Source organism: Prochlorococcus sp. MIT 1011, from assembly GCF_047305235.1.
GTDB lineage: Bacteria > Cyanobacteriota > Cyanobacteriia > PCC-6307 > Cyanobiaceae > Prochlorococcus_B.
In genome coordinates this window covers 1,857,105-1,914,775 of record NZ_CP138983.1, presented here as the reverse complement: position 1 = coordinate 1,914,775, position 57,671 = coordinate 1,857,105, and the positions used below count along the sequence as shown (strand labels likewise).

Sequence of the window (57,671 nt, the reverse complement as noted above, 5' to 3'; positions counted from 1 at the left end):
CTTACAAGTCCTGGCTTATCAGGACAAATGAACTGTAAGATAACTGTTTTGATGCTCACTACAGCAATATCCTTTAACTATGCTCTTTTTTAGACCACTCATTAAAAATTAACAAGCAAATTTCATAACATTTGTGCAAATGAATAGCCAAAAAGCAGAAAAAAAACGAACTGAAATCTCAATTATTGGTAGTGGGATAGCAGGAATTACAACTGCATTTCATCTAGGGAAAAAAGGTTATAAAGTAAATTTAATCGACCCAACAGTCAATTCAGAAATAAATAATTTAAATCCAAAAAATGGAACACAAGCTAGTTTGGGTGTTCTGATGGGGAATATCTACAAAAGATCAAAAGGAAGAGCTTTTGTACTACGCAATAAAAGTATGAAATTATGGAAAGAATGGCTTACTCAAATACAATATTCCGAGTCAAACTTGATATTTACAAAACCTTTAATTAAATTAGCAAGTTCTGAAAAAGAATATCAATCTATGATTGAGTTAATTAAGAATAAAAAACAATATGGAATTGAACTATTAGATAAAAATTCTTTAGATTTCTGGAATTCAATCTTTGAGACAGAATTAATAGGGGGATTAATATCTCATGAAGATGGTCGATTAAATCCCATTGAATTAACAAAGGCATTAATGCATAGTCTTGACCAAATAGAAATAAATAAAATCGAAAATAATGTTATTCAAATAAGCAAAAATAAGAGCCAACATGAAAAAAGATGGAATATAATTTTACAAGATAATCAATCTATCGATCAGGATTATATAGTAATCTGCACAGCATTAAATACTCAGAACCTATTAGAATCATTAGGTCATAAGATATTTTTAGAGCCAATACTAGGACAAGTTGTGGAGTTAGAGTTAGAAAATAAAACTATGAATTGGGAAAAGTGGCCTGGAATATTAAATTATCAGTCTATAAACTTCATCCACCATAGTCCCAATCATTTACTCATAGGAGCGACTGTCGAGAATGGCACGAAACCAAGCCTACTTAAAAAACAAGAAATGTTAAATATGAACAATACTGCTCCAAAATGGATGACAGAAGGAAAAGTAAAGCATGAATGGAATGGAGTCAGAGCCAGACCAATCAACGAACCTGCTCCGTTATTAAAAGAATTAGATGCTGGGTTATTAATTAATACAGGACACTACAGAAATGGAATCTTGTTAGCACCTGCATGCTCTGAGTGGATTGGATTTAAAATAGAAAACCAGTAAATATTAATTTATTTTGTCTCGGTAAAGTCAGCATCAATAACATCATCTCCATCAGTTTTACTATCAACGTTGGAATCATCAGCAGCTTGTGAAGCAGCATTTGCTTGTTGATATACAGAAGCTCCTAATGAATACAATTCTTGTTGAAGCTCTTCTACTACGGTTTTCATGGTTTCATAATCATCTTTTTCAATCGCTTCTTTTAGCTTGACTCGTTTCTCTTCGACTTTTGCTTTTGCTGCCTCATCAACTTTATCGCCAAGCTCACCTATTTGTTTTTCAGATTGATAAACAAGTGTTTCAGCTTGATTTTTAATATCAATTTTTTCACGCTTTTCTTTATCAGCAGAAGCATTCATTTCTGCATCTTTAACCATTTTATCAACTTCGTTATCCGACAAAGTTGATGCACCAGTAATAGAGATACTTTGCTCTTTACCGCTACCTTTATCTTTTGCATTGACGCTGAGGATTCCATTAGCGTCAATATCAAAAGTCACTTCAATTTGAGGCACGCCTCTAGGGGCGGGAGGGATTCCATCTAAACGAAAGGTTCCAAGACTTTTGTTGTCAGAAGCCATCTCACGTTCCCCTTGTAATACATGTATTTCTACATTTGTTTGGCCATCAACTGCAGTTGAGTAAGTTTCTGCCTTTTTAGTAGGAACAGTAGTGTTTCTCGCAATCATTTTTGTCATCACCCCACCCAAGGTCTCAACTCCAAGAGACAAAGGAGTTACATCAAGAAGCAAAATGTCTTTAACTTCACCAGCAAGAACTCCACCTTGAATAGCTGCTCCAACAGCTACAACTTCATCTGGATTAACTGTTTGATTTGGGTCTTTAGTAGTGACTCTTTTTACTAACTCTTTAACAGCTGGCATTCGGGTAGAGCCTCCAACCATAACAATCTCATCTATTTCTCCTGTAGATAATTTGGCATCTTTCAAGGCCTGCTCTACAGGAACCCTACAACGATCAATAAGGTTTGCTGCTAACTCTTCGAATTTTCCTCTTGTGAGAGTCAGATCTAGATGTTTAGGTCCTTCAGGCGTAGCTGTGATAAAAGGAAGGTTTATTTCACTTTGAGTCGCATTAGATAATTCTATTTTTGCTTTTTCAGCTGCTTCAGTTAAACGTTGAAGTGCCTGCTTATCCTGGCGTAAATCAATGCCTTCATTACTTTTGAAAGTTGAAGCTAAATGATCAACAATTGCACGATCAAAATCGTCTCCACCCAAATGAGTATCTCCAGAGGTAGAGAGAACTTCAAAAACTCCATCACCTACTTCTAAAACAGAAACATCAAAGGTTCCTCCACCTAAATCAAAAACTAATATTCTTTCATTGCTTTTTTTATCCAATCCATATGCTAATGCTGCAGCAGTTGGCTCATTAATAATTCTTAGAACTTCTAAACCTGCAATCTTTCCTGCATCTTTAGTTGCTTGTCGCTGTGAATCATTGAAATAAGCTGGAACAGTAATTACAGCTTGTGTAACTGTTTCTCCTAAATATTTCCCGGCATCATCAGAAAGTTTTCTCAAAACTTGAGCACTCACTTCTTCAGGGGAGAACTGTTTATCAAGTATTGGGCACTTTAATTTGACATTAGAACCAGCTTTTTCAACTCCGTAACTAACTTCTTTTGATTCGTCATTTACTTCATCTACTCTCCTTCCGACAAATCTCTTTGAAGAATAAAAAGTGTTTTCTGGATTCATTACTGCTTGACGCTTAGCAATTTGTCCAACCAATTGGTCTTGATTTTTTGTATAGGCAACCACTGATGGAGTTGTTCTAAATCCCTCAGCATTTGCTATTACAGTGGGCTTACCCCCCTCCATGACAGCAACACAACTATTTGTAGTTCCAAGATCGATTCCAACAACCTTCCCCATGGGTGATTAACTCCTTTAATTTCTTTCTTTGTGTAACATCCTCGTCAGTGAAACCTATTTGAGGCGAGGCGTGGTTCCCGAACAGTCTCTTAAAAATTTCAAATCAACTTCCTCACTAAATGATTGCTATCACTGGAAAAACTAAACTGGTAGGACTGCTTGGACAACCAGTAAATCATTCTCTTTCCCCAGTTATGCACAATGCCGCATATGAAGAAATGGGACTTGACTGGTGTTACGTGGCAATTCCTTGCGATAGAGAAAATATAGAGAAAGTAACAACAGCATTAAGGATTGTAGATTGCAAGGGATTAAATGTAACTATTCCTCACAAGCAAGAAGTTCTTAAAGCTTGCAATAAATTAACTGAAACTGCAAATAGGATACAAGCAGTTAATACATTAGTACCTGAAAAAAATAACCAATGGATAGGAGCAAATACTGATGTAGAAGGATTCTTAATGCCATTAAAAAATCATAATTTAATTAATAAAAGTGTAATTGTAATAGGGTGCGGAGGCAGCGCAAGAGCAGTAGTAATGGGATTAAATAGTTTAAATATAAGAAAAATAACAATAATTGGTCGAAATAAGAGTTCATTAAATATTTTTATAAGCAGCATGAAAAATTTATTATCCAAGAATCAAATATCAATTGAAGGTATTGATAATAAAGAAATAGATATTACTTCATATATTGAAGAAGCCGATTTGATAATTAATACAACTCCAATCGGGATGAATAACCAAGATAATGTAAAAAATAATATTCCTCTCGGTAATAACATATGGAACTGCCTCTCTAATAAAACTATCCTGTATGATTTGATTTACATACCAAGACCAACAAACTGGTTAAAACTTGGGCAGAAAAAGAATTGTTTCGTAATTGATGGTCTCGATATGCTTGTAGGACAAGGTGCCTTATCAATAAAACTCTGGAGTGGTTTTAATGACGTGCCTATTCAAATAATGAAATCATCTGCAAAAAAACATTTAATGGTTTAATCTTAAAAAAATAAAATTGCTTATGCCTTCAATAGGAGCAAAAATATTGGGAGTTCTTCTCTATATGATTCCATGGGCAGATTGTCTTACTTTTGGTAATCATTTATATGTAAAATATCCTTTTACTCAAATTATTCAAATACCTGCCATTCCAATTATTTTAATTGAAAGATCAATACCTTTTGGAAATTTATTATTATTTTTAGCTATATTTATTGGATTAGTAAGAAATACTAAAATATCTTATTTTTTACGTTTTAACGGACTTCAAGCCTTGCTAATAAATATTGGGATAATAATAGTTAATTTTATATTCGAAATTATTTTTAGTCCTTTTTTAAACTCATTAATTATAAGAACCTTCTCAAGTACTTTATTATTTAGTCTTTTTGCAGTGATTCTTTATTGTGTTTGGTCTTGCACACAAGGAAATGAACCTGATCTACCAATCATAAGCGAAGCAACAAAAATGCAATTGTAAAAAGTTACCACCTCGTTATAAGATAAAAAGTCCGTCGCTCTTTATGAGCCTTTAAGTCCTAGTCGGAAATTCTATCCATGTCTGAAAAACCTTATTACGAAACTATGTACATTCTTCGTCCGGACATACCGGAAGAAGAAGTTGATAACCATCTAAAAAAATATAGTGAAATCCTTGAGAAATCAGGAACTGAAGTCTTAGATAGTCAAATGAGAGGAAAAAGAAGACTTGCTTATCCCATTGCGAAACATAAAGAGGGTATTTATGTGCAACTAAGTCACAAAGGCGATGGACAGCAAATCGCAATTCTAGAAAAAGCCATGAGGTTAAGTGAAGACGTGATTCGTTACCTCACAGTTAAACAAGATGGTCCTTTACCGACTCCAAAATCAACCTCTAAGGATGATGAGCCCAAGAAATCTGAAACAGAAGAAGCAATAAAACCCACTGAAGACAAAACTGAATCACCTTCAAAAGACGAAAAGAAAGAAGACAGTAAAGAATAAAAAACTAACTGAAATTCAAAAAATTCTTTATTTTACTTGTTAATCCAAGACCAGATTCGACTTGGTAATCCCCATACATAAATAAATCCCTCAGCTGAATTATGGTTGAATTTATCCTCTCTTCCATAAGTAGACATATCTGAAATATATAAACTGTTGTTTTCAGACTTACGACCAATTACATCGGCATTACCTTTAAAAAGCCTAATCCTCACAGTTCCATTAACTTGCTTTTGAGAATGATTAATAAATCCATCCAAAGCTTCTTTTAAGGGACTGAACCAAAAACCTTGATAAACCAAATCAGCCCATTGCCTTTCCAATATGAATTTAGTATTTAGCAAGTCAGCGGGTAAAGTTAAACTCTCCATCTCTTGATGAGCTTTAATTAATAAAAGTAATCCTGGTGTTTCATAAATTTCTCGACTTTTAATTCCTACTACTCTGTCTTCAATAATATCCAAACGCCCAAAACCATGTTTTCCTGCAAGGCTATTGGCCTTTTGAATTAGAGATACTGGCTCCATCAGTTCTCCATTAATTGCAATTGGATATCCATTTTCAAACTTAATGTCCGCTATTTCAGGCTCATTAGGTGAATCAGGAATTGAAGAGGTAATACCAAATACTTCATCTGATGGCATCTCAAATGGATCTTCAAGAGGACCTGCTTCAATGCTTCTCCCCAAAAGATTCAAATCAATCGAATAAGGATTTTTTTTACTAACAGGAGGGATGATTCCATATTTTTCACCATACGCAATCGTTTCTTCACGACTCATTCCCCACTCCCTCGCTGGTGTAAGCAATTGCAAATCAGGAGCTAAAGCTCCAATGGTCACATCAAAACGAACTTGATCATTACCTTTACCCGTACACCCATGAGCGACTCCATCAGCATTTAATTCCCGTGCAATTTCTACAAGTTTTTTTGCAATTAGTGGCCTAGCTAGAGCAGTTGAGAGAGGATATTTGCCTTGATATAGAGCATTAGACCTAATGGCTGGAAAAGCAAAATCTTCAATAAAAGGCTTTACTAAATTGCCAATTAGTGACTGCGAGGCTCCGGCTGAAATAGCCTTTTTTTTAATTTCATCAAGCTCATCGCCCTGCCCAAGATCTGCCGCAAAGGCAATCACATGCTCAACGCCATACTCCTTTTTCAAATAAGGAATACAAACACTAGTATCTACTCCTCCTGAATAGGCCAAAACAACTTTTTTAGCTCTTCCCATATGGTTCTCTCCTTTAAGGAAATTCGATTCTTCTTAGTAAATATATAGAACTATTGGACAATATTTCTGATTTAGATTTTCAATACAGATTTAAATATTTTCAATGTCTGAAAATTTCAGAAAAGATACAAAATTCATTCCCATGGCTGCTTAACAGATTTTCCTGATTGGCTTTCAATCACAAACCCTATCAGCCATACTGAAACAAAAGCCAGAGAAGTTAACCCGAAAAAAATAAGTACATAAATTAACCAAGCATCAATATTATGACCAAAAATCAATAAATCTTGAACATCATTATTTGTAGTAAAAATAAAAAAATGATGTGAGAAAATTAAAGTCACTTGAAAATTTAAATTAAATTGATGAATTGAATGAACAAGATCTCCTGGCCCAAAAATAAATTAAGAAAGTAAAAGAAGGGCCAAAAAGCAAAACCCATACTAAAAAATGATTTATGGAAAAAGGTTGAGGATGAATTATGCCCGCTAGGCGAAGAGAAATACTGACTAACAAAGCCATTAACCAAGTAAAAAGCATCAACGTCAGCTTTGAAGTCAGCATAAAGATTAGAAAATTAATCCATAATGCACTATGTTAATTCATCGAACATAAACTTTATATGAGCGATCTAGAAAAAATGAATTTATCTGATTTAGACGGTATTAACCCCGCACTAACTAGATATGGAAGGAAAGAGCCTGCTCCTGTACTACCTCTTAGAGAAGAACCCGATTTATTATCGTGGCTAGAAACTAGTGGAAGATTAGTTTCTGACGAAGATTCGAATGATCAAGAAATAAGTACAGTTGAAGAAGAAGAACTTTCAGCTCTAATGGGAGAAAAAGAAGACTATAAAGCCGAAGAAGATACAACAGATGAAGAGTGGGAAGATTAATTTACTAGCCTTAGTTTTGAAAAAATATAACAAGCTTTTAAATAAAAAAAAAATATTAGTTTTTAATAATATCAATTACCAAATAATTATTTTATTTGGAATAATAACAGGTATTTCTATATTTTCTGATTTATATTTTAAAAATAATTATTTAACTATTACTTTTATAATTACAACTCTTTTATCATCACTTATCACTTTTATAAGTATTCCTGTATTAAAAAAAATAAAAATCAAGCAGATAATTAGAGAAGAAGGTCCAAAAAAGCATTATCTCAAGCAAGGGACTCCTACCATGGGTGGAGTTTTTTTTATCCCAATAGGAATTATAATAAGCAATATTTTATATTTTAATAATCAAGATTACAAAATTATTTTAACTTTGAGCTTACTAATTATATCTTTTATGTTAATAGGCTTAATTGATGACTTTATAAGTTTGAAAAAAAAATTTAATACTGGTCTAACTTCGAATCAAAAATTAGTTTTACAATTTTTTATCAGTCTTATTTTTATTATTATTTGTGTAACAAACGATTTGATATCTAATAATGTTCAAATTACAAATAAAATTATTAATATAGGTAATTTTATTTATCCTTTAGGAATATTTGTATTACTAGCAGAAAGTAATTCAACTAATTTGACTGATGGCTTAGATGGCTTATTAAGTGGCTGTAGCGTATTAATATTCACAGGTTTAGCTATAACGATTTTAATAGAGAATCAAACCTACGCTGAAATCCTAGCTCCTCTTTGCATCGTAATGGCTGGATGTTCTATGGGATTTCTATTTCTGAATAAATATCCTGCAAAATTGTTTATGGGAGATTCAGGCTCTTTAGCTATAGGAGCATCTCTTGGTGGCATAGCTTTGATATCAAATAATCTCTGGTCTCTTTTAATTATGGGAGGTGTACTTGCAGCAGAATCAATCTCAGTAATAATTCAAGTAAGTATTTTTAAAATTTCTAAGCAAATAAAAGGAAAAGGGCATAAATTATTTTTAATGACTCCGATACATCACCATTTTGAGCTACAAGGTAACAAAGAGACTCAAATTGTAAGTAGCTTCTGGTTCATTACATTATTATTAGTAATATTCAATCTAATATTTATTACTAAACCCTAAATCTTCAAATTGAACTGATGACGTATTTTACTTGGAAAGAAGAGGGGTTAACTAACGACTGTGAAACATTAGATTCTATGGCCGCTAGGTTTGAAGAATCTGCAAGACTTATGAGAAAAATGTCCGCAGAAGGCTTTAAAGTAGAAAAAAGAAATAAAAGACAGATAATCACTCATACAGATTCAAAAATTTTTAATGATTGGGGCTTCGTTAGTGAAGAGCCACCATATCAACAACTTAAATTAATCCTTGAAAAGTAAATAATATAAAATCAATCTATTTATGATTAAAAATAAATACTAATAAAGTATAAAAACATTAAAAATTAATAACTTTTAAAAAATCGAAAATGTTTTAAACCATCTAAAACACCCTCTTTATCATCAGAAAAGAAAACTCTTTGTTGGGATCTAAATCCATCTAATGAAGAATCATGATCAAACGGAATAACATTAGTGGTTAATCCCCTTATTAACTCATCATCACCTTGTTGACTCGCTACTACAAGAACGTTTTCTAAAGATAACCCCCAACGTAAAGTCAAAAATCTAATCGCTTCTGCTCGTGATGCTCGCAAAGGAACAACATCTAAGTACCAATGACATTTAAGGTGAGGTGAAGCAGCAAGTCCAGACTGCCTAAGTCTTTTTCGTACCAAAGGTAAAATTGCATGACTAGGTTCTTTTAATAAATAACTAACCTTCAAAGCACCTTGGAATTCAGTTGATTGAAGCTCTAAATAATCTTTTAAATCGAACAAAACCTTCTCTACGTCATTACGACTCCAATCAACAGATATTGAATCTTGCCAAAAAATATCTGATTTGTTTTCATCGGCATAATAAATCTCAGTGCCTGCTTGGCATATCCACACTGCAGGCTTGGGTAGTTGTGTTTCTGCATATCGATAACGAGCAGCTTTAATTGATCTACCAGTTAAAATTCCTAATTGAAAATTTTGATTCAATGAATGATCTTTTATTTTTTTTCTCAATATTGATAAACCTTTAGATTCCTCAAGGTAGTTATCTAAATCAAGAAATAATAGTTTTTGACCTATAGGGCTGGTTTCTTTAGTATTTGCAAACGTCCAATAACGAGGTGCAAGAAATTTCAGACGCTTCTGCATCAATGCAATGTAATTACAAACATGAGCATCCCAACTGAAATGCCTGCTAACTCCCTCAACTCCATTGTTACTCCAAGTATTCCATAAAGATGGGTTTGACCCAGCAGTCTCTAAACCATCTCGAAACGCTTCTAAATCAGTTACATCTACAAGTAGACCATTATCACAACGAGACAGAATATCCCTTGGGCCACCATCATCAGTAGTCACCATTGGCAATCCACACGCGGCAGCCTCCAATAATGTCAAACCAAATGGCTCAGTTAAGGCAGGATTAACAAATAATCCATTTCTATTTGCGGCCCAACGATAAATTGAGGGAATCTGCTCTCTTTTATGTTGTTTTGGATAAGCAACTTTTCCATATAAATTATATTTATCAACCAATTCAAAAACTTGTTGAAATACTTCTCTTTGTTGTTTATCAAGCTGACGTGAATCTTCTCGACAACCTAAAATTAAAATAAGATTATGTCTTTGCTGCAATATCGACGAACGTCCATAAGTCTCAATCAACGCAGGAATATTTTTTCGCCTTACTGCTCTAGATATAGCTAAGAGAGGTGGAAGATTTATATCTCTCAAAAAAGGCTTGAAAAGTTTATTTAATTCTTTTTCTTCTTTATTTAAAGAATAAGCTATTGAGTGAAAACGATTTAGATCAACACCAGGTGGAATTATTTCTACGTTTTTGGAGCTAAATCGGCCATAACGAGCGTACTGAACATCAGATTCTTGTTTGGTACTTGTTATGAGTAGATTTGCATGCGCTAAAGCCAATTCCTCTGCATCAATTCTTTTACTAATTGAATAAGTTTGTTCTATTTGATCGTGATCTATTCCAGCAGCCAATAATCTTCTAAGTTTTTCACGACCTAGTGAATGGCCAGTAAAAACCAATGGCAAACCTAACCTTCTGCTGACTAATGCTCCAACGTAACCAGCATCGGCATAGTGAGCGTGAATCCAATCAGGCAAATTATTATTTTCTTTCTGTAATCTTTGTACTATTTGATCAGCTAAATCATCTAAATAAGGCCACAATAATTCTTTTCTGACATAACGTTTAGGACCAAAAGGCAATCTAATAATTTCTGCACAATTTGATATCTTTTCAATGGGCTTTGAGTAGTCAGAGGATACTTTTCTATCAACAATTAATCTGGTAATAAGTTCAACTTTTTCAACTTCGGGTCTTGCAGCAAGTCCTTTTACTAATTCTAAAACATATAAAGTTTGGCCTCCAGTATCCGAATCTCTTCCCAATTCAAGATCATGAGAACGGATTAAACCATGCAAATTTAAATGTAAAAGTTTTAACCCCAAATAAACCCTTTATGAAAGGATGAACGATTAATAGTAGATTTTGTGTTCGTTAAATCTAAAGAAAGGATAATATTTTTTTTCAAGTAAACATCAAATTTCCAAAATCCTTTCTATCACTTAATTTTTTTCAGTCTTCATAAATCAAAAGCAGCTAAATCAGTCAAAAAGATTAAGAAATATAAATAAAAACTTCAGGCTTTTATTGGAGGATGTAATTCAAGAACTTTTTTTAAATAATTACCAGTATGACTATTTGAATGTTGTCCTACCTCTTCAGGAGTACCCATAGCAATAATCTCTCCTCCCCTGTTACCACCTTCAGGACCCATATCAATAATCCAATCTGAGCATCTAATTACATCCAAATTATGCTCAATAACAATAATTGAATTTCCTTTATCTACCAATCTCTGCATAACATCCATTAATTTGTGAACATCATAAAAACTTAAACCAGTTGTAGGTTCGTCAATTAGGTAAAGAGTTTTACCAGTGGCTCTTCTAGATAACTCAGTAGCAAGTTTTACTCTTTGAGCTTCTCCTCCAGATAATGTTGGAGCAGGTTGACCAAGCTTAATGTATCCAAGACCAACATCTAAAAGTGTCCTTAATCTATCTGCAGCTTGAGGTATTGCTGAAAAAACATCAACAGCTTGTTCAACTGTCATTTCCAATACATCAGAAATAGAATAATTTTTATATTTAACCTGTAATGTCTCTCTATTAAATCGAGCTCCTTTGCATACATCGCATTGAACATAGACATCAGGAAGAAAATTCATCTCAATTACATTCACACCCTGACCACGACAAGCTTCACATCTTCCGCCTTTCACATTAAAACTAAATTGCCCTGCTTGATATCCTCGAGCTTTTGCTTCAACAGAGGTAGCAAAAAGTTGACGTATAGGATCAAATGCGCCTGTATAAGTAGCCGTATTAGATCGTGGGGTTCTACCTATTGGAGATTGGTCAATAACAATAACTTTATCTATTGATTTAATACCCTTCAGCTCTTTTAATCCTTTTGGAAAAGGGACTTTTAACCCTAAAGAGTGATTTAAAGCAGGATGGAGTAATTCATTTATTAAAGTACTTTTACCGCTTCCACTAACACCAGTAACAGCAACTAATCTACCTAATGGAAAATCTACTGAAACATTTTTTAGATTATTTTTATTGCAATCAATCAATCGTAATTTTCTTTGAACTGAATCTCTTCTAGTAGCAGGAGTAGGTATCGATGAACGCCCGCTAAGATAAGCACCAGTCAATGATTTTTTTGCAGACAACAAGCTATCTATCGACCCTTCAGCAATAATTTCTCCTCCATGTACACCAGCACCAGGGCCTATGTCGACCAAATGATCAGCTGCTCTTATAGTATCTTCATCGTGCTCAACAACAACCAACGTGTTACCTAGATCACGTAGTTTTTTTAGAGTAGCTAATAATCGATCATTATCTCTTTGATGTAGTCCAATACTAGGTTCATCTAAAACATAAAGAACACCTGTTAAACCTGCACCTATTTGTGTAGCTAGTCGTATTCTTTGAGCCTCTCCCCCGGACAAAGTCATAGCTGGCCTATCTAAAGTTAAATAATCAAGTCCAACATCCAAGAGAAATTGAAGACGTAATCGGATCTCTTTTAAAACTAGTTCCCCAATTTTTTTTTGTTTATTAGAAAGCAATTGCTTTGAATTTTTAGTTGTCTCAAGACCCATTAATTCCTCAACATTCTCAAGTGTGGTAGAAACACTTGATGTAGTGAGATCAGTTATTGCAAAAGGTCCAAGTTTTACAGCAAGAGCCTCAGGACGTAATCTCTTGCCATGACAGCTTGCACAAGGAACTAATTCAAGATATTTTTCTAACTTTTGGCGAACGGCTTCACCATTTGCATCCTGTAACTGTCTTTCTAAAATAGGTAAAATACCTTCAAAAGGTCTTTTAAATCCAGAATCTTGTTTATATCTACTATCTACCTTTATTAAAATTGGTTCTTTACTGCCATTTAACAAAATATTTTGTTGCTCTTCTTTTAAATCTTTCCAAGGGGTTTTTATTTCAAAGCCAAATGCCTCACCAACTGAAAATAATAATGAAAAATAATATGAATTATCTTTATCGCTCCAGGGTGCAACAGCAGCGTAGACCGGTAGTGATGGATCAGGTATAACTCTCTCACAAGTGAATTTTTTTAAGTGACCAAGACCATGACAATCTGGACATGCTCCATATGGACTATTAAATGAGAATAATCTTGGAGATAATTCTTCAATCACCGCCCCATGAACTGGGCAAGCAAAATTCTCAGAAAATAATCTTTCTCTATCAATACCTTCAGGAAGTTCTTCATTCTTTTTAGGTACTGCTTCGACTATTGCTAAGCCATCTCCCCTTTTCAAAGTAGTACTTAATGAATCAGTTAATCTCTCTTCAATACCCTCTCTCGCAATCAATCTATCAACCACTACCTCAATAGAATGAACTTGATTTTTATCTAATTCAATATTATCTGACAATTCTCTAACTTCTTTATTAATTCTCACTCGAACAAATCCCTCTGCAGCAAGTCCAGACAAAAGTTTTGAGTGTGTTCCTTTTTTACCTCTAACTACTGGTGCAAGTAATTGATATCTAGTCCCTTCCGGAAGAGTCTTAATTTGATCAACCATCTCATCAATACTTTGAGGCTTAATTGGTCTCGAGCACTCAGGACAATGAGGTTCTCCCGCTCTTCCAAAAAGCAAACGAAAATAGTCTTGTATTTCTGTAACCGTTCCAACTGTTGAGCGAGGATTATGACTGGTTGATTTTTGATCAATAGAAATTGCTGGGGATAAACCTTCAATTGAATCAACATCTGGTTTGTCAACCTGACCTAAAAATTGTCTTGCATAAGCAGACAAACTCTCAACATATCTTCTTTGTCCTTCAGCAAAAATAGTGTCAAAAGCTAAAGAACTTTTACCACTTCCACTAACACCTGTAAAAACCACCAATTTATTTCTTGGAATAGATAAATCAACATTTTTTAAATTATGCTGCCTTGCACCACGAATTGTGATGACTTCTTCACTGGAAGAACCAATATTTAATGTCTTTTTTTTGGAATTAGGTTTTGGACTTCCCATTAGGGAAAATTATTAATAGCTAATTGTATAGAAAAATATGCTCATCATGCAGCTTTGTGTTCCAGCAGGCTCGCCGCATAAGCATTAGCTTCTACCATTTCACCCCCAGCCAACAGAGCCAATTCTCTCTGCCTATCAGCGATTTCCTTTAAATTGATAACAGTAGACTTTGTATTATCAGCGATAACAACCTTTTTTAAAGAAAAATGATTATCAGCAAATGCTGCAATTAACGGTTGATGTGTCACGCAAAATACTTGCCGATGCTTTGACAAATCAGAAAGCAAAGTAGCTACGTAACTACTAACTGATCCACTAACACCTGAATCAATTTCATCAAAAATCAATAGATTGGCTTGATCAAAAGCAGAGAAAATTGCTTTTATTGCAAGAAGAACCCGAGATTTCTCTCCTCCCGAGGCTGTTTCTGCAAGAGGCGCTAGAGGCAGACCCGGATTTGCTGAAAACATGAAATTGACTTTATCAATCCCATTAATTGTTGGTTCACATTCTTCAAAAACAACTTTAAAACGAACATTAGGAATACCTAATTTTTTTAAGGTCATAATCAATTTATCTTCAAGTTGCAAAGCAATGATTTTTCTTATAGTCGATAAATCTTTATTAGACTTGTCCCTAATAATTCTCTTTTTCTGTTCTAAAGAAGAAAGTTGATTTATATTATTAGAACTATCATGAGAAGATAAACTATTAATTAATTGATTTTTATAGCTAATAAGATCTTCTATATTTCTATGATATTTTTTTTGATAAAATTTTAAAGTAGATAATCTAACTTGTAAATCATTTAAAAAAGATGGATCAATATCTAATGTTTTTTCATAATCACTAATCTGATAAATCAAGTCATTAAGATTATCAGTTATTCTATAAAAATTATCGAAAATTGGTTGTAATGAAGAATCAATTTGAGACAATGTTTTTAATTCATTAATACAAAAATTAGTATGGTCTAAAATTGATGGGTATTCATCTAAGCTTTCATTTAAACGAGTCAATAAAGATTTAACTCCTTCTTTTAATCTTAAAAGATTTGATAACCGATTCTGATTAGCTTCTAACTTGATTTGCTCATCTGGATCTTCTAATTCTAATTGATCTATATCTTCGTATATATACTGCATTTCCTCAAACTCATTTTTTGAAGCAGATATTTTATCTCGTACATGATTTAGTCTTAAATTAGCGTCATGCCATGTTTTCCAGTCTTGCTTTACTTTAATAATAGATTCTTGAATTTTCTTTAAACCTAATGAATCTAATAGGTTTAATTGATAAACAGAGTTATTCAAAATATAAGTATCTCCCTGTAGGGTAAAGTCAAACAAAAGCGATCTCAATTCTGATATTTGATCTCTATTAACTAATACACCATTAACTCTAAATCTAGATTTATATTTATTTTCTTTCAGCCGCCATTCTCTAGTCACAATCAATTCTTCCTCGACATCAAATTCTTGATTAATTAACCAGTCTTTTGTCTTTTGCAATATTGAAAAAACAGCCTCAATTGATGAAAAAGCTGACCCTTTAGCTACTAATCGATTATCTAGAGAAGTTTTTTTATTCGCCAACAAGGCATTCAATGTATCAATAAATATTGATTTACCTGAACCAGTTTGCCCCGTAAAAACAGTAAACCCCTTTTCAAAATCGATCTCTAAGTTCCCAAATAGAGCTATATTTTGAAAACGAAGGCTTTTTAGCATAACTAAAAGAAATAAAAAGACGCAGGCTAGGGGTAAAATGATCTAGAAGGGATGTAGAACATCGCCATACCAGAATGGCCGAAGAACTAAGCGATTTTATTGAAGCCTCAGGTCTGCTTGAGTATGACCCGATAGCTATTGACTTAATCTACAAAAAAAATCCAATTCGTCTAGTTAGAAGACTTTGGCAGACACTTTTACCAATTGGATTATTTTTACTTGGTGTTGGATGGGAAAAATTAATTGGTTCCTTAGAAAAAAATGAAAGAAAAAGATTTAGAGCCAAAGAATTTACACAACTTCTCGTCGATTTAGGACCAGCATTTATAAAAGCTGGACAAGCTCTTTCTACGAGACCAGATATTGTTCCTCCAACAGTTTTAGAAGAACTAGCTCAACTTCAAGATCAACTACCGGGTTTTGAAAGCAAACTCGCCATGGCATGCATTGAAGAAGATTTACAAGATACGGTAGAAAACATTTTTTTTGAGATAGATAAAGAACCAATTTCAGCAGCATCTTTAGGTCAAGTACATAAAGCAAAACTCAAAAGTGGAGAAAAAGTTGCTGTTAAAATTCAAAGACCTGGATTAAGAGAACAAATCACTTTAGATCTATACATCGCAAGAAATATGGCTATATGGTTTAAAAATAATATTGGAATTATTAGAAGTGATTTAGTCGCATTAATAGATGAGCTAGGCAAAAGAATATTTGAAGAAATGGATTACATTAATGAAGCTAATAATGCTGAAAAATTTAAAGAACTCCATAGAGATAATAAAAAAATTGCAGTACCCAAAATTTATAGGAAAGTAACAAGTAGAAGAGTACTCACAATGGAATGGATAGATGGTACAAAATTAACAAATATAGACGCTGTAAAAAATTTAGGAATTGATCCAAATGAGATGGTAGAAATCGGTGTGAGTTGCAGTCTTCAACAACTAATTGAGCATGGGTTTTTTCACGCCGATCCTCACCCTGGGAACATCTTAGCAATGGAAGATGGTCGTTTATGTTATTTAGATTTTGGCATGATGAGTGATATTACACAGCAATCTAGAGTTGGCTTAATTAGAGCAGTTGTTCACCTTGTAAATAAAAGGTTTGATAAACTTTCCAATGATTTTGTTCAACTAGGTTTTCTCTCGGAAGAAGTTGATTTGAGACCCATTGCGCCAGCTTTTGAAAGTGTTTTCACTAACGCTTTAGAGATAGGAGTAAATAAAATGGATTTCAAAGCAGTAACAGATGATATGTCTGGAATAATGTATAAATTTCCTTTTAAATTACCACCTTATTACGCTTTGATAATTAGATCTTTAATTACTTTAGAAGGAATAGCACTGAGTGTTGATCCAAATTTTAAAATATTAGGAGCAGCATATCCTTATTTCGCAAGAAGACTTATGGAAGATGAAAACCCAGAACTAAGAAATAGTTTAAAAGAGATGCTGTTTGATGAAAATAATCTAAAATTAGAAAGGTTAGATGATCTTTTAACAAGCGCTACTAAAGAAAAACAGTTAGATAGTGAGAAAATTTTAGATCAAACAATTGATTTTTTATTTTCTAAAAAAGGTCTCGTCCTTAGAAATGAATTAGTAAACATTTTAGCTTCAAAAATTGACTCTGTTGGATGGAAAACAGTAATCAAATTAAATAAAAAGCTTCCATCAAAAATACGTTCAAAGACAATAGAAAAGTCATCAACAAATAATATCAAAAAAGTATTTAATCTATCCTCAATTAATAAAATGTTTAATACCTCAAAGATTAAACCGGGATTCAAAAGAAAAATAATATTCAGAAAATTACCAAAAATTTTAGTAACTAAAGATACTTATAAAATGGGTTATGGTTTGATGAAGAAAACATCGGAAAAAGGATTGATTAGATTAGTTAAAGTTGCAGCTGGTGTATCTCAATAAATGTATTTAAATTATAAAAATATAATAATATTAGTAATTTTATTTTTTTATCCGAGCGTTAAAAGTGCTGAAAATATTTTTCTTTACAAAGGAACTTTTAGTAGAACAATTGAAATAGAAGAATTAAATAAATTTCATGAAACAAGAAAACCCAGCAAAAAATTAAAAAATTTAATGAAAATCACAAATCTAGATGATAAAGATCTTCATAATTTTTTATCTTATAAAATAGAAGTACCATTAAAAACAAGTAGTAGATTAATGAATAGTAAAATAGGCGAGGTGTTTTTAAGTAGACTGTCTAAAATTATTTATCCTAATAAAATATCAAATATCAAAACAAGCATTAAATCGATAAGATCTGGAATTATATTAAGCTCTTATAAAAATAATGAAAGCATTAATCTCATAGATTTTTTTGAAGAATATCCAAACAAAAATATTGCTATAGATCTAAACGCATTAAATAAAGCGCTTGAAAAAGCAGAATCATTAAAAGAGTTAATAGATTTCTATTCCAATTCTCCTTTTCAAAAGCTAAAAGATGGAAGGTCTAGCACTTAGATTGTTTAAAATTACTTGTTAAATAAGTGGCAATTTCTAAAAAGCTAAAGCAACTATTCTCTTCTAGCCCAAAAAAAAACAATTGGGATGGGCTTATAGAAGCATATAAACCTTGGCTACCAGTAACAAATAAAACTCCCATCATTACTTTAAAAGAAGGCGCAACGCCTCTTATAGAAGTCAAATCAATAGCTAACCGAATTGGAAAAGGAGTAAAAGTATATGTGAAGTATGACGGTCTTAATCCAACAGGTTCATTTAAAGATAGGGGCATGACAATGGCTATAAGTAAGGCAAAAGAAGAAGGTTGCGAAGCTGTAATTTGCGCCAGCACAGGTAACACTTCAGCATCTGCAGCTGCCTATGCGAGCAAGGGAGGGATGAAGTCTTTTGTTATTATTCCAGATGGATACGTAGCCCAAGGAAAACTAGCTCAAGCCTTAGTTTATGGAGCAGAAGTATTAGCTATTAAAGGAAATTTTGATAAAGCATTAGATATTGTTAGAGACTTGTCAAAAAAATATCCAATAACATTAGTTAATTCTGTAAATCCTTATAGATTGCAAGGTCAAAAAACAGCGGCTTTTGAAATAATAGAAAATCTTGGAAATGCTCCTGATTGGTTATGTATTCCAATGGGAAATGCAGGGAATATAACTGCCTACTGGATGGGATTTCAAGAATTTTTCCATGCAAATAAATCGAAAAAGCTTCCTCGCATGATGGGCTTTCAAGCAAGCGGTTCTGCTCCCTTAGTTGAAGGTAAGCGTGTTAACAATCCAGAAACAATTGCAACTGCAATTAGAATTGGCAATCCTGTTAATAAAGAAAAAGCTCTTTTAGCAAGAGAATCTAGCAATGGTAAATTTTCATCAGTTACAGATTCAGAAATAATAGATGCATATAAAATTCTTGGAAAAGAAGAAGGAATTTTTTGCGAACCTGCTAGTGCAGCCTCTATTGCGGGTTTATTAAAAATCAGAACTGATGTACCAAAAAATTCAACTGTTGTATGTGTTTTAACTGGTAATGGTCTAAAAGACCCGGATTGCGCAATTAAGAACAATGATTCTATTTTTCATACTGGTGTCGAGGCAGAAATAAATTCAATAGCAAAAAAGATGGGGTTTTGAAGACATATAAATATCCAAAAAAAAAACTGTCTGTTAATTTCGTATCTATGTGGTTGTTTATTTTGTGGAAAAAACATAAAAACCTTTAGATAAATATTTTATCTTTTTCCACAGATGATCTAAAAGGTGGATAGGTGTCTTTTTGTCCACGAACAAAAACTTTTATCCACAGCTCTAAAACTAAAAATGCCTGATTATATCTATGTTTTTTTTAATAACCACAAAAACCACAGGACCTACTACTCCTAATTCATTTTCATATAAAGAATCATAGAAAAAGAATAGAAGTAAAAATTTTGTTTTTTTTAACGGTATTGCTTTTTTGAAATAGCTATGAAATTCTTATATCAATGGATTTTTTTGAAATAACGGAATGAAGTTAAATTGCTCACAATCTGAGTTGAATACTGCTCTTCAGTTAGTTAGTAGAGCCGTTTCTAATCGACCAACACACCCTGTCTTAGCAAATGTTTTATTAGCAGCTGATGAGGTTACAGGAAAACTTCGCTTAACTGGCTTTGATTTAAGTTTAGGAATACAAACTTCGATATCAGCTTCTATAGAAGATAGTGGTGCTATTACTTTACCCGCTAAATTATTTGGTGAGATTGTTTCTAAATTATCTAATGATTCTCCATTAGTTTTAACTTCTGATGAAACGAGTCAACAAGTCGAATTAACAAGTAAAAGTGGTACATATCAAGTAAGAGGAATGCTTGCGGATGATTTTCCTGATTTACCTTTGGTAGAAAGTGGAACTTCATTAAAATTAAATCCTTTACTTTTATCTAATGCAATTAAATCTACTTTATTTGCATGTAGTACCGATGACGCTAAGCAATTACTTACGGGTATTAATCTTACTTTTGACGGGTATGGTATTGAATCAGCAGCTACAGATGGTCATCGATTAGCAGTTTTAAATTTAAATAATATTTTATCTAATTCAGAAGATTTAAATAAGCCTCTAGATGTTGATAAGTTTTCTATTACATTACCTTCTAAATCTTTAAGAGAAGTTGAAAAGTTTTTAAGTGCTTGTGATATTAGTAAGCCTATTAATTTTTTTATTGATAAAGGTCAAGTAGTTTTTATATCTGTTGATGAAATTATAACTATTAGGGCTTTAGAAGGTTCTTACCCAAATTATTCTCAATTACTACCAGAAAGTTTTTCTAATATTTTGGAGTTTGATAGAAAAGAGTTTATTGCTTCTTTAGAAAGAGTTGCTGTTTTAGCTGATCAACATAATAATGTTATTAAAATAACTACTGATAGCTCAGATAAATTAATTAAAATAAGTACTGATGCTCAAGATATAGGTACTGGGTTTGAGTCTTTACCAGTTTCTTTTAAAGGTGAATCTTTTCAAATAGCATTTAATGTTAGATATTTGCTAGATGGACTTAAAGTGATAGATTCAAGTCTTATTAAGTTAAGTTGTAATGCACCTACAACGCCTGCTGTTTTTACACCTATCAATAGTGATGTAAAATTTACTTACTTAGTAATGCCAATACAAATAAGAAATTAATTTTGGCTATTCCAACTAAATTATTATTAAGTAATTTATTAAAACACAATGTCCGGTGTGAAAATGGAATTGATCATGGTCCGGTAGTTAATCCATGGATGCACCCTCCTGTTCATCGGATTTTTGGACTAATAAGTCGTCCCTCTAATTTTAGATTAGAAAGACAAGTTTGGAGGTTAGATCAAGTAAAAGGATTAAATGAGCAAGAAATATTTGTAAAAGGAGCTTATTCAATTTCTGATGAACAAACTATAGAACGGCTTCCTACTTTAATGAACGCTAATGTTTTTAATAGAAGTGGTCAAAAATTAGGTTTAATAGCTGACTTTTTTTTTGAACTTAAAAATGGAAAAATACAATATTATTTAGTGAGTAGAACAAACCCACTCATACCAGGAACAAGTCGTTGGCGTTTATCAATATCTCAAATTATTGATAAACAACCAGGTTCAATATCATGTGATATCGATACTTTTGAAGATTTACCTATAGAGAAAGCAAGTTTAAAAGAGGAACTTCTTAGTAAGAGTAGAAAATGGAAAATGCAATTTGAAGACTTGACTTATAACGCTTCTGATAGACTTGAGGGATGGATTGATGATCAAATTAGTGAGAACACTAACCATTCTATTGATGATTTCTATAAAACTCAGACTGATCAGGATTTATATGATGATTGGATAGATAATCTAGATATAGATAGTTCAGAAGAATTTAATACAATGAATAAACGACAGAGAAAAAAAGGTTTAACTAATGAAAGAGATCTTGATCCTTGGATTTAATTAATGACATTTCTTTCTGAGAAAAATGATTTTCTACGATTAATCAATTCATCAAATTTTTTTGTTGAATACGATGTCTTTTCTTCTCTAATTCAAGAGGGATTAAAAGAATCTGATTATGTAGAAATTTGTAGAAGACTTAAGCGACCACCAAATAGAAATGAATTAGGTATGTTTGGTGTCATGTGGTCTGAGCATTGTTGTTATAGAAATTCTCGTCCTTTACTAAAAAACTTTCCCACAACAGGTCCTCGAATTCTTGTAGGTCCAGGAGAAAATGCAGGAGTGGTAGATATTGGTTATGGCCAAAAATTAGTTTTTAAAATAGAGAGTCATAATCATCCATCTGCTGTGGAGCCTTTCCAAGGTGCAGCAACAGGAGTAGGCGGAATTTTGAGGGATATTTTTACTATGGGAGCAAGGCCAATAGCTTTACTAAATGCTTTAAGGTTTGGCCCTTTAGAAGATGAAAAAAATATTAGTTTATTAGAAGGTGTTGTGGCAGGAATCTCACATTATGGGAATTGTGTAGGTGTTCCCACTGTTGGAGGAGAAGTTGGATTTGATAGTAGTTATTCAGGTAATCCTTTAGTAAATGCAATGGCCTTGGGTTTAATGGAGACAGATGAAATAGTTTGTTCAGGAGCAAGCGGAATAGATTTTCCAGTTCTTTATGTCGGAAATACAACTGGTAGAGATGGAATGGGAGGAGCAAGTTTTGCTAGTTCCGAACTTTCAAAAACTTCAATAGATGATCGACCTGCGGTCCAAGTGGGTGACCCTTTTCTTGAAAAAGGATTGATAGAAGCTTGTTTAGAGGCATTTAAAACTGGGTATGTAATTGCTGCTCAGGATATGGGAGCAGCAGGTCTTACTTGTAGTTGTTCTGAAATGGCTTCAAAAGGTGAGGTAGGAATTGAATTGAACCTTGATCTTGTGCCAGCTAGAGAAAAGGGAATGACTGCTTATGAATTCTTATTATCTGAATCACAAGAACGAATGTTATTTGTTGTTAAACCTGGTTCAGAAAAAAGTCTTAAACAGTTATTTATGAGGTGGGGATTATATGTTGAAGTCGTTGGAAAAGTTTTAAAAGAAAAAGTTGTAAGAGTATTACATAAAGGAGATATTGTGGCAGATCTACCAGCATCTGCACTTGCTGATGATACACCTATAGAGGAACATAAATTAATAAATTCAACGCCCGAATACTTAAAAGATCATTGGAAATGGACTGAAGATTCATTACCTAAAAATTTAAAAGATGGAATTATTAGTATAAAAAATAATTTATTTATTAGCTGGAATAATGTTCTATTAAATCTATTAAGTACTCCTTCAATAGCATCAAAAAATTGGATATATAAACAATACGATTATCAAGTTCAATCTAATACTGTTATTGGTCCTGGAGAAGCTGATGCAGCTGTTATAAGAATTCGTCCTCAAAATGATTTCAAAACCAAATCAAATCAAAATAGAGGAATAGCATCAGTAGTTGATTGTAATGATAGATGGGTTTATTTAGATCCTGAACGTGGAAGCATGTCTGCTGTTGCAGAAGCGGCTAGAAATTTAAGTTGTGTTGGAGCTGAACCTATAGCCATTACTAATAATTTAAATTTTTCTTCTCCTGAAAAATCAGTAGGATTTTGGCAATTATCAATGTCTTGTCAAGGAATAAGTAATGCTTGTAAAGTATTAAATACGCCTGTTACAGGAGGAAATGTTTCCTTATATAATGATACAAAAAAATCAAATAATACAGTTATACCAATACATCCAACACCTGTAATTGGTATGGTTGGATTGATAGAAGATATTAATAAAGTTTGTAAAAAATCTTGGGTTAAAGAAGGTCATCAAATATGGATGTTGGGATTACCTTTAGAAACTAATAACAATAAAGATAGTAGAATTTCATTATCTGCTTCATCTTTTTTAGAGTATATTCATGGTTTAAAAACAGGAAGACCTCCTGAAATAGATTTAGATTTAGAGAAACAAGTTCATTTTTTTCTAAGAAACATAATTAAAAAATCTATGATTAATTCAGCTCATGATTTGGGAGATGGAGGATTAGCAATTGCTTTAGCTGAATGTTGTATTTCCTCTGGGTTAGGTGCAAATATTGTCATCCCTTCAAGTAATTTAAGATTAGATCGTCTGCTTTTTGCTGAAGGAGGAGGAAGAGTTTTAGTAAGCTGTTCAGATGATCAAAGCTTAGAATTAAAAAAATATTATAAAAAGATATCGTTAGAAAAATCTAATATTTTTTCAATATGTAATTTAGGAACTGTAAATCATCAAAATAAGTTATCTATATATCAATCTAATAATTTGATTATAGATATAGATATTTTTGATTTGGAAGATTCATATAAAAATACTATATTTAAAAAAATAAATAAATAAAATCTTCATGAATTATAATTTTCAAATAAAATGCATTTTATTTAACCAAGGAATATAATTATGTGTGGAATTGTAGGAGTTGTTTCAACAGATCAATGTAATCAACAAATTTACGATAGTTTATTGTTGCTTCAGCATAGAGGTCAAGATTCCACTGGCATAGCAACAATGGACGGTAGTGTTTTTCATATTAATAAATCCAAAGGTCAAGTAAGAGAAGCTTATAGAACTCGAGACATGAGAGGGTTGATTGGAAAGGTTGGATTAGGACATGTTCGATATGCGACTAAAGGCGCTGCTCATCGAGAAGAGGAGGCGCAACCCTTTTACGTGAATGCTCCTTATGGGATAATTCTTGTCCATAATGGAAATTTAACGAATACAAGAGAGTTAGAAAAAGAACTTTTTAAAGTTGATAGAAGGCATACAAATACCTCGAGTGATACCGAAATGTTATTAAATGTTTTGGCAACAGAATTAAATAGTTCAATACATGGAAAAGATATAAATCCAGATGATCTTTTTACTGCTGTAAAGAGACTTCATGGAAGAGTTCAGGGATCATATGCTTCTATTGCTTTAATTGCAGGTCATGGTCTTTTAGCTTTTAGAGATCCTTTTGGAATACGTCCTTTAGTAATCGGTAAAAGAGTAAAGGAAAATAATAAACCGGAGTGGGTAATTGCTAGTGAATCACTAGTTATTGAAAATAATGATTATGAAATTGTTAGAGATGTTGAACCAGGAGAAGCGATTTTTATTACTTCTGAAGGGGAGTTTTTTTCTAAGCAATGCTCAAATAATCCTCAATTATTCCCTTGCTCATTCGAATATGTTTATTTAGCTAGGCCTGACTCAATAATGAATGGTATTTCTGTCTACGAGTCAAGATTAAGAATGGGAGATTTGTTAGCAGAAACTATCAAAAAACAAATTTCTCTAGGTGATATAGATGTAGTAATGCCAATACCTGACTCATCTAGACCTGCTGCTATGCAAGTAGCAAGGCAGTTAGGAATTGAATATAGGGAGGGCTTTTTTAAGAATCGCTATGTTGGTAGAACTTTTATCATGCCAGGTCAATCACTAAGAAAACGTTCTGTTCGTCAAAAGTTAAATGCAATGAGTACTGAATTTAAAAATAAAAATGTTTTGATAGTCGATGATTCAGTTGTAAGAGGAACAACAACTCAGCAAATAGTTCAAATGGCAAGAAGTGCAGGTGCTAATAAAGTTACTTTTACATCTGCTGCTCCACCAATTAGATATCCACATGTTTATGGAATTAATATGCCAAGTAGGAATGAATTGATTGCGTACAATAGAAATATAAATCAAATAGAAGATAATTTATTTATTGATAAAATGATCTATCAAGAAGTTGAAGATCTTACTAAGGCTATTACTAATAATTCTAATGTTAAAGAGTTAGATTTATCTTGTTTCACTGGAAAATATGTTACTGGAACTGTTACTGATGAATATTTAAATTGGGTTGAAAAAACTTCTCTATCTTAGATTTTTTCAGGTATTATTATTGAAAAAATAGATTCTATAAGTTCATTTTCATTTAATTCTATATTTAATTTTTTCTCTTTTTTATATGGACTATTGTCAATTTGATTTTTTTCTAATTTTTTATATCTGTTTTTATCCGTTTTGATATAAACGTATTCATTATTTAAAAAACAATTAATTACTCTATCCTTGATTTTTTTATTATCGTTAAAATTTATCCCGATTGTTCCTAACTCTCCTTTTTGAGATATCTTTATTTCTTTAGTATTATGTTTGATAAAAGATCCTTTTTTAGTTACTAAAATTAGATCTTTAATATCTTGTTCTTGTATATTGATAGCTTCAATGATATTTTCGCCTGGGAATAGTTTCATTATATTTGTTCCTTGAGCTAATTTTCCCATACATGGGAAGGTTTTTTCTGTTATCTTGATTTTAATGACTCTACCGATATCACTTATTATATAAAGATAGCTATTCTCTTCACAAAGTAGACAACATTTAAGTTGAATATTATCTTTTAATTTTAAAACTGTTGTTGATCTATTAGAAATTTCGGTAATTTCACTAAATGAAACTCTTTTAAATTTTCCATCAGTACTTATTAACCCTAAACTTATATCTTTTTTTTCTGATAAAGGAATAAGATTGATTATTTCATCATTTTCTAAACCCGCTGGTAAAAAGCGTTCTAATGGGCCAGGTTTTTGTCCCGCAAATTCCCATTTAAGAAGACCTATTTTGCCTAGTTGACTTACAGCTAGAATTTTTGGTTCATTTTTAATAGGCCATATTAGTTTTGAAGGTAGAATATCGTTTCTTTCTTGATTACTTTCTTTTAATTTTAATTTTTTTATGGTTATTGATGGGATTATTTTTATTTCATTATTTGATTGAATAATAATTTCAGAATCTGCTGGTAATTGTTTTAGAGCATTTATTCTTTGAAGCTCTTTATTTGGTCTTTGATTTGCAAGTCGTTCTGCTATTAGTGCATCACCGCCTTCTATTAATTTTGTTCTTCTATTACTACCAAATCTTTTCTTAAGTTCTTTAAGTTCTTTGACCATTAATTTTAATAATTTTTCTCTATCGTTAATTATTGATTCAAGATCATCTCTTTTATTCTTTAAATCTTCTATTTCTTTTTTTAATGAATTCTTTTCAAGACTTGTAATTTTTTTTAAAGGCATACTTAAAATCCCATCAGCTTGTCTTTCATTTATCTTTAAGCTATTAATTAAATTATTTTTAGCTTCAGTTGTATCTTTAGAGTTTTCTATTAGATTTATTATACTTCTGAGATTATTTATAGCTTGAATTAACGCTTCAACTATTTCTTGTCTATTTTTAATATTTTTTAATAGATAATTACTTCTAAGTAAAATAGTATTTTCTCTAAAGTCTAGGAAATTTTCTAATAATCTTCGTAGCGTTAGTTGTACTGGCTGTCCATTAACTAATGCAAGTAAAATAGCACCAAAATTACTCTGCAAAGAAGTTTTTTGATATAAAAAATCTAAAATTTTGTTTGGATCAGAATCTCTTTTTATCTCTACGAGAATTCTCATTCCATCTCTATCACTTTCATCTCTAATATCAGCTATACCAGTAATTTTTCCATTATTTACTAGGTCAGCTAGTTTTTCAATCCAACTAGCTTTATTTAGTTGATATGGTAATTCAGTAATAATAATGCCACTTCTTTTGTGCTTACCTTTTCCTGGATTAATTTCCTCAATATGAGCTATTCCTCTCATCGTTATACTTCCCCTTCCTTTTGTGTACGTGTCTTTTATTCCATTACTTTTTAAGATTTCTCCGCCTGTAGGAAAGTCTGGTCCAGGGATTAGTTCTAATAATTTTTCTTCGCTTAAAGAGGGCTTTTTTATAATTGCTATTAGAGCCTCTACTACTTCGTTCAAGTTATGAGGAGGAATACTAGTTGCCATGCCAACAGCAATTCCAGCACTTCCATTTAAAAGCAGAAAAGGTAGTTGAGCCGGTAAGACATCTGGTTCTTGTTGTGACCCATCAAAGTTCGGGGAGAAATCAACCGTTTCTTGATCTATTTCACTTAAAATTGCATCGTTAGATATTGCGGCTAGTCGAGTTTCTGTATATCTCATTGCGGCTGGCGGATCGTCATCAATCGATCCAAAGTTTCCGTGACCATCAAGAATTGGGTATCTTGAACTAAAAACCTGTACTTGTCTTACAAGCGCGTCGTAAACTGCTTGATCTCCATGTGGATGATATTTACCAAGAACATCTCCCACGACACGAGCACATTTTCGATAAGGCCTATCAGGTGTAAGTCCTAATTCGTGCATCGCAAAAAGGATCCTTCTTTGTACTGGCTTTAATCCATCTCTTGCGTCTGGCAATGCTCTTCCAACGATTACGCTCATTGCGTATTCGAGATAAGAACGCTGCATTTCTTGATGCAACGATATAGGTTTCAGGCGTTCCTTGGCCATCTCTGAGTTTGTAAGAGGCCTAAATTTCTTTATTTAGGCTACTTACTAATCTGTTAAAAACCAATTTTTTGTTAAACATTAATTCATTGACTTTTTGCTTTGGCTTCTTTAACTACTTTTTTCATTTCTTGAACTTTAAATAAATCTTGTGCTGATTTTTGTAATTTCTTTCCCCATAATTGCTCAGCTTGATAGCTTTTTGAAACATATTTAGGATTATATTTTAAAGCTTTTTTTGCTAAATTAAATGATTCAATAGATTGATTATCTGAGGAAAATAATGCTATTGCTAAAGCTAACATTGGCTCTGCATTGTTGCTGATTTTTAGTGCTGATTTAAACTTTAATATAGCCTCTTTTGCGTTGTTTAATTCATATAAAACAAGACCTTCATTATTAATAGACTGCCAAAAACTTGAATTAATTCTTGAAGATATTCTAAAAGCATTTAGAGCTGATTTGTAATTATTTAACATTATTTCAGCATTACCTAGTTGAAAATATCCTTTCTCATTATTGTTATTAATTGACAATCCTTTTTTTATTGAAAATTTTGCTTCTTGTGGATCATTCAAATCCATATAAATAGAAGCTTTTCTGAAATATATACCTTGTTCGTTTGGTTTTAATTTTATTGCTTTATTTAATGATGATAATGCTTCATACTTTCTATTTGATCTTACTTGAGCTTCTGCAAGAATTTTCCAAAGTTCTTTTTCTTTATGATTTAATTGAACTGCTAGTTCTAGAAGTTTAATTGCTTCATTATTTTCTTCAAATTGAATCAGTTGTTTAGCTGTCTTTCCGATTTGAATAGATTTAGATTTTAATTCTTGTTCATTTGGCTCATTAATCTTAGGAAAAAATGCATTAGATGGTTTACTTATAGTAAAAGATTCAAATAAACATAGAACTAGCAGGAATTGATAAAATTTTGGAAAGTTTGTTTTCATTTTATCTATTTTTGTAGATAGAATTTAGATTTCTACGCCACATCCAAGGTTTAATTCGTTTTAATGCTGAGTTGTTTAAATTTTTCTTCCATTCAGAATCGCTCCAAGATAAGGCATCTTTTCTGTTTATGTTTAATATCCATTCAGATGGCTCTAGATCGGGTTCAGATGTGTTTGGAATATTGTTTTCATTCCATGGGCATACTTCTTGACAAATATCACAACCAGCAATCCAATTACCCATTTTATTAATTATATTTTTTGGTAATTCTTTATCTCTATTTTCTAACGTGTGATATGCCAAACATTTATTTGCGTTAATCACAAATGGTTCTTCTATTGCTTTTGTTGGGCACGCCTCAATACATTTTTCACATTCACCGCATATTGGTTTTGATGGTTTGTCAGCCTCTAACGCTTCAGTAGATAAAAGATGACCAACAAACATCCATGAGCCTATTTTAGGGTTAATTATATTGCTATGTTTTCCAATCCATCCAATTCCAGCCTCTTCGGCCCAAGCTTTATCTAAAAATGCGCTTGTATCGACACATATTTTCCATTTAGAGTTAGGTCTTTCTTGGTCTAAAAATAGACCAATTCTTTTTAATTTTTTTTCAATAATCTTGTGATAATCTTGTCCCCATCCATATCTAGCAATTGATATATCTTTAGGTGGTCTGTCAGTTTCTACATAGTAATTGAGTCCAACTGCAAGGATACTTTTTACGCCTTCAAGTATGTTTTCAATATTTTTTCTTTTTGGGTTTTTCATCCATTCCATCTTTGCATGATGTCCAGCTTGCAGCCATCTTTCCAAGGCAGCGGTTCGAAGATTTATTCGTGAAGATCCAGGAATTCTTGCAACCCCTACTGCATCAAAGCCTTCTTTAAAAGCTTCTTCTTTAATTTTTTTTGTTAAATCAATCGATTTCTTTAAGTTCACAGTTAGCGCTTCATGAATAATTTTTTTACCTTTACTTAAAAGGCTTTTCAGTCATTTGCCCCTTTATTTAGGCCTTTAAACGCTTTCTTTTAATGTTTTATTTCTATTAATAGCTTAAATTATCTAATTAATGCACTTAATTTGGTTAGATTGTATATATATACATTTTTCGGACTCTCTTTATTTGGTGCAGTCCTCTCCAAAAGAAGATCTGACTCTTGGCTCAAGGCTTCAGCAGGATCTTAAAAATGACCTTATAGCTGGTCTGCTGGTGGTTATTCCTTTAGCTACCACTATTTGGCTGTCTACAATCGTCAGCCGTTTCGTTCTGGCAATCTTAACCTCTATCCCAAAACAATTAAATCCTTTTATTACTCTTAATCCTTTATTGCAAGACCTGATTAATCTTGCGTTGGGTTTAACAGTTCCTCTCTTAGGTATTTTGTTAATAGGCCTTATGGCCAGAAATTTTGTAGGGAGATGGTTGCTTGAGTTTGGGGAAGGAACGCTTTCTCGCATACCTCTTGCAGGATCTGTTTATAAAACCCTTAAACAACTTTTAGAAACTTTTCTTAGAGATAATTCAACAAGATTTCGCAGGGTTGTTTTAGTTGAATATCCTCGTGAAGGTTTATTCAGCGTTGGGTTTGTGACTGGCATTGTTGGACCATCTCTTCAAACTGAACCAGATCAACCTTTATTGAGTGTTTTTATACCTACAGCACCTAATCCTACAACTGGTTGGTACACCCTAGTACCAGAAGGCTCTGTTAAGGATTTAGATATATCTGTAGAGGATGCATTTAGAACAATTATTTCTGCTGGAATTGTAAATCCTGATGATAGAAATAATTCTACAAATCCTTCTTTTTCTAGTTTATTTTCTCAGCTAAGAGCTTCATCTTCGTAAAGCATTTTAGATTTATAATTATGCAATTAAAATCAATTTCTAGAGAACTAGCTCTTTTACTTTTGGGACAAATTAAAAAAAAAGATATTAATAAAGTCACTATTGAAAGTTTACTTAGTAAAGCAATTGAATCTTTAACGCAACATTGGCGAGAACAATTAGATTTATGTGCATCAAAATTAGAAAAAGCTAATCAGGAATTATTGGATAGTGAATTGCAAGAAGATGCTGGGTCTCTAAAAAAATCTCGTAACTATTTAAAAACTTGCTTAATTGACTCAGAGAATATACTTAATTGTTTATCTGAGAGCTTCGAATTGCCAAGATTAATAGCATTAGTGGACCAAAAGGAAATACGTGAGCTAGCTCTTAAGCGTGTTCATAAAGTCCTTGAAAAGCAAGATGAGATTGATAAGAATCTTGATAGTGTTATGGAAGGTTGGCGTTTAAAAAGATTACCTAGAATTGATAGAGATATTTTGAGATTGGCATTTGTAGATTTGAACGATTTTAATACTCCTACTGCTGTTACATGTAATGAGGCTGTAAAATTGGCTAATAGGTATAGTGATGAACAAGGACGCAGAATGATTAATGGGGTTTTAAGGAATCTTCAAAGTACTAACGTAATACTTAATCTGAAATGAAAGACGATTTTTCTCAGGATGAAAAAACCCTTTCCAATAGTAATGAAACAGGTAATACTTCATCTGTAGATGATGATTCTTTAGATTGGGCAAAACAAGCTTATTTGCAACTTAAACAAAAGCAAAGCGAGGAGAAAGAATTACGTCAAAAAGAAACCAATGAAAAAGATTTACTTGATAGTAAAAAAAATATAAAAGATGATATTAAATTAAATGTTTCAGTTCAAAATAAATCTCAAGCTAGTAAAGATTCAAAAGAAGAAGATGAGCTTAAGCTAGGTGATTTTGACGATACTTTTACATGGTCAGCTGAAGTTTTAGCTGCACAAGGAAAAAAAATTGATCAATTTTCATTAGATGAAATTGATTGGCTCAGTAGGCTAAAACAAGGATTAGAAAAAACTCGTAAAGGGTTTGTTACTGATTTATTAGATAAATTAGGCGACGATCCTCTTACTCCTGAAGTTCTTGATGATTTAGAAACTCTTTTACTTAGATCAGATGCGGGGGTTTCTGCTACTGATCAAATTTTAAATTCTTTAAGAACAAAGTTAAACGAGGAAGTGGTCGAAGCTTCTGAAGGTTTGCGTTTTTTAAAAGAACAATTAGTTAATGTTCTAGAAAAGCCAATAAAAGATAGCGGTGTTGACTTGCTTTCTCCAAAAAAAGGTTCTTTGAATATTTGGATGTTGGTAGGTGTTAATGGAGTTGGTAAAACAACGACTCTTGGTAAATTGGCAAGTGTTGCAAAAAGAAGTGGTTTTTCTGCAATGATTGCTGCTGCAGATACTTTTAGAGCTGCAGCGGTTCAACAAGTAAAGGTATGGGGCGATAGAACAGGGGTTGAAGTTATTGCAAATGAATCGAAAAATGCTGATCCGGCATCTATAGTATTTGATGCGATTGGTGCAAGTAAATCAAAAAATATTGACTTATTATTAGTCGATACCGCAGGAAGATTACAAACGAAAAATAATTTAATGGAAGAATTAAAGAAAATTAGAAAAATTATTGCCAAACTTGCTCCTACAGCAAACGTTGAATCTTTACTGGTACTTGATTCTAGTCAAGGTCAAAATGGACTGAAACAGGCTTTAGCGTTTGCTGAGTCAGCAGAATTAACAGGAGTAATACTTACAAAACTCGACGGATCTTCTAGAGGAGGGGTTGCAATGGCTGTTGCATCAGAAGCGAAACTTCCTGTTAGATTTATCGGGGCTGGAGAGAAAATTAGGGACTTACGGCCATTTAACAGCTTTGAATTTATTGAGGCACTTTTAACTACTCGATGAGTTTTAGAAATTTTTGGTATTTGTTGCTAAATTTTAATTTCTTTATTGCTGGAGAATGGTGAAAGAAAATTCTCCGATTTCAGAACAACAATATTTAAATTCAACTAATTCCTTATCAAGTGCTGCATCCAAGTCTTTAAAAGATTTGATTAATAGTCTTTCTCAAGAGCAGATTTTTAATCAAGATTTATTGCTTTCATTAAGCTTTGCTTTGCGTAGTTTTACTAATTTACAGCGCTTTCTTGAACTTATTCCACTTCTTGTGACTCAATTAGTTGGTGTTAAAAGAGCATTGTTAATTCCTTTTCAAGATAACGGGAGTCTTTGGTGCGATCAATTACAAATGGTTCCAAGTGATGAAGAGAAGGAATTGTTCAGAAAATTATTTCTTTTAGAAGAAGGAAAGAAAACGGGTTTTGGGATGCAGGAAAAAAATATTGCAATGTTGGATCGCTTGGTCCAAAGACATTTCGACTCTTCTAATTTAATTGCTACATCAATAGTTGCTCGAGGAAGACAGAGAGGGCGATTGTATGCATTTGATACAAAAGAGATTGTTTTTGATAGTAATATTCGTCGAAAATATATTCAAATAGTTGCTGATTTGACTGGAGTAGCGATAGAAAATGATGTTATATTTCAGGTCATTAGGAATCATGAAAAAGTTGATAGACAAATAAGTATTGGCGCTGAAATTCAATCACAATTATTACCTGATCAATGTCCAATAATTGATGGAGTGGAATTAGCTGCTTGTTGTAGGCCTGCTTTTCAAGTTGGTGGTGATTATTTCGATTTTATGCCTACTCGTTCAGACTTGACTGCGACTGCAAAATCTAGTGGACGTTGGGCTTTTGTTATTGGTGATGTTATGGGTAAAGGCGTTCCTGCAGGATTGTTGATGACTATGTTGCGAGGAATGCTTCGAGCAGAAGTTTTAAAAGGATTACCCCCTGATTCTATTTTGCATGACTTAAATCAATTAGCTCTTGAAGATTTGACTCAATCACATAGGTTTGTCACGTTATTTTATTCGGATTATGATGCGCAATCAAGAAAATTACGTTTTTCTAATGCAGCACATAATCCTCCTTTGCTATGGAGCGCTAAGTCAAAATCAATTAATAGATTAGATGCGCCTGGTTTGTTGATAGGTCTTCAGCCAGAGGCTGAATATGGATGTGGAGAGATTGTGCTTCAGCCTGGTGATGTTCTTCTTTACTATACCGATGGAGTGACTGAGGCACCTGGTATATCAGGTGAACGTTTTGATGAAACTCGTTTGATAACTTTTTTAGATAAATTTGCGAGGGAGGGATTAGGAGCTAAACAAATATTAAATAAACTTTTTGAGAGATTAGATGGTTTTGTTGGTGTGAGTGATCATCATCTTGAAGATGATGCATCAATGGTCGTTTTAAAAGTCAATGAAGATCAACGGTTCCTTAATTAACTTAGTAAACCTCCTGACAATTGCTAAGACTCTTGCTTTATTTGTATTAGTAATTTGGAAAATGCATTGAGCAAAACTTGGAGCGATAGATTTGATAAAGGACTCAATCCATTTATAGAAAAATTTAATGCTTCAATTGAGTTTGATATTTGTTTATTAGAAGAAGATTTGGATGGATCAATTGCTCATGCACGCATGCTTGGAATTCAAGGGATTATTACTAGGGAAGAGGCTATTGAATTGGAAAATGGTCTGGAACAAATCAGGAAAGATGCCACTAATGGGTTGTTTCAACCAGTCATTTCAGATGAAGATGTGCATTTTGCAGTAGAAAAAAAATTAATAGATTTGATAGGTCCGGTAGGAAAAAAACTTCATACTGGCCGTAGTCGTAATGATCAAGTTGGGACAGATCTTAGATTATGGCTTAGAAAGCGTATTGACGAAATTGATATTGATTTGGAGCGTCTTCAGAAAGCTCTTTTTTTATTAGCAGAACAAAATCTTTATACGCTTATTCCTGGTTATACGCATTTACAAAGAGCGCAACCTTTATCTTTAGCGCATCACTTATTGGCATACGTTGAGATGGCACAAAGAGATAGAAATCGATTAAAAGATGTAAGAAAACGAGTTAATATTTCTCCACTGGGAGCAGCTGCTTTGGCTGGTACTTCTATTTCTATAAATAGAAAAATTACTTCTTCAGAATTGCATTTTCAAGATATTTACTCTAATAGTTTAGATGCTGTCAGTGATAGAGATTTTGTCGTAGAATTTTTAGGAGCCTCTGCGTTAATTATGGCTCATTTAAGTAGATTATCTGAAGAAGTAATTTTATGGGCATCTGAAGAATTTGCATTTATTCAATTAACAGATCGATGTGCCACTGGAAGTAGTATTATGCCTCAAAAAAAGAATCCGGATGTTCCGGAATTAGTTCGAGGTAAGTCAGGGCGAGTCTTTGGACATTTACAAGCCATGCTTACTATGATGAAAGGCTTACCTCTGGCTTACAACAAAGATTTTCAAGAAGATAAAGAAGCAATCTTTGATAGTGTGAAAACGGTTAAGAATTCGTTAGTTGCAATATCAATATTGTTTGAAGAAGGTTTAATTTTTAGAAAAGAAAGTCTTAATAATGCTGTTTCATCGGACTTTTCTAATGCTACTGATGTTGCTGATTATTTAGTGGCTAAGGACATCCCATTCCGAGAGGCTTATCAATTAGTTGGGCGAATTGTTAAAACTTCCTTAGAGGAGGGAGTTTTATTAAAAGATATTCCTTTGGAAAAATGGAAAACATTTCATAAATTTTTTGAAAAAGATATTTATCAAAAGCTTTTGCCTTCAAGTGTAGTTGAGTCGCGTGTGAGTGATGGTGGTACTGGATTTGAGAGAGTTCAAGAACAGCTTATTCTGTGGCGGGAAAAATTATTTAAGTAAAAAAATTGTTTTAAATCAATTTGAGGGCTTTCGGTATTAAACTGATTAATGATAACTCACTTTAGAGTTATTGATTTTGGCTATTCATAGCCTCTTAGTTACATTTTATTTTCAGTCCAATTTTCAAGTGAGTATTTTTGTCGGCAACTTACCCTTCCGCGCTGAGCAGGAAGATGTCATTGAATTGTTTTCTCCTTTTGGGGAGGTGGCAAATTGTTCTTTACCTTTAGAACGAGATACAGGACGCAAAAGAGGTTTTGCTTTTGTTGAGATGGCTGATGAAGCAGTTGAAGCTTCAGCAATAGAATCTCTACAAGGTGCTGAGCTTATGGGTCGTCCTTTAAGAATCAACAAAGCCGAACCAAGAGGTAGTGCTCCCAGAAGAAGCGGTGGCGGCTACGGCGGTGGCGGTCAAGGAGGCGGCTACGGCGGTGGCGGCTACGGCGGTGGCGGTCAAGGTGGCGGCTACGGCGGTGGCGGTCAAGGAGGCGGCTATGGCGGTGGCGGCTACGGCGGTGGCGGTCAAGGAGGCGGCTATGGCGGTGGCGGTCAAGGTGGCGGCTACGGCGGTGGCGGTCAAGGAGGCGGCTATGGCGGTGGCGGCTACGGCGGTGGCGGTCAAGGAGGCGGTTACGGCGGTGGCGGCTATGACGGTGGTGGCCAAGGTGATCAATCAGCTCAAGATAGGCCTTCGGGAGCTAAAGGCTGGGAAGATCGTAGTCATGGAAATGCTTCTCAAGATGCAAATGGCTTTGATCAAGGTCGTAGTAGAAGAAGAAGAGGTACTTCGCCTGAAGGGGGAGACGACTCTACTGCTGATTATGGTGGCGCAGAATCTTAAACATTGCGCTTCATTTTTTTATTGCCCAGCATCTTCAAGTTGTTGGGCAATTTTTTTTAAAATAGAAACGTCAGATTTGCTATTTTGACATTTTTCGCTTAGTTCTTGTCTTAATATTTTTGCATTGGGTATGGCTTCTATCAGATTTAAAATGTGTTTAGCTATATTCCAAAGTTTTCCATCCTCGTCTAAATGTTTTTGAGCAAAAGGAATAACTTTTTTAATTATTTTTGATCTAGATAGATTCTCTTCTTTTTGTCCATAAATCATCGAATCTATTTTTGTCCAAAGAAACGGATGTGAGTATGCAGCTCTTCCTACCATTGCTCCGTCGAATACCTTTAGAGTTTGAATACAATCATTTATTGTATTTATTCCACCGTTAAGCTCAATTATCAACCCAGGCCTGTTATTTTTTAATTTTTGAACCCTTTCATATTGAAGAGGTGGAATTGTTCTATTTTCTTTGGGATTTAATCCATTTAGCCATGCTTTTCGAGCGTGAACTATAAATCTTTCTGCTCCTGCAAGTGAACAAGTATCAACAAATTGCATAAGGTAATCATCATTGTCGAGATTATCAATTCCAAGTCTGTGTTTCACTGTGATTGGGATATTGCATGATTTTTTCATTTTCTCTATACAATCGGCCACTATTTTTGGTTTACCCATAAGACAAGCGCCAAAGTTGCCAGATTTGACTTTTGGACTTGGGCAGCCAATATTTAGATTAATTTCGTCATAACCCCAATCTTCAGCCATTTGAGACGCTTCAGCTAAAAGATTTGGATTATCCCCTCCAAGTTGTAAAGAAATCGGATGTTCAATCTCATTAAAATCTAACAATTTATTCCTGTTTTTGCTGTAATGAAGTGCTTGGGCCACAATCATTTCTGTATATAGAAGTGATTTTTTTGTGATTTGCCGCATGAGGACACGAAAATGCCTATCTGTGCAATCCATCATTGGAGCAATACTTAACCTGTAGTTTGCTAGTTCATTTGTTTTTAAAGAATTGGAAATCATTTTTTATGAATTAATTGTTTTCAACTTTTAGGGAGGAAATTTTATTAAAATTCACCGAATCGAGAAATTCCTTTGAAGCGTCGATTTTTAATGATTGGATTTTTGAACACTCTTTTTGGTTTTATTATCAAACCAAAAAGCGCTTTTGCTGCTCCTAAACCTATGGAAAACTATAAAACTTTAACGGATAAGGAATGGGAAAATCGTTTACCCAAAGATGCTTTTTATGTTTTACGTAAGGAAGGAACAGAGAGACCGTTTTCAAGTCCTTTGAATGACGAAAAAAGGAAAGGAGTTTTTCGTTGTTCAGGATGCGGGCTTGCTTTATTTTCCTCAACAACAAAGTTTGAAAGTGGAACAGGCTGGCCAAGTTTTTTCGATCATTTACCAGATGCAATAGAGACAAAAACAGACTTCAAATTAATTGTCCCTAGAACTGAATATCATTGCCGGCGTTGTGGCGGGCATCAAGGTCATGTTTTTAATGATGGTCCAAGGCCAACTGGTAAACGATATTGCAATAATGGTGTCGCTCTTACGTTTCAAGTTGATTCGTAAATGATTTTCTTTTCTATTGGATAGGTGTGGGCTTCCGTAGCTTGTACAAAAAACCCTTTGCTATCAACATGGTTTAATAGCTGACCATATTATATGAATTCAGACGTTTCCTCCTCCGAACATGAATTATCTCAAGATGATTCATCACAAGATAATCCCAATGCAAATTCTGTAAGTCCTTCTACAAGTCATGAATCACCTAATCAAGTCGAGCCATCTGATAATCCCGAAGTAGAGCCACAATTGAACAAAGATTCAGCAGGAACAGCAAACGAACAACCTTCAACTAGATCTGATTCCAATATTAAAGGTCCAGATACTGAAGCAAGATTACAGCAATTAGAAAAAGAGCATGAAACTTTAAATAGTCAATATATGAGAATAGCTGCTGACTTTGATAATTTCAGAAAGCGTCAGACGCGTGACCAAGATGATCTAAAAATTCAACTTACATGCACTACGCTTAGTGAAATACTTCCTGTTGTAGATAATTTTGAAAGAGCAAGACAGCAATTAAACCCTGAGGGCGAAGAAGCTCAAACATTACATCGAAGTTACCAAGGACTTTATAAGCAATTAGTTGAAGTTCTTAAGCAACTAGGAGTAGCTCCAATGCGTGTGGTTGATCAAGCTTTTGATCCTTCTTTGCATGAAGCTGTTATGAGAGAGCCCAGTGATGAAAAGGCTGAGGATATTGTGATTGAAGAATTACAAAGGGGCTATCACTTGAATGGTCGTGTTTTAAGGCATGCTTTGGTCAAAGTTTCTATGGGACCAGGACCAAAAGCTTCTGAAGATGAGATTCCTGATCAGAGTGATGCTAATCAAGAACTAAGTCAATCTTCAGATGACTTAACTAAAGATGAGAATTAACTACATGATGATCGAAACGGAATTGAATTTCTTTAAATGAACTAATGGCTGATTTTTACGATCTATTGGGTGTAAGCAGAGATGCTGATGCTGACACTTTAAAAAGAGCTTATAGACAGCAAGCTCGGAAATATCACCCTGACGTGAATAAGGAAGCAGGTGCAGAGGATAAGTTCAAAGAAATAGGTAAAGCATATGAAGTTTTAAGCGATTCTCAAAAGCGAGCTCGTTACGACCAATTTGGAGAAGCAGGAATAGGTGGGGCTGCTGGTATGCCGGATATGGGAGATATGGGCGGCTTTGCAGATTTGTTTGAGACCTTTTTTAATGGTTTTGGTGGTGCTAATTCACCTGGCGGTGGTTCTCGCCCTCAAAGACGTGGACCTCAACAGGGAGACGATTTACGTTACGACCTAACGATTGATTTTGATAAAGCTATTTTTGGACAAGAAAAAGAGATCACTGTTCCTCATTTAGAAACTTGTGATGTTTGCAGAGGGAATGGTGCTAAGAAAGGCACTGGTCCTGTTACTTGTTCAACATGTAGTGGTGCAGGTCAAGTAAGAAGAGCTACTCGTACACCTTTTGGAAGTTTTACCCAAGTTGCAGAATGTCCAACTTGTGGTGGTACTGGACAAGTGATTAAAGATCCTTGTAACGCTTGTGGAGGAAAAGGGGTTAAGCAAGTAAGAAAAAAATTAAAAATTAATATTCCTGCTGGAGTTGATAGCGGAACACGATTAAGAGTTTCAGGAGAGGGCAATGCTGGATTAAAGGGTGGTCCATCTGGAGATCTATATGTCTTCTTAAAAGTTAAAAATCATCCTAATTTAAAGAGAGATGGATTGACAATTTTATCTGAGGTTAATATTAGTTACCTTCAGGCAATTTTAGGAGATACTATTGAAATAGATACTGTAGATGGACCTACTAAGTTACAAATTCCAGCAGGAACTCAACCTAACTTTATTTTGAATTTAGAAAATAAAGGAGTACCGAAACTAGGCAATCCTGTTGCTAGGGGTAATCATCAAGTCTCAGTAAAGATTAAATTACCTACAAAATTATCAGATTCTGAAAGAAATTTATTAGAAGAGTTAGCTGGACATTACTCTGCACGTGGACCTCAACACCATTATCATAAAAGTGGCTTGTTTAGTAAGCTATTTGGCAACAAATAGTGGATAAAAATATATTGATTGATCATTATTTAGATTTATCTGGCCTTGCTTGTCCAGTCAATTATGTTAAATGCTGCTTGGCTTTGGAAAATTTATCTTCAAAAGATATTTTAAAAGTGGATTTGGATGTAGGAGAATCTGAAACTAGTGTTATAGATGGTTTACAAGAGAAGGGTTATAAAGTAAAAATATTGAACAAAGACTCTAAAAAAGTAACTTTGACAATATCGAGTGAATAAAAATAAATCTAATAAATTAAAAGGTATTGTTGTTGCACTTAAGGCAAATTTTTTAATCGTAGAGATTGACTATAAAGATTTTAAAGATGATTTATTAGATCAATTTTATAAAAAAATTAGACTTTTATGTACACGAAGAAGTAAGTTAGATTATCAAGGTTTATTTATAGATGTAGGAGATATAGTTTGCGTTGAGTCTATAGATTATAAAAACAAAAAAGCTGTAATTTCAGAAGTGGAGCCGCGAAAAAGTTTTTTAAAACGCCCAGCAGTTGCAAACGTTACATTAATTTCTATTTGTATCTCAGTTGATGAGCCTTTATTTGATATGGAGCAAGCAAGTCGTTTTTTATTAACAGCTGAATGTGCAAATATAAAACCTTTGATAATTTTAACTAAAACAGATTTAATTACAAAAAATGATTTGATTTTATATATAAATAAATTAAAGACATGGGGTTATGATTGTATACCAGTTTCTATACAGAATTCTCAGGGTATTGATTTATTAATAGAACGATTTAGAAAAACAAAATTAACTGTACTGGCTGGACCCTCCGGAGTAGGAAAGACAACTTTAATTAATCATTTAATTCCAACCGTTTCACTCCCTACATCATCTGTTTCAAAAAAATTAAAGAGAGGTATTCACACGACAAGACATGTCGAACTTTTTGCGATTGGGAATGGATCACTTCTTGCTGATACACCAGGTTTTAATCGTCCAGAAATACTATGCGAGCCATCTGATTTTGCTTATTTGTTTCCTGAGTTTCAAGCTCAATTAAGTAAGTCACAATGCAAGTTCCGAGATTGTTTACATAGAGATGAGCCTGGTTGTGTAATTAATAAAGATCTTGAAAGATATCCTTTTTATCGTGAGAGTCTTGAGGAAATGATTAATTCTCATCTCCCATACCAGGCAGGTTAAGCTTGAATCCACCTGTTAGATCTTCCATTCGTTCTTTCATCGTCGATGTTGAAACTTCGTGAGCGGATTTCATAGCATCTAATATGGCTTCTTCTACTATTGTTTTTTCTTCAGAAAGAAGAGATGGGTCAATTTCTACCCGTAAAGGTTTTTGATTTCCTGACATCCATATTTTTGCTCGATTGTCATTATTTGTTCCTTCTATTTCCATAACTTCAAGCTCTTCTTGAAGTTTTTGAGCATTCTGCTGAATTTGTTGTGCTTTTTTAAAAGCTTCAGTGAGTTGTCCAAAATTTGGTAGTCCGAATCCAGCCATGAGAATTTCCTATTGTTACTGATCTTAGGGTTTAAAATTAAAAGCCACATTGTTTGACTTCTGTTTCTAACAAGATTCCATAAGAATTAAAAACTTGTTTTTGAATATATTTAATCAACTCCCTGATGTCACTTGAGGAAGCTTTATTTGCGTTAATTATAAAATTTGAATGTATTTTGGATATTTCAGCTCCACCATAACTAAATCCTTTTAAACCAAGTTCTTCAATTAATTTTGCGGCTTTTAAGGGTTCTGGATTTCGAAAAACACTTCCGCAGGTTTGGGCTTTATATGGTTGAGTTTTTAATCGATGATTTAGGTTTTCATTTGTGACCTGTCGTATTTTTTCTGCCTGACCTGACACCAGCTTGAGTCGAGCAGATAAGACAATTAATTTCTCATTTTGAAGCAGACTCTGTCGGTATCCAAAATTGAGATCTTTTCCTTTGATCATTTTGCATTCACCTGTCAAAGATAGCGTTGTAATACTCTCGATATAGCTAGATATGGAATGTTCTTGTGCTCCTGCATTCATAACTACTGCTCCACCAATTGTTCCTGGTATTCCAACAGCCCATTCGAGTCCATGAAGTCCATTGGCAGCTGCTTTTCTCGCCAAAGTTGGAAGCATTTCACCACTAAGTACTTCGATAATTCCACTATTTTTATCAACTTTAATTCCTTTGAAATTTCGCATACAAAGGCTTAATCCTTTAATTCCTTTGTCATTGATTAAAAGATTTGATCCAGCACCAATAATATTGCAGGGAATTTTTTTCATATTTATCCAATTAATTAAATATTTAATTTCTTCAATATTTTTTGGTTGAGCAATCCATTCTGCAGGACCACCTATTCTCCAAGTAGTAAAATTTGATAAGGAAATATTTTTTTCTAATTGAATGGAATCCATTTATTAAGCGGCTAAATCATTGTTGATTGATTTAGTATTTATGAATTCTAAAAATATATTTTCACATATTAAATTAATATCTCCTGCACCCAGGATTAAAATCAAGTCTTTTTCAAGAGTATGTTCTTTTATTAGTTTTATTAAATTTTGATTATTGTTTGGTGTATATATTCTTAGATTAGGTTTTAATTTTTCTAACTCATATCCAATAGACTTATTATCTATTCCTTCAATTTCATTTTCTCCAGCAGAGTAAATTGGAGTTATGAATACTAAATCAGATTTACTTAGACTTTTTGCAAATTCTTTTTGAAATTTTTTAGTCCTACTATACCGATGTGGTTGAAATATAGTTACTAATCTCTTAGGTGATATTTTTGAAAGGTTATTTTTTGTCTTAATGATAGTAGAAGCAATTGATATTGCAGCATCAATTTCACTAGGATGATGCGCATAATCTTCAATTATTAATCTATTTTCCCATAATCCTTTATATTCAAATCTTCTTGAAGGAAGCTTTAAATTATTAATTCCTTTTTTAATATCTTTAAAAAGAATTCCAGTTGTTCTGCATGCAGCTATTGCAGCTATTGTATTGCTTAAATTGTGTATTCCTGGAATAGGTATTTTTATACTATCAATAAACTTTTCTTTTTCATAATACTCAGCAATAATTTCACATCCATTAGATTCTTTTGGAATTAGTGCGAAATCTATATTATTAATTTTTTTAGTCGAAAATAATTTAGAACTCTTTATATTATTCTTAAGATTTTCACAGTCAAAATTGGTAATTAAGCATTCACACTTTTGAGCAAATTGTTTCATGGTATTTATTAAATCTTCTAGATCTAGATAATGATCAACATGTTCAAGCTCTAAATTGGTTATTATGCCAATACTTGGGTTAAATTTTACTAATGATCCATCCGATTCATCTGCTTCTGCAATTAATAAATCACTATCACTAACGTTGTAGTTTCTTTTATAGAGAGGTACAATTCCACCTATAATAGCTGTTGGGTTCTTATTTGCGTAAGCAAATAATGTTGTAATGTAAGTACTTGTTGTTGTTTTACCATGAGATCCTGAGACGATTATTGATCTCTTTTGTTTAATTAAAAATGCTAATATTTCAGAACGATGATTGATCGTTAGATTATATTTCTTTGCTTTACATAATTCTAAATTATCTTCACGTATTGCCGAACTTCTAACAACTAATATATTTTTTCCATAAACTTTAATAATTTTGTCAATATTCGACTCTTTTTGATTTTGAAATATATGGACTTGATTGTCTGCTAATTTTTTTAAGGTTAGGCTTTGTTTTTGGTCAGAGCCAGATATCGAATATCCATTTTTAGCGAGAATCATTGCCAGAGCAGACATGCCAATACCTCCGATTCCTATAAAGTGAATATGAGGTGGTAATTCTTGTTTCTTCTTCAATTGAACTTCAGTGTCGAGTGAAAGATAACTCTTCATCGATCCAAAGGCACATTTTTTAAAGAATTAGAGAGTTTTTGTGCTTTTTATTTCCTTAACGCTTCAATTATTTTTCAAAATGCACAGAAAATGATCATCGTTCTGTATGATCAGCGGCCAGTAGCTTATGCGGTTTTACCGTTTTTGAAATGACTTTGCGTGTAGCGATTAATGGATTCGGAAGAATTGGACGCAATTTTATGCGTTGTTGGCTCAGTAGGGGTGCAAATACAAATATTGAGGTGGTCGGTATTAACGTCACTTCTGATCCAAAAACTTGTGCCCATTTGCTCAAGTACGATTCTATTTTAGGAGCTATAAGCGACGCCGAAATTTCACATACTGACGATACATTTCAAATTAATGGCAAAACTATAAAATGCTATTCAGATAGAAATCCATTAAATCTTCCTTGGGAAGATTGGGGAGTTGATTTGGTAATTGAGTCAACAGGTGTATTTAATACAGATGTTGGAGCTAGTAAGCATTTACAAGTTGGTGCGAAGAAGGTAATTCTCACTGCACCTGGTAAAGGTGATGGTGTAGGAACGTATGTAGTTGGTGTTAATGCCGATAGTTATTCTCATGAAGATTTTGATATCCTTAGCAATGCGAGTTGCACTACCAACTGCTTAGCTCCAATAGTAAAAGTTTTAGATCAAAAGTTGGGGATTAATAAAGGTCTAATGACCACGATTCATAGTTATACGGGAGATCAAAGAATCCTAGATAATGCTCATCGTGATTTACGTCGTGCAAGAGCGGCAGCAATGAATTTGGTCCCTACTTCAACTGGAGCGGCAAAAGCTGTTGCTCTTGTTTATCCAGAAATGAAAGGGAAATTAACTGGTATTGCGATGCGAGTACCTACTCCTAATGTTTCTGCAGTTGATTTAGTTTTTGAATCAAGTCGTAAAACTAGTGCTGAAGAGGTCAATTCACTATTGAAGACTGCTTCACAGGGCGAAATGAAAGGAATCATCAAATATGGTGACCTTCCTCTCGTTTCTAGTGATTATGCGGGAACTAATGAATCAACCATTGTTGATGAAGCTTTAACGATGTGTATTGATGACAATTTGGTGAAAGTTTTAGCTTGGTATGACAACGAGTGGGGTTACAGCCAACGAGTTGTTGACTTGGCTGAAATTGTTGCTCAAAAATGGAAATAAAATTCAAGTTTTATTTCTTGAAATGTTGAAAAAGGCTTGATTGCTCAATATTTATTGTTTCTAAGTTATCCCAAGAAATAATGGGTTTACCCTTTTTTATAAACCCAATAATTTGGGCAAGTTTGAAGTTTTTTGATAGAGCTTCTGCCCACTCTTTAGGAAGAGTGAGTATCAATTCATAGTCTTCTCCCCCATTTAAGATCCATTCATCCCAAATCGAATCTTCTGGCCAGTCAGGATCTTTAAGAATAGAAGTTTTTGATATAACTGCTTGGCAATCACTGCTTTCGCAAATTCCTCTGATTGATTCAATAAGTCCATCGCTGCTATCGGTTCCTGCAGCTCTCCAACTCATTGACTTAGGCTTGCACGCTTTCAATGCTTGAAGTGCCTCAAGGGCTGGATAAGGACGCTTATGTGCATTTATAGCTCTATTAGTAAGCTTAGGACTTATTTCGACTTCACTGGGTAGGTGCTCGGATCTTAAAAGTGCTAAACCTAATCTACTCAATCCATGGAATCCGGTACTAACAATATAGTCTCCTGGTACAGCATTTCCTCTATGCAGTCTCAGCTGGTTCATCTCTCCAATTGCCGTAATTGAAATCATTTTTGTTTCTCCACAAGAGCAATCTCCACCAATTATTTCTCCTCCAAACTCTTCCATAGCTTCCCGCATCCCTTCATATAGGTTTTCTACCCATTTCCAATGTGTTTTTGGTGGCAAAACAAGTCCAACAGTAAAGGAAATTATATTTTCTGACCCACTGCAAATCAGATCAGAAATATTTGTGGTAATACATTTCCAGCCAATATCTTTAGCATTAGATATTTCTTCAGAAAAATGAATTTTCTCTACAAGTAAATCAGTATTGATCAATAAACTTTTATTAATTGAATTTATTTCTGCAACATCATCATCTATCTGACCAGATCGCATAAATCTTTTTAGACGATTCAGCAATTCTATTTCACCTAAATCTTTTATTGTAGTGCACACTTTATTAATAATTTAAGCTTTGAGGTTTAGATTCTCTGACCCATTTAATACTTTAATTGAGATTATTTTATCATCTACTCCAAGTTTATTTAATATTTCAGAACCTTCTATTACGTAACCAAAAGCTGCGTTTCTTCCATCAATAAGATTACGTCCAGCCGGATTTAATTCAGCTTCATATAAGAAGAAGAAAAACTGAGAAGAACCATCATTTAAATCAGAATCAGAATGAGCCCAGCCAAGTGTTCCTAAAGTTGCAAATGGGAGAATTGGTGTTTCAGTATAAAGACCAATATCTTCAAAAGTTTCGCCATAAATTGTATCTTCTAAACTGCGTGTTCTTATTTCTAAAGGAATTTTTCTCAACTCATTACTATCAGGGTTTAAGTATCCTATCTCTTCTCCTTTAGGATCTCCAGTCTGAAGAATAAAAAATTCTTCAGCTCTATTAATTGGTAAACCATCGTAAAAACCTTTTAATGAAAGATCTATAAATGCACCAGCTGTTAGAGGAGCATTATAACCATCAATAATTGCACTCATAGTTCCTTTTGATGTTTTTATTTCTACATTCGCTCTACCTAAAAGTCTTGGTAAGTTGTCATATTCACTGGGTATTTTATATGGAAAATTATTTGTAATTAAAAGAGATTCTAAATCATCAATTGTTTTTAAACTTTGACGTCTGAGGTTGAGAAATGAGACTTTATTTTTTTCGTTTGCTATTTGCCCTAATTCATCAAGCTCTTCTTTCAGATTAGAGAGGAGATTAACAGCTTTTTCTTTGTTTTCCTCTGGTATGGAGTCAAGAATTTGATTTTTCTTGTTACTTACTAAGAATTGACTTCTTGAGGTTGCTTTGCTGACAGCTGACCATCTACTTCCTCGAAGATCATCGCTGGTTTCCTCTAGTTTGTTTTGTAATTCACGTAATTCTTTTTGGTCAATCGGTAAAGAATTTCTTAATATTGCATATGGATCTTTTAGTCGATTACCATTTGGAAGGCTTGCAACAGCTGGTTCAATCCATGGAGAGCTCAGAGAAAACAGGATTGTTATCAGGGCAAGAATGCAAATCTTTTTTGCCATGTTAATTCTATGTTTTGCATGACTTTGGCACAGACTTATGATCGATTGGTATCTTTTGTGTGAATGATTTCAAGTAACGACTTTCGCACTGGCACTACGATCGAGTTAGACGGTGCAGTTTGGCGTGTTATTGAATTTCTACATGTCAAGCCTGGTAAAGGTTCTGCGTTTGTCAGAACTAAATTAAAAGCTGTTGTGAGCGGTAGTGTTGTTGAAAAGACTTTTAGAGCTGGGGAAATGGTTCCACAAGCTCTTTTAGAGAAATCGAAGTTGCAACATACATACATGGACGGAGATGATTTTGTCTTTATGGATATGACTTCTTATGAAGAAACACGCCTAACAGCTAAACAAATTGGTGAAAGTAGGAAATATCTAAAGGAAGGTATGGAGGTTAATGTAGTGTCTTGGAATGAAAAACCTCTTGAAGTTGAATTGCCCAACTCAGTTGTTTTAGAAATAAAAGAAACTGATCCTGGGGTCAAAGGTGACACTGCGTCGGGAGGTACAAAGCCTGCAATCTTGGAAACAGGAGCCCAAGTAATGGTCCCATTATTTATTTCAATTGGTGAGAAAATTCGAGTAGATACTCGAAATGACAGTTATCTAGGCCGAGAAACACAATGACTATGAATCTTGATCATGATGAGCTTCATCGCTTATTGGCAACTTTAGCTGAGAGCGACATTCAAGAGTTTCGACTTGAGGGAGAAGACTTTTACTTAGAAGTTAAACGTAATCTTGAGACTTCTTCGGATTCAATAATTTCTCAAAAGAACCTCATATCAGAAGAGATTGTTTCACCACCATCTCAACCTAAAATAGAGGCTACTCCAGTCCCAAGTACTCCCCCTCCTTCAGTGCCAGGCTCTCGCTCTGACTTGCTCGAAGTGACTGCTCCTATGGTTGGGACCTTTTATCGCGCGCCAGGGCCAGAAGAACCACCTTTCGTGGAAATTGGATCGAGAATTAGTGTTGGGCAAGCTGTTTGTATTCTTGAGGCAATGAAATTAATGAATGAATTAGAGTCAGAAGTGAGTGGAGAAGTAATGGAAATTCTTGTTGAAAATGGAACACCAGTTGAGTTTGGTCAAGTTTTAATGAGATTAAAACCTGTTTAAAAGTTCTTATTTATCGAGAAAGAAGCCAGGCATTATTCATCGCAGAAATCATGCTCGTTGCTCTTGCTTTAAACTTACCTGCAATATCAAGAGCAGTCCCATGATCAGGGGATGTTCTTATAAACGGCAGTCCAAGAGTTGTATTAACAGCCTGATCAAATGCGATCAGCTTTACTGGTATTAGACCTTGATCGTGATACAAAGCAAGAATTCCATCAGGTGCGTTATTTTCATTAGACCCGCCAATCCATGCATCTGCTGAAGATAACCAGCATGTATCTGGAGGAATAGGCCCAGTAATTTTGACACCTGGATTGTCTACTTTCCATTCGTTTAAACTGGGAATAATTAATTTTTGCTCTTCTATTCCAATCTTTCCTTCTTCTCCTGCATGAGGATTTAAGCCGGCTATATGTATTAATGGTTTGTCTTTGAATTGACGACAGAAATGCAATAATGCATCTAATTTATATCTAATCAACTCTTTAGTTAAATTATTATTTATTTTATTAATAGATATATGTGTTGTAGCTAACAAAGTATTAAATCTCCAACCGTTATTTGGTGATATTGCTGTGAAAAGCATAGATGTCTTTTTGTTAGTTAATTTACCTAATAGTTCAGTTTGTCCTGCAAATTTATGGCCTGCTTTATGCCATGCAATTTTTGAAATAGGTGCTGTCACTAGAGCCTTAGCTTTTCCTTCTAAAAGCATATTTGTCGCATTCAAAAGCCATTTAAAGCTTGCTGCGCCAGTATGCTCATCAACTATTCCTGGAATGATGTTTCTTTCTAGGGGAATATCAATAATATCAAGTTTCTCTGGGTCAGGTATATTATCTATTCCATGATTAATTAACTTTGTGTAAGTTTCATAAATGTTATTTTTGCATCCAACAATTAAAGGCTGAATATTATTATTTAAGTACTTAGAACCAAGCGCTTTAAGTATTATTTCAGTTCCTATTCCTGCAGGATCTCCTAATGAAATAATAATAGTATTTTTATTTGATTCTGGTGCTTTAACTTTTTGCATGTTTAGATGTGAGTTTGATTTTTTTACTTAAATTGAATTGGTTGCAATGAATCTGAAAAGTTTTTCTATGATATTTATTGTATTTAATTAATTAGAATCTATTTGCATATAGAACTTACGTCATTTTTTTGAAAAGAACAGACATTAAAGATTATCTGAAATATAAAAACTATTCATTCATTTTTAATTTAGAGAAACAATTTTTTAGGCCAGATTTAAAATCAGGATAGATTAGAGAATAGCCAAGTTTTTGACATAATAGCTTGTTATCAACTTTTCGATTTTCTTGCCAAAAAGATAGTGCCATTGGACTCATCTCCTTTTTTGCAATATCAAAAGGGATTTTTAATGGTATAGATTTTTTAGCTATTTTCGCTGCGAAAGTAATCACTTCCAGATTACTTGTTGGTAAGTCATCAGCTACATTTACTACTAATGGATTTTTCCCTTGAGAATAGAGATTAATTAAAAACAATACAGATCCAGCAATATCATCGACATGAATTCTTGAAAAAACTTGATCGGGCTTATCTATCATTTTTGTTGTTCCATTAAATAGGCTTTCAAATGCAGATCTTCCAGGTCCATAAATACCAGGCAATCTAAGTATTTGAATAGGAAGCTTTGTTTCTATCCATTGTTTTTCACATGAAAATCTACGAATACTTCTTTCTTGCTGAGGATTAGGTGAAGTATTTTCATTTACCCATCCTCCTTTAGTATCTCCATATACACCAGTTGTGGATAAGTATCCAACCCATTTTAAATTCTTAGAATTTAATAATTGAGTCTTGAGTTTAAGTAGTACAGGATCTTCTCCATTCAATAAAGGAGGTATGCAACTCAATACGTGCGTTGTTCCTTCGAAAATTTCGTTAGATATTTCTTTTTCGGTATTAAATATGAAATCAGCTCCTTCGCTTTCTTTGTTTCTTCTGCTGCATAAAACCTTTATTCCTAAACCTCTTGCAAAACTTGCGATTCTTTGTCCACTAAATCCACCTCCAAATATTACTAATTTTGATTTAGGCGGTAGAGGATCAAAGCGCTTGACAATATCCTGAATCATTAGTACAAATGTATTATGTTTGGTTATTGAGCAATGATTGCTTCTTCTTTAAAGCCTAGTCTTAATTCCGTCAATGGTGCTAGCAAATTAAGGAACTATGAAAGATTATCTGGACAGAATAAAAATCAAAGCTTGATAAAACCTTTGATTGCCTCAATCTGCTTTCTTCTTTGTATAGTTTTTGTTCCTGAGAAGTCATCTAATATAGCTTCTATATGTGAAAAATATAATTCTTCTGATGCCTGTCAAGTTTGGTAGAACCTTAAGCTGCTTGCCAAGAATAATCTTCATTTAAAAGAGATTTTGATTTCTCAATGTTTTCAGTCCGTTTAGGTTCAGCCCATTTTAGAAGTCTCAAAGCTAGTCGTATGTCACCCTCAGTCCAAGCTCTAATAGCCATTGATCGCCTTGGGTCGTAAAAACGTTGTTTTCGGTACCATTCAAAAGCATTATTGTCTGTTTTGCTTCCATTGCAAGATAGGCAGGCAGGTACACAATTCTCAGTGATACTTAATCCACCTTTGCTTCTGGGTAGGACATGGTCAATTGATTCTGAATTTTCCCCACAATATATACATCGCTTACCTGTGTATTCATGCAAAGATTTTCGCCATCTTCGGTCACGTAGCTTTGGGCATAGATCTTCTAAGAAAACCGCATCCCTTTTGTGCATACTTATTATTTAAGTAAATTAATTTTGCCTTGATAGGCCAATAAGTCAATGTATCGAAAATTGCATTTTTTGATTTTATAAGATTTATTTTTGAATTGAGAAAGGTTTATGCAATGCTTATGTATTAACAAATCAAAATCGAAAGACTAATAATTATAACGGTCTATATATTTCCCCTTAGGAGTTTTCTCGGTGCTGTTGACTTCTGATTCTTTATTATCATTAATTCCAATTGAGCTTGATTCTCCTGTATATAGATCGCCTAAATAATTAATGCAATCTGCATATTTTGCAGGATCTTGAACTACTTCTTCAACAATTAACGAGGCTGCTTGTTTAGGTGAAGTTTTGAATAAACCTTGTTTTTTGCTTTTTATAAATTGATAGGCTGCTTCCCAGCTTGGTTCATGAGTATTACCCCCATTCCTCATAAAGCAATATATGTCTGCTCCGTTTGTTACTGCTCCATTAACTTTTAAACCTAAAGTAGTACTACAGACTAAACAAATTATTGAAATTGGTAAGAAGTTTCGCTTTATCCCAATTGGCATGATTTTAAAAGAACTGTCAATCTTAAATTATCTATTATTCTTTCTTCTGTCTAGCTTTATCTCGTATTAGTATTCTGCTTTATTCATTAATTCTAGTGCTTGTTTTATTGATCAAAAATTTTATTTAAAAATCTGTGAAGTAAATTTTTTACTTTTGGTATCGCTTATTTTTAGATATGACTGTTATAAATATTTTTTGATATACTAGTTTCCCAAAATTTATTGTACTTGCAAATTTAATAATGAATGCAATAAAGGTAAAAAAACTAGCATTTTTGAAAGAGGCTAGTGATTTTTTTAAGAATGCATCATTTTATGCTGATGAAGGAGATTTGCAATTATCTGCTGGTTTGATTTTGAAAGTACTTGACCAAGAGAGAAAGGCCCTTAGCGTTGGTCCTCAAGTACTTCATCTAATTAAAACTAGATAGTTATTTTATAGATTCTTAAATATTATTCGTTATTTAGGATTGAAATAGTTTTCGCAATACCTCTACCAATTGGTACATTTAGTTCTCCTATTTTATCAAGAGTGCTTTCTAAAGCTGATATGACACTAATAATGTCTCTGTCATTTACAAATCCTAAATGACCAATCCTAAAGATTTTTCCTTTCAAATGATCTTGCCCTCCAGCAAGGAGTATGTCGAAGTCATTCTTTATTAGTTTTCTTATAGTTTCTGCATCTATATTCTCAGGCTCAACAGCTGTTATTGCTGGACTTCCAAAACCTTCGTTTGTAAATAAGTTTAAACCCATTGCTTTTATTCCTTCTTGTGTCGCTTTTTGATGACGAGCGTGCCGGGCGAATATATTATTTAACCCTTCTTTTTGCATCATTGTCAGCGACGCTTCCAAAGCAAAGTATAAATTTATTGCAGGAGTAAATGGATTACTGTTTTTGTTTGCTGTTTTTAAATATTGTTTTAAATCTAAATAAAATTTAGGTAAATTTGATTGTTCATTTGCTTCCCATGCTCTTTTGCTCATTGCAACAAAACTGAGACCTGGTGGAATCATATAACCTTTTTGAGAACCCGAGGCTATTACATCAATCCCCCATTCATCCATTGGAATATTACATGCACCAATACTTGTTACACAATCAGCAATTGTAATAGCTTTACTATTACTTTTTACTTCGTTATTTATAGTTTTTAGATCATTAATTACTCCTGTTGAAGTTTCTGAGTGAGTTAAAATTACTGCTTTAATTTTTCCATCTCTGTCTTCTTTGAGAAGTCTCTTGAATTCATTTGGGTCAAGAGGTTGCCCCCAATCGGCTTTTACGACTTTTACTTCTAGTCCATATGCTTTTGCAACTTTTACCCATCTTTCTCCAAATTTCCCATTATCACCACAGATAACTTGATCACCTTTGCTTAATGTATTGATGATTCCAGCTTCCATCGCAGCTGTACCACTCCCTGTGATTGTTAGTACGTCTGCAGTTGTTTGGTGAAGCCATTTGAGTTGCTCAGTTGTCTTTTTTACAATTTCTTGAAAATCTCCACTTCTATGACCGATGGGGTGTTTACTCATACAACTCAAAACATTTTCTGGGACCGGGGTTGGTCCAGGAATCATTAGATTGAGTTTGTCCTGCATTTACTTATTTAAATCTTGATTATTATTATCTTAAAAAATTATTTAAGGAATTTCTTCTATCGTCAGCTCTTCCAATGATTTGAAAGGATTTACTCTGCCTGTTTGGGTGGTTGCGGCTGCAAAGTCTGCAACCAATATTCTTGTTGGTAATAAATTTCAAGATATCGAGAACATTTATTTACCAGAGAAAGAAGAGTCAATTAAGGTGCCCGTTTCTTCTTCTGCATTACTTGATAATGGTGAGAAAGCTTTGGCAATCAGTCATTGTCAGTCTGGGTTATCTCTTGATCTAACAAGAGGATTAGAAATTTGGGCTTATGTTCAATTAACAAAAGAAAACTATAAATCCGGGAAGATAGTTCAGAATGGTTTTCCTGATTGGCTTGATTTTCATGCCGGGTATGGAGTAGGTAAATTTAAATCATCTGGTCTGCCATGTATATCTAATTTTGCGCGTGATTTGCTGTGTATAAACCTTTACCCCCTCTTACCCAAAGGCAGTTCAATTAAAATAGAGATTGTTTTACCTCAAGGAAAAGATCGTGCTTTAAAGACGAGTAATGAAGCATTTGGAGTTGTAGATGGCTTGTCTCTGATTGGGACACAGGCTGAAGCTCAAATTAGTGCTTCTCCTGATCAGTTGAAAAACTGCAAAGAAATCTTGCGCGATAAATGTTCTAAATCAGCCTTTGATGGATTCTTAACTTTTGTAATTGGTGAAAATGGAATGGATTTAGCATTGAAATTTGGAATTCCAGCTAATCAAATTATTAAAACGGGGAATTGGGTAGGACCTCTTCTTGTTGCTGCTGCGGAAAATGGTGTGAAGAAACTTTTATTATTTGGATATCATGGAAAATTAGTAAAACTCTCTGGTGGTGTTTTTCATACTCATCATCATCTCGCTGATGGAAGACTTGAAATTCTCACTTCACTTGCAGTTAGAGAAGCTATTTCTTTTGATTTGATTAATTTAATAAGTAAATCAACATCAGTAGAAAATGCTTTGTTAACCCTTGAAGTAAGTAACCCAGAGGCGATATCTTTGATTTGGGGTCGAATGGCTAAAGAAATAGAAATTAAAAGTCAGAGCTATGTGAATCGATATTTATCTTCATCGATGGAAATAGGATCTGTGTTGTTTGACCGTAAAAGACAAATTCGTTGGGCTGGTTTTGAAGGTATAAAACAAATTAATTCTTTAGGGTTAATGCTTAAGTGATAGGCATATTCTCATGCTCTTAATTAGTCTATTGAATAAGAATGTTTTATAAGGATTCATCAGGTTGATATGACTTCAATGATTTCAGAGGAAAAACGTAATCCAGCAATCGTAATTCTCGATTTTGGTTCTCAATATTCAGAATTAATTGCTCGAAGGATTAGAGAGACAGAGGTTTACTCATTAGTTATGAGTTACACAACCTCTGCTGATCAACTACGTTCTCTTGATCCTAAAGGAATTATTTTAAGCGGAGGACCTGGATCTGTTTATGAAGAAGGTGCTCCATATTGTGACCAAGAAATTTTCAATTTAGGTGTTCCTGTATTGGGTGTTTGTTATGGAATGCAATTAATGGTTCATCAGTTAGGCGGATCTGTAAAACCTGCTACTGGTAAAGCCGAATATGGAAAAGCACCTTTAGAAGTTGATGATCCAACTGCTTTATTAACTAATGTCATTAGTGGATCAACAATGTGGATGAGTCATGGTGATTCAGTTCAGGAATTACCTAAGGGATTTGTCAGATTAGCTCATACTTCCAATACTTTAGAAGCAGCAATTGCTTTTCACGAAAAGAGTTTTTATGGAGTGCAATTTCATCCCGAAGTTGTTCATTCTACTCAGGGAATGGTTTTACTAAGAAATTTTGTATATCATATTTGTTCATGTGAGCCAGATTGGACGACAAATTTATTCATAGATGAAGCTGTTTCTCAAGTACAACAACAAGTAGGCGATAAAAAAGTTTTATTGGCTCTATCGGGTGGTGTTGATTCATCAACTCTTGCATTTTTATTAAATAAAGCAATAGGACCTCAATTGACGTGCATGTTTATTGACCAAGGTTTTATGAGAAAAGGTGAGCCCGAATTTTTAATGTCTTTTTTTGATGAGCAGTTTAAAATTAATGTTGAATATATTAATGCTCGAGAAAGATTTATTTCAAAATTAAAAGGAGTAATTGATCCTGAACAAAAGCGTAAAATTATAGGCAGAGAATTTATTAGAGTTTTTGAAGAGGAGAGTCTTCGTTTGGGCCCTTTTGATTACTTGGCTCAAGGTACGCTTTATCCAGATGTAATAGAAAGTTCTGGAACAAATATTGATCCCAAAACTGGTGAACGAATAGCGGTTAAAATCAAAAGTCATCATAATGTAGGAGGCTTACCAAAAGATTTACAATTTAAACTAGTGGAGCCTTTGAGACGTTTATTTAAAGATGAAGTCAGAAAAGTTGGTAAATCATTAGGATTACCGGATGAAATTGTTCGAAGACACCCATTCCCAGGTCCAGGATTGGCTATAAGGATTTTGGGAGAGGTTACTTATGAAAAATTAAATTGTTTAAGGGATGCAGATTTAATTGTGAGAGAGGAGGTTAATAATGCTGGTTTGTATAACGAGATCTGGCAAGCTTTTGCTGTCTTGTTGCCTGTCTACTCAGTTGGAGTAATGGGAGATCAAAGAACCTATGCATGGCCAATTGTTGTGCGTTGTGTTTCAAGCGAAGATGGAATGACGGCTGATTGGTCTCGTTTACCGTATGATATTTTAGAAAAAATTTCTAACCGTATTGTTAATGAAGTTGAGGGAGTTAATAGAGTTGTTTTGGATATAACAAGTAAGCCTCCAGGAACTATTGAGTGGGAATAGCATTGACTACTAAAAAGTAGTTATAGACTAAAAACGATACTTCACCGTAGAAACTATTTAAGTGTGAAGTGACAGAGTGACAAGGGATCTCAAGCAGGCACTTCACCGTGACTTCACCGTGGGACATTTTCAGTGTCTCTACAGAGAAATTGTAGATAGTCTGTTTTCTCTACACTTGTGCTTTTATTTCTAAGATTTAGTTGATGAGAATCTATGAACGACTTCTCTACGCAATGAGAAATTCTTAGTATCAAAAAAGTTCATTTTTTTCTATTACTAAATCGACTAATTGTTTTTTATTGAGTTTGGAAATTTTGTCTATGCCAACCAGCATTGCTCTCAATTCGCTATTGGTCTTTTGCATCAGTACCGATTTCTGATCAATAAATATTCCTTTCTTTAGGATCGAAAGAAGAGTTGAGAAGGCATCAAAAATTGCCATTGAAGCGATGATGCAAAACATCATCACAGAATCAGCAGTGGTAGTTAATTTCATTGGTTTTGAGGAAATAATTTTTGGTTTGTTATGCAACTTCTGGACACCATCCAATTTGTAATACCCTCTTCTTTTGCCAATTCAGGCAACGCTTTGTGAGATGTTCACCTTGAGGGATAAGACGTTGGTGAAGTGGACAAGTCAAAAGAGTGACGCATGATTTATCGCACGTATAAGTGAAGTGTTCACATGTAAGACAAACTGAACTTCCTCTGGACTTCACCAGCTCCAGATTAGTGAAATAACTCCACTCTTTTGGATGCTCAAGTGCTTCAACTGGAGCAACAACTTTTGGTGTTTTAATTCGATCCATCTTGGTTCTCCTTGTGAGAAGAGGCAAAAAAAGCACGATGCTCACTTCGTGCTTCCTTTGTCGGTTTAGTGATGGGGATAACACTAATACAAACGTACTATATTTGTCTATTAGGTCAAGTCATCTATTTTTTCCATTAAAGAAGGGAGCGAGATTTTGGTCGCTCCCTTTGAGTCAAGCACTCAATTGATTGAACTAAATTTCCATCCTTTATTTAACTTTGACCCACAGAAGGTGCTGTAACTCCTAATTCATTATTACAAATTCAGATCAGGTGAACATGAGAAAAAACTCCTGTTTAACCAACCACCCAATAATCTTTGTGTTTTCTGAGAATGAGTTTGAGAAGATCGAGAATCATCCTTTTTACCTCAATATTTCAACTGAAAGTAATAAGGAACAAGGTGTGGAAGTGTTCCAAGTGAGATTAAAAGGACAGAAAACCAAAGAAAGATCGATGAAAGAGTATTCGACCCATTGGATCTGAAACTACGTGTTGCTTGCATAATTAGATCTCCTGTTAGTTCAATGTTTTTTAGTAGTCCATTGAGCAGTTGC

The 57,671-nt window shown here is 33.7% G+C and carries 56 protein-coding genes (2 of these 56 cut by a window edge); 32 read left to right on the top strand and 24 right to left on the bottom strand.

What is annotated here, in order from left to right:
* On the bottom strand, positions 1-59 hold the beginning of the coding sequence (purU, locus tag SIB75_RS11280; RefSeq protein ID WP_413683418.1) for a formyltetrahydrofolate deformylase. 796 nt of this gene lie to the left of the window's left edge; the window shows 59 of its 855 coding nt (coding positions 1-59); it begins with the start codon at positions 57-59; the stop codon falls past the left edge of the window.
* Between the two features lie 80 nt (positions 60-139).
* On the opposite strand from purU, the gene SIB75_RS11275 reads away from it, so the two are divergent.
* The gene (locus SIB75_RS11275; RefSeq protein ID WP_413683417.1) at positions 140-1,246 is read left to right on the top strand and encodes an NAD(P)/FAD-dependent oxidoreductase; all 1,107 of its coding nucleotides are present in this window, start codon (positions 140-142) and stop codon (positions 1,244-1,246) included.
* An 8-nt stretch (positions 1,247-1,254) separates the two neighbouring features.
* Here SIB75_RS11275 and dnaK read toward each other — a convergent pair whose 3' ends face one another.
* The gene (gene dnaK, locus SIB75_RS11270) at positions 1,255-3,147 is read right to left on the bottom strand and encodes a molecular chaperone DnaK (RefSeq protein WP_413683416.1); all 1,893 of its coding nucleotides are present in this window, start codon (positions 3,145-3,147) and stop codon (positions 1,255-1,257) included.
* 119 nt (positions 3,148-3,266) lie between these two features.
* Here dnaK and SIB75_RS11265 point away from each other — a divergent pair, with 119 nt between their 5' ends.
* The 3 genes from SIB75_RS11265 to rpsF all read left to right on the top strand — a co-directional run bounded on the left by SIB75_RS11265 (position 3,267) and on the right by rpsF (position 5,141).
* On the top strand, positions 3,267-4,154 hold the full coding sequence (locus SIB75_RS11265; protein WP_413683415.1) for a shikimate dehydrogenase: 888 nt from the start codon (positions 3,267-3,269) through the stop codon (positions 4,152-4,154).
* Positions 4,155-4,176: 22 nt separating this feature from the next.
* Positions 4,177-4,635 carry a Tic20 family protein gene (locus SIB75_RS11260; RefSeq protein ID WP_413683414.1) on the top strand — a complete coding sequence of 153 codons (459 nt, stop codon included), beginning with the start codon at positions 4,177-4,179 and terminating at the stop codon, positions 4,633-4,635.
* A gap of 77 nt (positions 4,636-4,712) precedes the next feature.
* Positions 4,713-5,141, top strand: a complete 429-nt coding sequence (gene rpsF / locus SIB75_RS11255; protein ID WP_413683413.1) for a 30S ribosomal protein S6 — start codon at positions 4,713-4,715, stop codon at positions 5,139-5,141.
* Between the two features lie 32 nt (positions 5,142-5,173).
* Here rpsF and SIB75_RS11250 read toward each other — a convergent pair whose 3' ends face one another.
* Complete coding sequence (locus SIB75_RS11250) at positions 5,174-6,376, bottom strand: argininosuccinate synthase (protein WP_413683412.1); 1,203 nt, start codon at positions 6,374-6,376, stop codon at positions 5,174-5,176.
* 134 nt (positions 6,377-6,510) lie between these two features.
* The gene (locus tag SIB75_RS11245; RefSeq protein WP_413683411.1) at positions 6,511-6,720 is read right to left on the bottom strand and encodes a hypothetical protein; all 210 of its coding nucleotides are present in this window, start codon (positions 6,718-6,720) and stop codon (positions 6,511-6,513) included.
* Between the two features lie 278 nt (positions 6,721-6,998).
* Between SIB75_RS11245 and SIB75_RS11240 the strand changes: the two genes are divergently transcribed.
* The 3 genes from SIB75_RS11240 to SIB75_RS11230 are packed head-to-tail and all read left to right on the top strand — an operon-like array spanning position 6,999 to position 8,666.
* Complete coding sequence (locus SIB75_RS11240) at positions 6,999-7,274, top strand: DUF3134 domain-containing protein (RefSeq protein ID WP_413683410.1); 276 nt, start codon at positions 6,999-7,001, stop codon at positions 7,272-7,274.
* Complete coding sequence (gene mraY / locus SIB75_RS11235; protein WP_413683409.1) at positions 7,255-8,406, top strand: phospho-N-acetylmuramoyl-pentapeptide-transferase; 1,152 nt, start codon at positions 7,255-7,257, stop codon at positions 8,404-8,406. Before SIB75_RS11240 ends, mraY begins: the two co-directional genes overlap by 20 nt.
* Before the next feature lie 17 nt (positions 8,407-8,423).
* Positions 8,424-8,666 (top strand): hypothetical protein, encoded by a 243-nt coding sequence (locus tag SIB75_RS11230; RefSeq protein WP_413389449.1) that lies wholly within the window; start codon positions 8,424-8,426, stop codon positions 8,664-8,666.
* A 65-nt stretch (positions 8,667-8,731) separates the two neighbouring features.
* Here the strand turns inward: SIB75_RS11230 and SIB75_RS11225 are convergent, their stop codons facing one another.
* From SIB75_RS11225 to SIB75_RS11215, 3 genes are all read right to left on the bottom strand, one after another.
* Positions 8,732-10,861: an HAD family hydrolase gene (locus tag SIB75_RS11225; RefSeq protein ID WP_413683408.1), complete on the bottom strand. Its 2,130-nt coding sequence runs from the start codon at positions 10,859-10,861 to the stop codon at positions 8,732-8,734.
* Between the two features lie 191 nt (positions 10,862-11,052).
* Entirely contained in the window at positions 11,053-14,001 is a 2,949-nt protein-coding gene (gene uvrA, locus SIB75_RS11220) for an excinuclease ABC subunit UvrA (RefSeq protein WP_413683407.1), read from the bottom strand.
* A 44-nt stretch (positions 14,002-14,045) separates the two neighbouring features.
* Positions 14,046-15,731: a DNA repair protein RecN gene (locus SIB75_RS11215; protein ID WP_413683406.1), complete on the bottom strand. Its 1,686-nt coding sequence runs from the start codon at positions 15,729-15,731 to the stop codon at positions 14,046-14,048.
* Between the two features lie 74 nt (positions 15,732-15,805).
* On the opposite strand from SIB75_RS11215, the gene SIB75_RS11210 reads away from it, so the two are divergent.
* The 7 genes from SIB75_RS11210 to purF all read left to right on the top strand — a co-directional run bounded on the left by SIB75_RS11210 (position 15,806) and on the right by purF (position 25,614).
* Positions 15,806-17,665: an ABC1 kinase family protein gene (locus SIB75_RS11210; protein WP_413683405.1), complete on the top strand. Its 1,860-nt coding sequence runs from the start codon at positions 15,806-15,808 to the stop codon at positions 17,663-17,665.
* Positions 17,666-18,229 carry an alpha/beta hydrolase gene (locus SIB75_RS11205; protein WP_413683404.1) on the top strand — a complete coding sequence of 188 codons (564 nt, stop codon included), beginning with the start codon at positions 17,666-17,668 and terminating at the stop codon, positions 18,227-18,229.
* A 26-nt stretch (positions 18,230-18,255) separates the two neighbouring features.
* Complete coding sequence (gene thrC / locus SIB75_RS11200) at positions 18,256-19,362, top strand: threonine synthase (protein ID WP_413683403.1); 1,107 nt, start codon at positions 18,256-18,258, stop codon at positions 19,360-19,362.
* A gap of 373 nt (positions 19,363-19,735) precedes the next feature.
* Entirely contained in the window at positions 19,736-20,896 is a 1,161-nt protein-coding gene (gene dnaN / locus SIB75_RS11195) for a DNA polymerase III subunit beta (protein ID WP_413683402.1), read from the top strand.
* Between the two features lie 2 nt (positions 20,897-20,898).
* Positions 20,899-21,681: a PRC-barrel domain-containing protein gene (locus tag SIB75_RS11190; protein WP_413683401.1), complete on the top strand. Its 783-nt coding sequence runs from the start codon at positions 20,899-20,901 to the stop codon at positions 21,679-21,681.
* A 3-nt stretch (positions 21,682-21,684) separates the two neighbouring features.
* Positions 21,685-24,096, top strand: coding sequence for a phosphoribosylformylglycinamidine synthase subunit PurL (gene purL, locus SIB75_RS11185; RefSeq protein WP_413683400.1), 2,412 nt, complete (start codon positions 21,685-21,687; stop codon positions 24,094-24,096).
* A gap of 60 nt (positions 24,097-24,156) precedes the next feature.
* Positions 24,157-25,614, top strand: coding sequence for an amidophosphoribosyltransferase (purF, locus tag SIB75_RS11180; RefSeq protein ID WP_413683399.1), 1,458 nt, complete (start codon positions 24,157-24,159; stop codon positions 25,612-25,614).
* Here the strand turns inward: purF and SIB75_RS11175 are convergent.
* From SIB75_RS11175 to queG, 3 genes are all read right to left on the bottom strand, one after another.
* A complete protein-coding gene (locus SIB75_RS11175; protein ID WP_413683398.1) occupies positions 25,611-28,094 on the bottom strand; it encodes a DNA gyrase/topoisomerase IV subunit A in 2,484 nt (827 codons plus the stop codon). The two genes, purF and SIB75_RS11175, sit on opposite strands and share 4 nt — an antisense overlap.
* Before the next feature lie 83 nt (positions 28,095-28,177).
* On the bottom strand, positions 28,178-29,047 hold the full coding sequence (locus tag SIB75_RS11170; protein ID WP_413683397.1) for a tetratricopeptide repeat protein: 870 nt from the start codon (positions 29,045-29,047) through the stop codon (positions 28,178-28,180).
* A gap of 1 nt (position 29,048) precedes the next feature.
* A complete protein-coding gene (gene queG, locus SIB75_RS11165) occupies positions 29,049-29,993 on the bottom strand; it encodes a tRNA epoxyqueuosine(34) reductase QueG (RefSeq protein ID WP_413683396.1) in 945 nt (314 codons plus the stop codon).
* Between the two features lie 184 nt (positions 29,994-30,177).
* Here queG and SIB75_RS11160 point away from each other — a divergent pair, with 184 nt between their 5' ends.
* The 6 genes from SIB75_RS11160 (at position 30,178) to SIB75_RS11135 (ending at position 36,582) form a co-directional block, all read left to right on the top strand.
* A complete protein-coding gene (locus SIB75_RS11160; protein ID WP_413684872.1) occupies positions 30,178-30,903 on the top strand; it encodes a DUF502 domain-containing protein in 726 nt (241 codons plus the stop codon).
* A 20-nt stretch (positions 30,904-30,923) separates the two neighbouring features.
* Positions 30,924-31,550 carry a transcription antitermination factor NusB gene (gene nusB / locus SIB75_RS11155; protein WP_413683395.1) on the top strand — a complete coding sequence of 209 codons (627 nt, stop codon included), beginning with the start codon at positions 30,924-30,926 and terminating at the stop codon, positions 31,548-31,550.
* Positions 31,547-32,842 carry a signal recognition particle-docking protein FtsY gene (gene ftsY, locus SIB75_RS11150; RefSeq protein ID WP_413683394.1) on the top strand — a complete coding sequence of 432 codons (1,296 nt, stop codon included), beginning with the start codon at positions 31,547-31,549 and terminating at the stop codon, positions 32,840-32,842. Before nusB ends, ftsY begins: the two co-directional genes overlap by 4 nt.
* Positions 32,843-32,900: 58 nt before the next feature.
* The gene (locus SIB75_RS11145) at positions 32,901-34,295 is read left to right on the top strand and encodes a PP2C family protein-serine/threonine phosphatase (RefSeq protein WP_413684870.1); all 1,395 of its coding nucleotides are present in this window, start codon (positions 32,901-32,903) and stop codon (positions 34,293-34,295) included.
* A gap of 54 nt (positions 34,296-34,349) precedes the next feature.
* Positions 34,350-35,741: an argininosuccinate lyase gene (gene argH, locus SIB75_RS11140; protein WP_413683393.1), complete on the top strand. Its 1,392-nt coding sequence runs from the start codon at positions 34,350-34,352 to the stop codon at positions 35,739-35,741.
* A 127-nt stretch (positions 35,742-35,868) separates the two neighbouring features.
* A complete protein-coding gene (locus tag SIB75_RS11135; protein WP_413683392.1) occupies positions 35,869-36,582 on the top strand; it encodes an RNA recognition motif domain-containing protein in 714 nt (237 codons plus the stop codon).
* An 18-nt stretch (positions 36,583-36,600) separates the two neighbouring features.
* Here the strand turns inward: SIB75_RS11135 and dusA are convergent, their stop codons facing one another.
* Positions 36,601-37,608, bottom strand: a complete 1,008-nt coding sequence (dusA, locus tag SIB75_RS11130; protein WP_413683391.1) for a tRNA dihydrouridine(20/20a) synthase DusA — start codon at positions 37,606-37,608, stop codon at positions 36,601-36,603.
* 90 nt (positions 37,609-37,698) lie between these two features.
* On the opposite strand from dusA, the gene msrB reads away from it, so the two are divergent.
* The 5 genes from msrB to rsgA all read left to right on the top strand — a co-directional run bounded on the left by msrB (position 37,699) and on the right by rsgA (position 41,390).
* A complete protein-coding gene (msrB, locus tag SIB75_RS11125) occupies positions 37,699-38,166 on the top strand; it encodes a peptide-methionine (R)-S-oxide reductase MsrB (protein WP_413683390.1) in 468 nt (155 codons plus the stop codon).
* Between the two features lie 93 nt (positions 38,167-38,259).
* On the top strand, positions 38,260-39,039 hold the full coding sequence (gene grpE / locus SIB75_RS11120) for a nucleotide exchange factor GrpE (RefSeq protein WP_413683389.1): 780 nt from the start codon (positions 38,260-38,262) through the stop codon (positions 39,037-39,039).
* Positions 39,040-39,083: 44 nt separating this feature from the next.
* The gene (gene dnaJ, locus SIB75_RS11115) at positions 39,084-40,220 is read left to right on the top strand and encodes a molecular chaperone DnaJ (RefSeq protein WP_413683388.1); all 1,137 of its coding nucleotides are present in this window, start codon (positions 39,084-39,086) and stop codon (positions 40,218-40,220) included.
* On the top strand, positions 40,220-40,459 hold the full coding sequence (locus SIB75_RS11110) for a sulfurtransferase TusA family protein (protein ID WP_413683387.1): 240 nt from the start codon (positions 40,220-40,222) through the stop codon (positions 40,457-40,459). The genes dnaJ and SIB75_RS11110 overlap by 1 nt, the downstream gene beginning before the upstream one ends.
* Positions 40,452-41,390 (top strand): ribosome small subunit-dependent GTPase A, encoded by a 939-nt coding sequence (gene rsgA, locus SIB75_RS11105; RefSeq protein ID WP_413683386.1) that lies wholly within the window; start codon positions 40,452-40,454, stop codon positions 41,388-41,390. The genes SIB75_RS11110 and rsgA overlap by 8 nt, the downstream gene beginning before the upstream one ends.
* Here the strand turns inward: rsgA and SIB75_RS11100 are convergent.
* From SIB75_RS11100 to murC, 3 genes are read right to left on the bottom strand one after another with little or no spacing between them, the layout of a single operon-like run.
* On the bottom strand, positions 41,359-41,706 hold the full coding sequence (locus SIB75_RS11100; protein ID WP_413683385.1) for a YbaB/EbfC family nucleoid-associated protein: 348 nt from the start codon (positions 41,704-41,706) through the stop codon (positions 41,359-41,361). The genes rsgA and SIB75_RS11100 overlap by 32 nt on opposite strands.
* 37 nt (positions 41,707-41,743) lie before the next feature.
* On the bottom strand, positions 41,744-42,619 hold the full coding sequence (murB, locus tag SIB75_RS11095) for a UDP-N-acetylmuramate dehydrogenase (RefSeq protein ID WP_413683384.1): 876 nt from the start codon (positions 42,617-42,619) through the stop codon (positions 41,744-41,746).
* A gap of 3 nt (positions 42,620-42,622) precedes the next feature.
* Positions 42,623-44,107 carry a UDP-N-acetylmuramate--L-alanine ligase gene (gene murC / locus SIB75_RS11090; RefSeq protein ID WP_413683383.1) on the bottom strand — a complete coding sequence of 495 codons (1,485 nt, stop codon included), beginning with the start codon at positions 44,105-44,107 and terminating at the stop codon, positions 42,623-42,625.
* A 149-nt stretch (positions 44,108-44,256) separates the two neighbouring features.
* Between murC and gap the strand changes: the two genes are divergently transcribed.
* On the top strand, positions 44,257-45,279 hold the full coding sequence (gene gap / locus SIB75_RS11085) for a type I glyceraldehyde-3-phosphate dehydrogenase (protein ID WP_413683382.1): 1,023 nt from the start codon (positions 44,257-44,259) through the stop codon (positions 45,277-45,279).
* Positions 45,280-45,289: 10 nt separating this feature from the next.
* Here gap and thiL read toward each other — a convergent pair whose 3' ends face one another.
* Both thiL and SIB75_RS11075 read right to left on the bottom strand, forming a co-directional pair.
* Positions 45,290-46,279, bottom strand: a complete 990-nt coding sequence (thiL, locus tag SIB75_RS11080; RefSeq protein ID WP_413683381.1) for a thiamine-phosphate kinase — start codon at positions 46,277-46,279, stop codon at positions 45,290-45,292.
* A 12-nt stretch (positions 46,280-46,291) separates the two neighbouring features.
* The gene (locus tag SIB75_RS11075) at positions 46,292-47,368 is read right to left on the bottom strand and encodes a peptidylprolyl isomerase (protein WP_413683380.1); all 1,077 of its coding nucleotides are present in this window, start codon (positions 47,366-47,368) and stop codon (positions 46,292-46,294) included.
* A gap of 63 nt (positions 47,369-47,431) precedes the next feature.
* Between SIB75_RS11075 and efp the strand changes: the two genes are divergently transcribed.
* Together efp and accB are read left to right on the top strand one after the other, a co-directional pair.
* On the top strand, positions 47,432-47,995 hold the full coding sequence (gene efp / locus SIB75_RS11070) for an elongation factor P (protein ID WP_036906095.1): 564 nt from the start codon (positions 47,432-47,434) through the stop codon (positions 47,993-47,995).
* Positions 47,992-48,489, top strand: coding sequence for an acetyl-CoA carboxylase biotin carboxyl carrier protein (accB, locus tag SIB75_RS11065; protein WP_413683379.1), 498 nt, complete (start codon positions 47,992-47,994; stop codon positions 48,487-48,489). Before efp ends, accB begins: the two co-directional genes overlap by 4 nt.
* A gap of 10 nt (positions 48,490-48,499) precedes the next feature.
* Here accB and pdxA read toward each other — a convergent pair whose 3' ends face one another.
* Together pdxA and SIB75_RS11055 are read right to left on the bottom strand one after the other, a co-directional pair.
* Positions 48,500-49,525, bottom strand: coding sequence for a 4-hydroxythreonine-4-phosphate dehydrogenase PdxA (gene pdxA, locus SIB75_RS11060; RefSeq protein WP_413683378.1), 1,026 nt, complete (start codon positions 49,523-49,525; stop codon positions 48,500-48,502).
* Between the two features lie 169 nt (positions 49,526-49,694).
* Positions 49,695-50,594, bottom strand: coding sequence for an SDR family oxidoreductase (locus SIB75_RS11055; RefSeq protein ID WP_413683377.1), 900 nt, complete (start codon positions 50,592-50,594; stop codon positions 49,695-49,697).
* 33 nt (positions 50,595-50,627) lie between these two features.
* Between SIB75_RS11055 and SIB75_RS11050 the strand changes: the two genes are divergently transcribed.
* A complete protein-coding gene (locus SIB75_RS11050; protein WP_413683376.1) occupies positions 50,628-50,852 on the top strand; it encodes a hypothetical protein in 225 nt (74 codons plus the stop codon).
* Positions 50,853-50,856: 4 nt separating this feature from the next.
* Here SIB75_RS11050 and SIB75_RS11045 read toward each other — a convergent pair whose 3' ends face one another.
* Together SIB75_RS11045 and SIB75_RS11040 are read right to left on the bottom strand one after the other, a co-directional pair.
* The gene (locus SIB75_RS11045) at positions 50,857-51,267 is read right to left on the bottom strand and encodes an HNH endonuclease (protein WP_413683375.1); all 411 of its coding nucleotides are present in this window, start codon (positions 51,265-51,267) and stop codon (positions 50,857-50,859) included.
* Positions 51,268-51,413: 146 nt separating this feature from the next.
* Positions 51,414-51,818, bottom strand: coding sequence for a DUF6554 family protein (locus SIB75_RS11040; protein WP_413683374.1), 405 nt, complete (start codon positions 51,816-51,818; stop codon positions 51,414-51,416).
* Positions 51,819-52,060: 242 nt separating this feature from the next.
* Between SIB75_RS11040 and SIB75_RS11035 the strand changes: the two genes are divergently transcribed.
* Complete coding sequence (locus SIB75_RS11035; RefSeq protein ID WP_413683373.1) at positions 52,061-52,249, top strand: hypothetical protein; 189 nt, start codon at positions 52,061-52,063, stop codon at positions 52,247-52,249.
* 22 nt (positions 52,250-52,271) lie between these two features.
* Here the strand turns inward: SIB75_RS11035 and SIB75_RS11030 are convergent, their stop codons facing one another.
* Positions 52,272-53,426, bottom strand: a complete 1,155-nt coding sequence (locus SIB75_RS11030; RefSeq protein ID WP_413683372.1) for a pyridoxal-phosphate-dependent aminotransferase family protein — start codon at positions 53,424-53,426, stop codon at positions 52,272-52,274.
* A 79-nt stretch (positions 53,427-53,505) separates the two neighbouring features.
* Here SIB75_RS11030 and cbiD point away from each other — a divergent pair, with 79 nt between their 5' ends.
* The gene (gene cbiD, locus SIB75_RS11025) at positions 53,506-54,648 is read left to right on the top strand and encodes a cobalt-precorrin-5B (C(1))-methyltransferase CbiD (RefSeq protein ID WP_413683371.1); all 1,143 of its coding nucleotides are present in this window, start codon (positions 53,506-53,508) and stop codon (positions 54,646-54,648) included.
* A gap of 69 nt (positions 54,649-54,717) precedes the next feature.
* Positions 54,718-56,304 carry a glutamine-hydrolyzing GMP synthase gene (gene guaA, locus SIB75_RS11020; protein WP_413683370.1) on the top strand — a complete coding sequence of 529 codons (1,587 nt, stop codon included), beginning with the start codon at positions 54,718-54,720 and terminating at the stop codon, positions 56,302-56,304.
* Positions 56,305-56,554: 250 nt separating this feature from the next.
* Here guaA and SIB75_RS11015 read toward each other — a convergent pair whose 3' ends face one another.
* The 3 genes from SIB75_RS11015 to SIB75_RS11005 all read right to left on the bottom strand — a co-directional run.
* Entirely contained in the window at positions 56,555-56,800 is a 246-nt protein-coding gene (locus SIB75_RS11015) for a hypothetical protein (RefSeq protein ID WP_413683369.1), read from the bottom strand.
* Positions 56,801-56,828: 28 nt separating this feature from the next.
* The gene (locus SIB75_RS11010; RefSeq protein WP_413683368.1) at positions 56,829-57,113 is read right to left on the bottom strand and encodes a galactose oxidase; all 285 of its coding nucleotides are present in this window, start codon (positions 57,111-57,113) and stop codon (positions 56,829-56,831) included.
* Positions 57,114-57,648: 535 nt separating this feature from the next.
* Positions 57,649-57,671, bottom strand: the end of a protein-coding gene (locus tag SIB75_RS11005; RefSeq protein ID WP_269612303.1) for a hypothetical protein. It continues 163 nt past the right edge of the window; only the last 23 of its 186 coding nucleotides appear in the window; the start codon falls outside the window, past its right edge — the gene reads right to left on this strand; it ends in the stop codon at positions 57,649-57,651.

Bases quoted from the DNA above. Each gene is read 5' to 3' on its own strand.
- SIB75_RS11275 (WP_413683417.1), top strand. From the start codon at position 140: ATGAATAGCCAAAAAGCAGAAAAAAAACGAACTGAAATCTCAATTATT.
- dnaK (WP_413683416.1), bottom strand. From the start codon at position 3,147: ATGGGGAAGGTTGTTGGAATCGATCTTGGAACTACAAATAGTTGTGTT.
- SIB75_RS11265 (WP_413683415.1), top strand. From the start codon at position 3,267: ATGATTGCTATCACTGGAAAAACTAAACTGGTAGGACTGCTTGGACAA.
- SIB75_RS11260 (WP_413683414.1), top strand. From the start codon at position 4,177: ATGCCTTCAATAGGAGCAAAAATATTGGGAGTTCTTCTCTATATGATT.
- rpsF (WP_413683413.1), top strand. From the start codon at position 4,713: ATGTCTGAAAAACCTTATTACGAAACTATGTACATTCTTCGTCCGGAC.
- SIB75_RS11250 (WP_413683412.1), bottom strand. From the start codon at position 6,376: ATGGGAAGAGCTAAAAAAGTTGTTTTGGCCTATTCAGGAGGAGTAGAT.
- SIB75_RS11240 (WP_413683410.1), top strand. From the start codon at position 6,999: ATGAGCGATCTAGAAAAAATGAATTTATCTGATTTAGACGGTATTAAC.
- mraY (WP_413683409.1), top strand. From the start codon at position 7,255: ATGAAGAGTGGGAAGATTAATTTACTAGCCTTAGTTTTGAAAAAATAT.
- SIB75_RS11230 (WP_413389449.1), top strand. From the start codon at position 8,424: ATGACGTATTTTACTTGGAAAGAAGAGGGGTTAACTAACGACTGTGAA.
- uvrA (WP_413683407.1), bottom strand. From the start codon at position 14,001: ATGGGAAGTCCAAAACCTAATTCCAAAAAAAAGACATTAAATATTGGT.
- SIB75_RS11215 (WP_413683406.1), bottom strand. From the start codon at position 15,731: ATGCTAAAAAGCCTTCGTTTTCAAAATATAGCTCTATTTGGGAACTTA.
- SIB75_RS11210 (WP_413683405.1), top strand. From the start codon at position 15,806: ATGGCCGAAGAACTAAGCGATTTTATTGAAGCCTCAGGTCTGCTTGAG.
- SIB75_RS11205 (WP_413683404.1), top strand. From the start codon at position 17,666: ATGTATTTAAATTATAAAAATATAATAATATTAGTAATTTTATTTTTT.
- dnaN (WP_413683402.1), top strand. From the start codon at position 19,736: ATGAAGTTAAATTGCTCACAATCTGAGTTGAATACTGCTCTTCAGTTA.
- purL (WP_413683400.1), top strand. From the start codon at position 21,685: ATGACATTTCTTTCTGAGAAAAATGATTTTCTACGATTAATCAATTCA.
- purF (WP_413683399.1), top strand. From the start codon at position 24,157: ATGTGTGGAATTGTAGGAGTTGTTTCAACAGATCAATGTAATCAACAA.
- SIB75_RS11175 (WP_413683398.1), bottom strand. From the start codon at position 28,094: ATGGCCAAGGAACGCCTGAAACCTATATCGTTGCATCAAGAAATGCAG.
- SIB75_RS11170 (WP_413683397.1), bottom strand. From the start codon at position 29,047: ATGAAAACAAACTTTCCAAAATTTTATCAATTCCTGCTAGTTCTATGT.
- nusB (WP_413683395.1), top strand. From the start codon at position 30,924: ATGCAATTAAAATCAATTTCTAGAGAACTAGCTCTTTTACTTTTGGGA.
- ftsY (WP_413683394.1), top strand. From the start codon at position 31,547: ATGAAAGACGATTTTTCTCAGGATGAAAAAACCCTTTCCAATAGTAAT.
- dusA (WP_413683391.1), bottom strand. From the start codon at position 37,608: ATGATTTCCAATTCTTTAAAAACAAATGAACTAGCAAACTACAGGTTA.
- msrB (WP_413683390.1), top strand. From the start codon at position 37,699: ATGATTGGATTTTTGAACACTCTTTTTGGTTTTATTATCAAACCAAAA.
- grpE (WP_413683389.1), top strand. From the start codon at position 38,260: ATGAATTCAGACGTTTCCTCCTCCGAACATGAATTATCTCAAGATGAT.
- dnaJ (WP_413683388.1), top strand. From the start codon at position 39,084: ATGGCTGATTTTTACGATCTATTGGGTGTAAGCAGAGATGCTGATGCT.
- SIB75_RS11100 (WP_413683385.1), bottom strand. From the start codon at position 41,706: ATGGCTGGATTCGGACTACCAAATTTTGGACAACTCACTGAAGCTTTT.
- murB (WP_413683384.1), bottom strand. From the start codon at position 42,619: ATGGATTCCATTCAATTAGAAAAAAATATTTCCTTATCAAATTTTACT.
- murC (WP_413683383.1), bottom strand. From the start codon at position 44,107: ATGAAGAGTTATCTTTCACTCGACACTGAAGTTCAATTGAAGAAGAAA.
- gap (WP_413683382.1), top strand. From the start codon at position 44,257: ATGACTTTGCGTGTAGCGATTAATGGATTCGGAAGAATTGGACGCAAT.
- SIB75_RS11075 (WP_413683380.1), bottom strand. From the start codon at position 47,368: ATGGCAAAAAAGATTTGCATTCTTGCCCTGATAACAATCCTGTTTTCT.
- efp (WP_036906095.1), top strand. From the start codon at position 47,432: ATGATTTCAAGTAACGACTTTCGCACTGGCACTACGATCGAGTTAGAC.
- accB (WP_413683379.1), top strand. From the start codon at position 47,992: ATGACTATGAATCTTGATCATGATGAGCTTCATCGCTTATTGGCAACT.
- pdxA (WP_413683378.1), bottom strand. From the start codon at position 49,525: ATGCAAAAAGTTAAAGCACCAGAATCAAATAAAAATACTATTATTATT.
- SIB75_RS11055 (WP_413683377.1), bottom strand. From the start codon at position 50,594: ATGATTCAGGATATTGTCAAGCGCTTTGATCCTCTACCGCCTAAATCA.
- SIB75_RS11050 (WP_413683376.1), top strand. From the start codon at position 50,628: ATGATTGCTTCTTCTTTAAAGCCTAGTCTTAATTCCGTCAATGGTGCT.
- SIB75_RS11045 (WP_413683375.1), bottom strand. From the start codon at position 51,267: ATGCACAAAAGGGATGCGGTTTTCTTAGAAGATCTATGCCCAAAGCTA.
- SIB75_RS11040 (WP_413683374.1), bottom strand. From the start codon at position 51,818: ATGCCAATTGGGATAAAGCGAAACTTCTTACCAATTTCAATAATTTGT.
- SIB75_RS11035 (WP_413683373.1), top strand. From the start codon at position 52,061: ATGAATGCAATAAAGGTAAAAAAACTAGCATTTTTGAAAGAGGCTAGT.
- SIB75_RS11030 (WP_413683372.1), bottom strand. From the start codon at position 53,426: ATGCAGGACAAACTCAATCTAATGATTCCTGGACCAACCCCGGTCCCA.
- guaA (WP_413683370.1), top strand. From the start codon at position 54,718: ATGACTTCAATGATTTCAGAGGAAAAACGTAATCCAGCAATCGTAATT.
- SIB75_RS11015 (WP_413683369.1), bottom strand. From the start codon at position 56,800: ATGAAATTAACTACCACTGCTGATTCTGTGATGATGTTTTGCATCATC.
- SIB75_RS11010 (WP_413683368.1), bottom strand. From the start codon at position 57,113: ATGGATCGAATTAAAACACCAAAAGTTGTTGCTCCAGTTGAAGCACTT.